We start from the raw sequence: 53,162 nt of genomic DNA, 5'->3' as shown, positions 1-53,162 counted from the left end.
TGTGACGGCGAACAGTGGCGTGTCTCCCCCGCACTGCTGCGTAAGATCATCGATTTGTAAGCTGCGCGCCGAATACGGGTTCCGCTGACACTTACGTTTCGCGTGGCGTGGCACAGGCATACGTGTAGCTCGATGCCCCCAACGAGGCCACGTAGATGTGAGCGCGTCCGCCATCGGTGAGCGCGATAGTGGGCCCCGCAAAATCGATGAACAGCTTCTCTCCGGCGCGGTGCACCTGCCGCATAGAACGCTTGAGTTGCTTGGCAAAGCGGCGGTAATTTTCGCAGAATTGCGAGTAGGCGTAGGTCTGGCAGTGCGCAAAATCGGCGCGGTGCTCCTCCCACAAAAGCATCAATGTCATGCCCTTGCGGCCCAGCTCCCTATGCATGCGGCCATAGTCGGGCTGTACATAGTCTCGCGCTTTTTGGGAGCCGACCATCAGGCGCCGCTCCAGCGCTGCCTCGTCCATGCCTTGGACTGTGAACCAGTCCAAGCCCGCCGTAGCCGCCAGGCCCGCGTATTTAGTGACCACACCTTTCGACAGCCCCAACGCATCGGCGATCTGCTGGTGCGACAGTTTGGCATCAAGTTTGAGCCGTAGTACGTCCTTAATCTTACGCATATTGATCCTTGGTGCGGGCACGCTGTTTCCAGTCAAAAAACAGGGAGCGTACCCGGTAGGTTGCAAAATGCGTAACTCCATTACTGCGCTGTACAACGCCATTCCGGTATCGTGACCAGCGATTCCGGCATCGTGACCGCTGATTCCGGACGATGCTCGAAATCGGTCACGTTCGCCCGGAATGGGCGGTCACGTTCAAATGGAATGGCTGGTCACGATGCCGGAATCACTGGTCACGTTCGTCCGGAATACCCACTAGGCGCGCCAGTCCGTATAGCTCATGCAGCCCCTTCCTATGGTGCGATCGTTGTTTTTTGCGCGAGGTCCAGCTTGCGATGAATCAGCGAAATCATCGTCAAAATGTCGAGCGCATCCTGTTCTGACATTGGCCAATTGGTCTTAGGCGCATGAGCCAGCGGATTTCGCACGGCGCCAAATAGACCTATCATTAGGTTAGCAAAGCCTTTCTGCTCGCTCTTTTCCGACTCGGTATTGAGCGGCCCCAACGCCAAAACCGGTTGTTGCCCTGAAAACACCTTGTTCACCAGGTCTGCTCCGTCACCACTTAGGCCAGACAATTGGCGAATCCGCTCCGCGACGCCCTTCGTCGCTTCGAACACCGCGTGGAAATAGTTCTCATCCAAGAGCTCGGAACGGCAATAGTTCAAGACTTCTGCATGGACGGCGCGACTTTCTAGTGCGGCCTTGAGCCGGCCCGCACGAGCGCGAGCCGCGTCGAGCGTCGTAGCTTTATCGGCGTACCCGACCTTGCCGTCTTCACGCACATAGAAACCGGAGAAGGCAAGAACGACATTGAGTTCGTCGCGACGCCATGCAAATGTCGTTGCATCGCGGGCGTAATTCACCGGGTTCATCGCTCGGTTGATAAAAATGATGAGGTGGTTGCCGACTTGATGTTGGTTCTGCGCACCGGCTAACGCATTGAACAACCGCTTCCATTTGGTCATCGCTGGAGAGGAGTCGGCAATTTCGATCTCCTGCAACAGCCGCTCGATCTGCGTCCCGCTCAGGCCGCGCTCGGTGTCGGCTAGGACACGGCAGGCGGCTTCAAGGTGCTGGGAGCTAAATAACGGAATACGAGTCATAAATCTTTCTTTGTTCTTAGGCCCATTCAAGCGCGGTGATGATCGCCTGTCCCTCGGTACCGACTTCAACAAACAGAGCGTGCTCATAGCCAAGCTGCTGCTTGTAGCCCTGAAGTTTCCTGAGATCGATCTGTCGATTGACGCGGCTCGTTGATTTCTTGAACTCCAAGACCAAATGATTTTGTCGCGTACCCCGTCGATGCACGATTACATCCGGGAATACAGTCTTCGCTTCATCGTCGTCGCTATTTGGATAAAGCTCTAAATGTCCGAGTCGCTTGGGTTCCGTGCCATCCCTGTTGTATTCGCAATCTACGGTCCAACCAGGAAAATACTGTTGGAGATACATCGCAAAGCGAAAGGTGATGGAGCGTTCGTTAGCGTCGATATCAAGTAAGTCATGGTCATTTTCCAAAAGCTCGGAAAGCGCTCGCGCAACTGCCTCGCCTGGCTGCTGACGCTGGAGATACTGTATTTGATTGGCGGATAGCATCTTCACTCCCTTCCTGGCGTTCCAGTAATGGACCCAACCAACCCAAAATGGCACATTCCATCGCCCTTGCAATATCCACGAATACGAGCGATATGCGACCTCCATAACACTGCTCAAAACGGGCCTCCGTCATGGAGCCGAAGGATTCGTCAAATGCGTGGCGCTCCACGCCGTCGCTCTCGCATGAAAGTGCTCAATCACCCCGACGATCTCGGAAGATCTGCAATCGTCGAAATGGTGCCCGAATACGAGTGTTCCGTGCATTACGAACTTGGCCAGGTCAATCAGCAGATGGCCAAGCGTTGGCTCATCGAGGAAGGGACCGTAGGTCGCCAATCCGCTGGCTTTCGGTGCAACTAAAAGAATGCCGGCATAGGTCGGATGCGAAGCGTAGACGCAGTAGCGCTGGTAGATCTCAGCACGCTTCCCGGTCGTGAAGCCGTCACGCTTGTCGAGCGCGTCGCGTACCGCCTGCGGTTGGAACTTCTTTTTCGCCGCCGTGCCGCCGGTCTGCCAGATAGCAACCGCAGCGGGATCGTGCAGGAAATAGTCCAGCAGATGCGTCGTTTCTAGCAGATCTCGAATGAGCGAAAAGCCCGCCTGATAATAACCTGCCAGGGCCAGTTTCAGGGCTGTTGCCGCTGCGTTGAACAGGCGAATACCCAGCAATTGCACCACCTGCTGATGGCCGCTGGGCGTGGGATAACCTCTGCCCAGAATGACCACCAAATCCATCGCCTCACCAATGAGTTCCAGATGTTCGGTGAAAGCGGGCGCCGCCTTCACAGCAGCAAGGCCAAGCGCGCGCAAGCGCTCCTCCTCGCCGTGTAGGCCATTCAGGTTCTCAAGGGCGAGCGAACTGGTCATCATCGAAACACCGAACTATGCCCGCACCGGCACGGCGATCCGCACAGCGATATCCTGGTTCAACCAGTTCGTGGCAGCCAGCAGCCGGCGGCCTTCCTCGTAAATGTTTGGATTGCCGTCCAGCGAACGCAGCGTGACTGCGATGACCACGCGCAAGGGTTGCGCCAGCGGCGGCTCGAATGCGCGGCGCAGTAGCGTTGCCTGCAACGCCCAAACATTGCCGGCAGCGCCCTTCGGAAAGCTGCGCCGGTAGATCTTCACTGGCGACCATTTTCCGCCGTGCTCCACCTGGGCTTCTTCGAAACCGTTCGTGCCGAGCTCGCCTTCGGCCGGTACGCAACCTTGGAACGCGAGGTTGCCGTTGGCATTGGTAGACAAGCGTCCGAAACCCACGTCCACGTTGAAGCGCACGTACTCCGCGCCCTTAGACGGGTCCACCGGCGGCGCGTAAACGGCCGTGATAATGACTTCGGCTTTGAGCTTCCCTTCGTGGATTAGGGATGGAGGAATGGGGAATGGCGATTTCCGCCACTTCATCGAGTCCACTATATCGAGTTCGAACAGCATCGTGAAACTCGAATCCGAATCGTACAGCACGGCAATTGGATCGCCTGGCATTCCAGCCCCGTAGTAACGCCTCTCAAGCGGGGCGCGATCAGGGGCGCCGAGTTGAGCGCTGTGGATCATAAGCGCCTTAACCATAACAGGCGACGCCGTCAGCGGGTTCGCACGCCCGGGTCCCGAGAGTGAATGCCAGGTACACGCCGCCAAGCCCGCCGCGATCGGCGACGCGTAACTGGTCCCGCAGCCGGTGTTGACGGTGCCGGCGCTGGTGAGCACGTTAACGCCGATCCCGCCAGTCTGGAGAAGCGCGTCGGCGTTGCCGCCCACATGCACGAGATCGGGTTTCGGAGTAAAGACGGGACCGGGGCCGCGCCGGGAGTACGGCGCCGGCTCGGCAATGCGCACCAGGCTCGCCGCGCTCTCCAGATGGGTGATCGCGCCGACAGTGAGAGCTCGCACCGAGTCGGCCGGCATGGAGATCCGGTCGGCCAAGGCTGCGGCGGGCGCCGGCCAGCCGCGCCGCGGCTCGTTTTGATAATTGCCGGCGGCAACCACGAATAGCACCCCATACGTATCCGACAAGGCATCGAGTTCCCGGCCGAATTCAGAAAACTCGTCGTCGCCGATTTCTGCCCCACCGAGTGAGAGATTCCATACCTTGACGTCTGGGTGCTTGGGGATGGCTTCGCGTAGACGGATGATCAAGTCGCCTTGCTGCGCGCCATATACTTCGAGCGCGCAAACGTCATGGATCCGGCAGGCTGCCGCCGTCGGGAAGTAGGCGTGTTGGCTATTTAGACCCCGACTGTCCACAACGAGCGAAGCAACGGCGGTGCCGTGCACAAAATCGGTGTCAGGCGGCAGGATATAGGTGTCGCGGCTCGCCACCCAAGGCTGCAGCTGGGCGCTGGCTGGATTGACGCCGGAGTCGAACACTGCGACCACTGGCAGTCCGGGCGCAGGCGGCGCGGCAACGAACGTGGGCATCGGGGCGGCCGGCATGACAGCGGCGGTCGGCAGAATGCGTGGCTCGGGCCTAGCTTGCCGCACGCCCTGGAATTGAACGATGGCGGAGAACGCAGCAATCCCCATCGCATCGTTCATCGTCAGGAGGAATAATGGCGGTCCTGTTCTCTGCGGAAGGCGGACAGCTGGGATTCGATGCGTGCTCAGGAGCTGCTCGAAGCGCTCAATCACGAGGTTGGTCGTCGCGGCTGAGTCGTGGGAAAAGAGGCGCACCATCAGGCGCGCGGCGATTTGGCGGAACGATGCGAAGACTTGGTCCAAAGGCTGGTTGCGGGCGTACCTTGGCAAGCGGCGGTTGATATCCCAGGCTTCGAAGCGATCCACTGCCGACAGATTGTTGCGGATCGCCTTAGTGGTGCGCGCGCGGATCACGTGCTCCAGCTGTCCGAGGCTGACGGGATTGACCGCGACCAGCATTTCGTTGATCTCGCCGTGCCCGGCCTGCGGCATGTTCGCTTCGGAAATGAGTGTAAGTGGACGATGCGATTTCGCAACGGCCACGTCGCGTAGGCGCATGACCATCACGCCCGGCACGTCCGGATGGAAGCGCGCTTCGGCAGCAATTTGCTCGGCGGCATCGCCCATGGACCGCGCAAGCGCGTTGCGAAGCTCTGCAGTGACCGGAACTAATTCCTTACCGCCTCCGCCGGCCGGGGGATCCACACCGACCAGGTCGCGCCGTTCGTAGGAAACGTGCGCGATCGGATTAGTGGCCTTGGGCGCCCCTCTTTCGGGTCGGTTTGCCTGCGTTGCCATGTTCCCCCTGGACAAAGTGGTTTATTTGCCTTGTTGATACATTATATAAACGCGCAAGTTCTCGTAGGGAAAATATCTTTGCGTCCCATTGGCGCAGCCACGCAATTTCGTCGCTCAGGCTAGCTGGGGAATGCCCCTGGACCAGCGCAAAGGACAAGGACAGGCGGCGAAACAGTTCTCCGTCGTCCACCACAGCTCGACCATCGAGTACAGCATGGCGCTTCGCATCCAGACTGACCTGTTCGATCAAGGCACCCGTGGCACCGGCTGATTTCACTGTCAAAGTGTGCCAATCGAGTGAATCCGGGGCGTAGCTACCCAACATGCTCTCCCACATTTCCTTACGCAACACCGCGTCCGGCAGCGGTAACGGCAACTGAAAGGGAAAACGGCGCCACACGGCAGGATCGAGCAGCTTTTCGTGGTTCGACGCTGCCAGCAGGACCGTATTGTCTGAGAGCGCATCGATGTTTTGCAGCAACGCAATGACCACGCGCTGCAGCTCTCCGATGTCGCGCTCGTTGCCGCGCGCGGATGCGAGAGCGTCGAATTCATCAAGAAAGAGCACGCATGGACGTTGCTCGACATAGTCGAAGATGCGGCGCAGATTCTTGCTCGTCTGGCCAAGCAGACTGCTGACCAGGGTATCGCAGCGGGCCGTCAGGAGCGGCAAACCAAGTTCGCTGGCGATCCAGCGTGCCGACTGAGTCTTGCCGGTGCCAGGTGCGCCGTATAGCAGCATGCGCAAGGGCATCGCCGCGTGCGCGTTACGCAAGCGGTCGTAGTGCTTAACGCATTGGAGGAACTCGTCGATCCGCTTGGCGGTGCCGCCCGGTAGGCAGAGGTGTACGCTACCCTTGGGCGGCTTGCTAATGTCGAGCGTGTCGAGCCGGCTTTCGCTGTCGACCGGCAGGCCGCCGATGAGCCCAGCCGCATCCTGGGCATGCGCCACCGCCGTTGGCGCGCGCGCCAGGCGCTCGCGGATGCGTATCGCGATTTCGCGTTCACCATCCTGTTCCAGCTTGTCGGCCAGCAGGCCGGCATAGTTGGTCGACATCGTTGCGTTCGACCGCAGCGCGCCGTCCAGAATCTTCAGTACTTCGGATAGGTGGGGGAAAGACATTTGAGACACAATTTCCGTTAGATGAGTCGTTAAACTCAATCATCGTAACGGAAACCGCCAATTTTGTACCGCAGTTTTCACAAATTGTTTCAGGACCGCGTTATCATGCGGCATCTCCTTCGAAACTACGGCCGCGCTGCGGCTGGGAGTGGCAGTGGTGCCTGAGCGATCCCTTAGCGCCTGTCAACTTCGTTTGCCAGGCAGAGTTTCCCAAGAATGAGTTGAGGACTCAAGACTAGCCGTCTCATTTTGGATCGGCTGATTCCATTGGGAATATCTGTGTAATTGAGGCGAATGGTTGCCACTGGGGAATGCGCGATTCAAGCTGTCCGTCTTTACGCAAGAGGTGGTGCGCTGCGCCGGGAAAGAGGCGTGGATCCAGTGGATACTTCGCGTTGGGATTGTGAAATACGTCCATGCCTTCAATCCAGGATTCCTTGTAGTCCGGCGAGTTCACCTCGTGGACGAACTCCAGAGGCTTCTCTGAGTTTTCGTCCGGATTTGCTGCTGTCCCTTTCCGAACAAGGCGAACTCGCTTTGAACCGAATCCAGCGATCAAGCCTATTCGATTAAACTTCGAGATTGTTGCGCTGGCGTTGGATATGACGGCACTAATGTTCTCCGATTCAGGCAACGAAAAAAAGCCAGATTGAATTTCCTTTGTACCCCACACATGGGTTTCCATCTTCGTTGGTGTAATCACTAACTTTCCTTCTTTGTCCCACGACCAGTCCCAATTTGTGCCGTACAGGTAAATTGGAAGGGCTGTTCGGCTCATCATCATCGACATTGGCGCGTGAAAGTCTTGGATTGCAAATATTAGCGGGCGTCCTTGAACATTTTCCTTCTCCCAGTATTTCTTGGCCAGCTTCGCCGTCAGAGGCCCGGCGTATCGGATAGGCATATAGTGTTTCTGGAACGCTCGCATCTGCTCGTCCGTATCAAGTGCAGGTGGCGGCACTAACTCCCCTTTCGCGTTGCGAGTGGGGTTGACAGTGGTGGCTTCAATACAGATCTCCCCGGACGCGTTGCGTGCGCAAAAGTCTGGCATTGGAAATGTCTTATCGAAGATATATCAGGATGCCTCTCGGCAAAGTACACGCTTTATTGCATCTTCAACTGCTTGATAGGGCGGGTACGGAACCTATGCGCTTCGACTTGAGCGCCGATAGTCGCAGTTGGGCGCTTCTGGTAAACTACCTGTATCAATCGCTCTCTCTGCAGGAGATTGAACCATGACCGCTTTGAAGAAGACCTCCCCCAGCCCGAACAGCGCCTATAAATTGGCAGCCGCCGCTCGCCGCGCCAAGGTCGCTTCCATGAATGCGCTGATCGTCGGTGAGGTTAAGCCTTCCCAAGGCCGGATCCGCGTCACGTTGGGTGGCAAAGCGTTCAGCCGGAACGCCCACTCGGGTGTGTTCGGACCGTCCTCCATCGACATTCCCGAATTTTCCAGCGCCCGGAAGCGCAAGTCAGTATGAGGAAGCGGCCAGCGGCCGCTTTTTTTCGAATACGGCTTTCGCGCGCGAAACTTCTCCCGTAACACACAACGATTATGATCCGAGCCGGCTCAGGTGCCTTTGCCAAACTTTGATCTGCAAAGGCTGTGGATTACAGCATTCACGATTCTGCGATTTGAGCCAGCGCAAGCAAACTCGAACCCATCTGACTGCCCAGGTCAGATCAAGTCTGGGTTACTACAACTAAGGCCAGGCGCTTCGCTGCCAATTAGGCCTCCTTGAATGCTTTGGCGGCGGCCATGACATCCTCAAACCTCCCTTTTCGCAAAGCATCGAGCGGACTCTTTTTGCTCAGCGAAAGACGTGGTGTTGTAAAGAATTGCCATTTGCTCGCCCCAGGCAGCCGATCAAGTTCCTTACATATGGCTTCCAGCTGTGTGCGTTCCAGGCCCTGGTCGCCAAAGAAGGCAGGGTACAACTTGGTACGGCCGCCGGCGTCCAATGAAAACATGCGCTGGTCCCGCACGGCCTTGTAGATGGCTTGAGGGGTCACGCCCAGACGCTCTGCCAGCCGCTGAGTATTGACCAGATCTCCGACATCTGCCAAACGCAGAATAGAAGTGTTCTCATTTCCTGCGAACTGAGTCACAAATGCCTTATTTGTTTCAGAAGTCAGGTTGTGGGCAGTACCCATTTCAACTTTGCTCATGATGCCCTCCATGTTCAAGCTCCACTTTACCGTAAAAATTTCCTTGGAATCCAAGCGGATCAACGAAGGCACTTTGAACGGCTTCCAGGTGTCTAGCAAACTCGTGGCGATTCATTGGAGGGTTGACGTCTTTGTCGGAAGAGTCTGCGAGTAGGATGTTTAACTACCAGAGACCAACAATGTTGTGTCATCGCTTTCTTCACTGCTCTTACGACTTAATTGACGAGAATACATGCGTGGGCGGAATGAATGGTAGCTAACGAAAAAGGGCCGGTGGTAAACCGGCCCTTTCTGCGATGTCGCCCGACATCTGGTGTCACACTTTATTCCGTGGTGTCACACTTTATTCTTTAGTGTCAGACTTTATTATTTTTCCACAAGTCAGCGATGGCCGGCGGCCGCGCTTACTCCACCGTCACCGACTTGGCCAAATTACGCGGCTTGTCCACATCCGTGCCGCGCGCCAGCGCCGAGTGGTAGGCCAGCAGCTGCAGCGACACCACGTGCAAAATCGGCGACAGCAGGCCGTAGTGCTCCGGCAGACGGATCACGTGCACGCCCTCGCCCGAGGTGATGCGCGAGTCGACGTCGGCGAACACGTACAGCTGGCCGCCGCGCGCGCGCACCTCCTGCATGTTCGACTTCAGCTTCTCGATCAGGCTGTCGTTCGGCGCGATGGTGACGACCGGCATCTCCTCGGTGACCAGGGCCAGCGGGCCGTGCTTGAGCTCGCCGGCGGGGTAGGCCTCGGCGTGGATGTAGGAGATCTCCTTGAGCTTGAGCGCGCCTTCCAGCGCGATCGGGTAGTGCATGCCACGGCCGAGGAACAGCGCGTTTTCCTTGCGGGCGAAGTCGTCGGCCCAGGCGATGATCTGCGGCTCCAGCGCCAGCACGGCGGCGATCGCCACGGGCAGGTGGCGCATCGCCTTCAGGTGGGCCGCCTCTTCCTCTTCCGTCAGGCGGCCGTTGACCTGGGCCAGCGTCAGCGTCAGCAGGAACAGCGCGGCCAGCTGGGTGGTGAAGGCCTTGGTCGAGGCGACGCCGACCTCGACGCCGGCGCGGGTGATGTAGGACAACTTGCACTCGCGCACCATGGCGCTGGTCGACACGTTGCAGATCGTCAGCGTGTGCTCCATGCCCAGGCTGCGCGCGTGCTTCAGCGCGGCCAGCGTGTCGGCCGTCTCGCCGCTTTGCGAGATGGTCACCACCAGGGTGTTCGGATGCGGCACGCTGTCGCGGTAGCGGTATTCGCTGGCGATCTCGACGTTGACGGGGATCTTGGCCACCGACTCGATCCAGTACTTGGCCGTCAGGCCGGAGTAGTAGCTGGTGCCACAGGCCAGGATCAGCACGCGGTCGATCTGCTTGAACACGGCGTAGGCGCCGTCGCCGAACAGCTCGGGCATGATGCCGGTGACGCCTTCGAGCGTGTCGCCGATCACGCGCGGCTGCTCGAAGATCTCCTTCTGCATGTAGTGGCGGTAAGGGCCCAGCTCGGCGGCGCCGGTGTGGGCGTGCACGGTCTTGACCTCGCGCTCGACCGGCTTGCCGTCGACGTCGACGATCCAGACGCGGTTCAGCTGCAGGTCGACCACGTCGCCTTCCTCCAGGTAGATAATCTGGTCGGTGGTGCCGGCCAGCGCCATGGCGTCGGAGGCGACGAAGTTCTCGCCCTTGCCCAGGCCGACGATCAGCGGCGAGCCCTGGCGCGCGGCGACCACGCGGTGCGGCTCCTCGCGGCTGAACACGGCGATGGCGTAGGCGCCGTGCAGGCGCTTGACGGCCTGCTGCACGGTGTCGAACAGGTCGCCGTTGTACATGTGGTCGACCAGGTGGGCGATCACCTCGGTGTCGGTCTGGCTCTGGAACACATAGCCGAGGGCGCTCAGTTCGGCGCGCAGCTCGTCGTGGTTTTCGATGATGCCGTTGTGCACCAGGCCGATGCGGGCCTGCTCGGTGCTCGGCGAGAAGTGCGGGTGGGCGTTGTGGGTGGCCGGCGCGCCGTGCGTGGCCCAGCGGGTGTGGGCGATGCCGGTGAAACCTTCCAGGCCGGTCTCGCGCATCTGCTGCTCAAGGTCGGCCACGCGCGAGGTGCTGCGCGAGCGCTGCAGCTTGCCGTCGACGTGCAGGGCGACGCCGCAGGAGTCATAGCCGCGGTATTCGAGACGCTTCAGGCCTTCCAGCAGGATGGGGGTGATGTTGCGTTGCGCTACCGCGCCGACGATGCCGCACATAGGAGCCTCTTGGTTGATTTGTTAAGTAATGCAGGCATCGTAGTGCAGAGGCCGTGAAATATGCTTTCATAATTCATGTATATTTGAAAGAATATTTCACCATTCAACACAGATGAAATATTATTTCATTTTACTGAATTATTTTTATGGATTAATCACACCATGAGCACTAACACCCCGCCACTGGACGATATTGATCGTCGCATCCTGAACGCGCTGCAACTTGACGCCTCGCAAACCAACGGCGAGCTGGCGCTGGCCGTCCACGTTTCGGCGCCGACCTGCCTGCGCCGCGTCAAGCAACTGACCGCCAGCGGGGTGATCGAGCGCCAGGTGGCCATCGTCGCGCCGGAGAAGGTGGGGGCGCGGCTCAGCGCCATCGTCGAGATCACGCTGGACGTGCAGGCGGCCGAGCGCATGAGCGAGTTCGAGCAGCACGTGGCGGCCGAGGCCGCCGTGCTGCAATGCTACCGCGTGGCGCCGGGGCCGGACTTCGTGCTGATCGTCCAGGTGGTCGACATGCCGGCCTACCACGCGCTGGCGCACCGGCTGTTCGCCACGCAGACCAATGTGCGCAACGTCAAAGCCTATTTCTCCACCTTCCGCAGCAAGTTCGAGACGCGCATCGCGGTGTGAAGGGGTGTCGGCGGAAAGTTATACCGGCTTATCCCCAGCATATTCACCGCCTGTCCAGCGCTTATACAAGGCTTGTCCAAGGCTTGTTCAGCGCTTTTCCACCAACTTATCCATGGGCTTATCCCCGGCATTTCCCCAGCTTTTACACGGGCTTATACCGGGGTTATGAAACGCCTTCCCACAGACTTGCTCACAGGCTTATCCACAGGTCTGAAATCAGGCAAAGCCAGCAGCCATCAGGCCTGCCAGCCCGCCAACCAGCGCCAGCAGGGCCGCCGCGCGCGGCGCATAGGGCAGCAAACCGATGAACAGGAATGCGCCCGCCGTCAAACAGCCCAGCCAAGCGGTGATGCCGGCGCCGACGCCCCAATACTGGATGCAGGGCAGCAGCGCCAGCAGCAGCAGGGCGGCGCCCGCCGCGCGCAGGAGCATGCACCGCCGGGGCGGACAATCGGCGCCGCGCAGCTGGCGGTGGTGGCGGTCCAGCGCCAGCGCCAGGCCGCTCATGCCGGCGTAGCAGAGGCCGAGACCGGCGATGAGGGTGAACCAGAGCGCCATCACGCACCCGCCTTTCCGGCCGCCGTGGCCGACGTGGCCGACGTGGCCGACGTGGCCGACGTGGCCGCCGCCAGCGCGGCGCGCGCGCGCAGGCGCCGCAGCGCCAGCAGGAACAACCCGCCGAAGGCCAGCGAGGTCAGCTCGACGCCGGCGCGCTGCCAGTCGCCGCGCAGCAGGTAGGAAACCAGCTGGTCGCCGGTGCTGATCCAGTTCAGCAGAGGCAGGGCCAGGCACAGGGCCGCCGCCGCCAGCAGTTGCTGAGTCCAGCCGCGCAGGCCGGGCTGCCAGGCGGCGTGCAGCAGCGTCAGCAGCCAGACGCCGAAGAAGGCCGTCACCTCCCACTCGTGGCGCTCGACCAGGTCGAGCGGCAGCAAGCGGTTGGCCCACAGGAAGCCGATGCAGGCCACGGCCAGCCCGCTGATCGAGGCGATGTTGAGCGTCTCGATCAGGCGGTAGACGCGCGGCGTGGCGGCGCCGAACTCGCGCTGCGACTTGTGCCGCCGCTTCAGCATGAACAGGATGGCGCCGCTGGCCATCATTGCCGTGCCGGCCAGGCCGGAGACGAAGTACAGCCAGCGCAAGGTGGCGTCGGCGAAGTGCAGGCGGTGCAGCTCGTCCATGCCGAACATGGCGGTGCGGGCGACGCCGTCCGGCGCCTGGTGGGCCGGGCGCACCGAGCGTTGCGCGCCGGTGACGCCGTCGTACTCGATCATGCCGCGCGTGCTGAACAGCTTGCCACGTTGCTTGGCCGGGCTGACCTCGCCGTAGACCTCGACCGTCATCGCGGCATCGCCGGGATGGTGCACCACCAGCGCGAAGGTCGGCGTGTTCATCGCCGTCTCGGCGGCGCGCACCAGCGGCGCCAGGGCGGTCAGCACGCCGGGCTTGCCGCTGGCCGCGCGGCCGGATGGCGAGTCGCTTTCGACGATGGACTTGGCGGCGCCGTCGCCGCGCAGCAGCGGCGCCAGCTTCACCGCCGGCATGTAGGTCGGCCAGCTGATCGCCAGACCGCTGTAGACGATCATGAACAGGAAGGGCAGGGTCAGCACGCCGAGCGCGTTGTGGGCGTCGAGCCAGGAGCGCTGTCCCTTGCCGGGGCGGAAGGTGAAAAAGTCCTGGAAGATGCGCCGGTGCGTGATGACGCCGGAGATCAACGCCACCAGCATCGCCGCCGAGGCGGCGCCGACGATCCACAGACCGGCGCGGCCGGCGTGCAGCTCGTGGTGGAACTCGACGAAGTGGTTGCCGCCCAGGGTGTCGCGGCCGGCGCCCCGCGCGGTGGGCAACTCGGCGCCGGTGGCCACGGACAGGCGCGCCTCGGCGTAGCGGTCGTGCCGGTCCATCCAGTAGACCATCATGCTGTCTTGGCCGGGGCGCGGCCACATCTCCCACAGGCGGCTGTCCGGCGCGCGCTGGCGCAGGAAGCGCAGGCCGTGCTCGATGGCGGCGCCGGGCTCGGTGGGCACCGCCACCGGCTGGGCCGACAGCAGCGGCAGCTCCGGCTTCATCCAGCGCGTCAGCGGTTCGACGAACACGCTCAGCGTGCCGGTCAGGAAGATGGCGTAGGCCAGCCAGCAGAACCACAGGCCGCCCCAGGTGTGCAGCCAGGCCATGCGCTGGCGCAGGCCGGGCCGGGCCGGCGCGGACTTGGTGCCGGCCTTGGCGGCGAACCCGGCCTTGGCCTCGGACGTCGGCTGCGGCGCGCCAGGCGCCTTGGCGGCGGCCGTCATGCGGCACCGCCGGGCAGCGCCAGCAGCAGCAGGCCGGGCAGGCCCAGCAGCGCGGTGGCCAGCAGCATGCCGCCCCAGGCGCGTGCCGCGCTGCCGGTGGCGAAGGCCCAGACGATCGCCAGCGCGTACAGCGCCAGGCCGACCAAGGCGCCGGCCAGCATGGCGTCGCCGCCGGGCTTGCCGCCGCCGGCGCTCAGCGCCGTCACCAGCAAGGCGCCGGCCGAGGCCAGCAGGTAGCCGCCGCCCAGGCCGGCGACGGTGCGCGACAGCACCGGATGGGGCCGCCGCAACCAGCCGGCCCGCCCGTTCCCGTTCCCGTTCCCGTTCCCGTGCCGGTGCTCGTGCTCATCCTCATGCGGATGCCGGGGCGGATGTTCTTGCTTGTGCGATGCGCTCATGGCCGCCCTCTCAGAACTTGCTGCGCAGCGACAGCGAGATGTTGCGCGGCTCGCCCCACAACACGCTGTCGTAGAAGCCGACGTTGCGGTAGTACTTCTTGTCGAACAGGTTGGCGGCGTTGAGCTGGACGTTGAGGCGCGGGTGGATGTCGTAGGACGCCATCAGGTTCACCAGCGCGTAGCCGGCTTGGTTCAGCCGCGCCACGGGCGCGTCCTTCGGCGCGGTCGGCCGGCCGTACCAGGACTCGCCGTAGATGGCGCTCTGCGCGGTGATGCCGCCGCCCACCTTCAGGCCCGGCAGCACGCGGCCCAGCGCATAGGAGGTGGACAGGCGCAGCAGCTGGCGCGGCTGGGTGGTGACGGCGCGCCGGCCGTCGGCCTCGGCGGCGTCGAGCAAGGTCAGGCCGGCGTTGACGTTCCAGTCCGCCGTGAGCTGGCCGGACAGGTCGAACTCGACGCCGCGCACGGTGATGCCGGCGCCGTTGGCCACGTAGGGCTGGCTGCCGTCGGGCAGCAGGAAGCCGCGCGGTACGGATTTGTCGAGCTCGGCCAGGTTTTTCTTCAGCGTGCGGAACAGCGCGGCCGAGGCGTTCAGCTTGCCGTCGTAGAACTCGCCCTTGATGCCGAGCTCGGCGTTGGTGCCGCTCTCCGGCTTGAGGAAGCGGTTGTCCTTGTCGCGCGCCGTCTGCGGGTTGAACAGCGTGGTGTAGCTGGCGTAGGCCGACCACTTCTCGCCCAGGTCGTAGACCACGCCGACATAGGGCGTCGTTTCGTTTTTGCTCTCGGCGAAGCCGCTGCTGCCGGTGCGCGCGCCGGCGCCGTTGTAGGCCTCGGTCTCGGTGCGGTAGTTGCTCAGGCGCGCGCCGAGGATCAGCGTCAGCGGCTCGGCCAGGTTGAAGCGGCCGGCCAGGTAGCCGCCGCCCAGCCGGGTGGTGGTCTCGTCGCGGCTGCCGTCCGGCGTAAAGGTGGGGCGCGGGATGTTGCCGCTCCAGTGGCGGTAGTCGGCGATCTCGTCGGGATAGCTGTGCAGCGCCTCGCCACCGTAGGAGTTGCTCACCTGACGGCTGCCGTTCCAGCCGGCGATCAGGGTATGGCGCCGTCCCAGCAACGAGAACGGGCCGGTGGCGTACAGGTCGGCGTTGTCGCTGACCGACTTGCCCTCGCCCCACACGCCGCTCCACAGTGTCATGCCCTTGCCGCTGGCCGGATCGGGGTAGCCGGCGCCGCCGTTGACGACGGTGGTGTTGTTGCGGCTGTCGTTGCGGGCGTAGCCCAGGTGCAGCTTCCAGCCGTTGTCCAGGCGCTGCTCGAGCGAGCCGAACAGAGTGTGCTGGCGGTTGGCCCAGCTGCTCCACGGCGCCGTCAGGCTGAAGTTGCGCGGCATGTTGGCCAGGCTGCCGTCGGCGTTCCAGTAGGGCACCGCGCCCCAGGTGGAGCCGTTCGGCGTGTTGCGCTGGAAGTCGACGCCGGCCGTCAGCAGGGTGCGCGCGCCGAGGTCGGCCTCGACGATGACCATGCCGACGGTCTTGCGCTCGTGGTACATGTCGACGAAGGAGTCGCGCTCCGAGTAGGCCAGGGCGGTGCGGCCGCGCACGCTGGCGTCGGCGTTCAGCGGCACCGACAGGTCGAGCTCGGCGCGGCGCTCGTTCCAGCGGCTCAGCACCAGGCCGGCGCTGCCCTGCAGGGTGCGGCCGGGGCGTTTGCGCACCATGTTGATGGCGGCCGACGGGTCGCCGGTGCCGCCCATCAGGCCGGTGGCGCCGCGCACCACCTCGATGCGGTCGTACAGCACGGTGTCCGACAGCGGCGCGTTGGCGCCCTGCGGCATGCCATCGACCTGCACGTTGTTGATGTCGAAGCCGCGCGCGTAGAACTTGGTGCGCTCGCTGTCCATCTGGCCGACCATCACCCCGGTGGTCTGCGCCAGCGCGTCGTCGAGGCGGCGCAGGCCCATGTCGTCCATGCGGGCGCGGGTGATCACGCTGACCGACTGCGGCGTGTCGCGGATCGACAGGTCCATCCGCAGCGCCGTCTTCATCGCGCCGCTGGTGTAGGAGCCGCTGCCCTCGGTGCCGCTGCCCAGGCCCTGGCCGGTCACGGTGACCTGGGCCATGGTCGCCTCGGCGGCGGCCAGCTTGGCGGCGGCGGGCGCGGCGACGGCCTTGCGCAGCACATACACATCGGCGTCGCCGCCGCGCGGCAGCGCCTCCAGGCCGCTGCCCTCGAGCAGGCGGGCGAAGCCCTCGGCCACGCCGAACTGGCCCTGCAGGCCACGCGTGCTCAGGCCGGCCGTCAGCGCCGGGTCGGAGGCGAAGGTGACGCCGGCGCTGCCGGCGAACAGCGACAGGGCCGGGCTCAGCGGGCCGGCGGCGATATGGTAGCTCTTGTTGGCGGCGGCGGCGGGCGCGGCGGCCAGCACGGCCACGCTGCCGGCCAGCGCCAGCGTCAGTCGGGAGAGAACGGGGTGGGGATATGCCATGACGGGGTCTTTCTGCAAAATGGTGACGATGGGTATAAGTGCTGCTCCTGTCTTGTATGACCGGCGAGATTGGCAAAGGGGACACCGCCAGCGCAATTTTTTGCTGGCGCTAGTATGCGGAGCCACCGCCAGCCGCCAGCCGGGGTCCTGGCCCGGCTCCGATGGATGCGCCGAGCCAGGGTCAGACCCTAGGGTCTGACCCTAGATTTTCTGCCAGCGGGGTCAGCCAGCGGGGTCAGTGCCGACAAATGGACAAATGTTGCTGGCCCGACTGGCGCACTACTTGAGCTCGTGTCCGAATGTCGGCACTGACCCCGGGGCCCCTGACCCCGGGGCCCTGACCCCGGGGCCGCCGGGGCCGCTGCCCCCGGGGCTTCGGGGCTTAGGCCGGGCCGACCGTGACCCAGTAGCGGGTGTGGCGGGCGAGGCGCAAGGGCAGCGTGGCGGCCAGCGCCTGCAGGATCTTGTCGGTGTCGCGCAGCTGGAAGGCGCCGGACACGCGCAGGCCGGCCACCGCCGGATCGCAGCGCAGCAGGCCGGGCCGGTAGCGCGCCAGCTCGGCGAGGAAGTCGGCCAGCGGCATTTGCTCGGCGTACAGCACGCCGTCGGCCCAGGAGCCGGCGCCGGGCGCCAGCGCTTCGATGTCGCCGCTCAGGCCGTTGGCGTCGAAGCGGGCCTGCTGGCCGGCCGCCAGCGTCAACGGCGCCGCCCACGCTCCGGCGGCGGACGGCCTGAGCCGCACCGAACCCCGCAGCACCGCCACGCTGCCGTGCGCCGCGCGCCGGCCGCGCGCCTCGTGCTGGCGCAACACCAGGCGGGTGTCGAACAGCTCCAGCACGCCGTGGGCGCACTCGAGCAGGAAGGGGCGGGTGGCGCGCTCCGGCGCCGTTTGCAGCAGGAGCTCGCCGGCGCGCAGCAGCAGGCGGCGCGCGCCGCCGTCGAAGCGAACGTCGAGCGCGCTGGCGGTGTTGAGCACCACGCGGCTGCCGTCGGCCAGCGTCAGGCTGCGCCGCTCGCCGCTGGCAGTGCGCACGTCGGCGCTCCACTCGTCCCACGGCGCGGCGCGCCAGGCGGCCCAGCCCAGCGGCGCGGCGCCGACCAGCAGCGCCAGCGTCTTGATGGCGTTGCGCCGCTGCGTGCTGTCGGCGCGGCGCAGTGTCGGCAGGGCGACGGCGGCCGGCACCAGGCCGAGCTTGTGCGCCACCAGCTCGGCGCGGCGCCAGGCCCGCTCGTGCTCGGGATCGCTCTGCCGCCAGGCGTCGCAGCGGCGCTGCTCGGCCGCCGTCAGCGCGCCGGCGTGCAGGCGGCTCAACCATTGCGCCGCCTCCCTGGCCGCGCGCGGACTCAGCGGCGCGTTGGCGCCGGCGCCGGCGCCGGCCGGCGGCTGCTCCGTCGCCGGCCGGCTCATGCGTCCGCCACCAGCAGGATGCACTGCTCGAACGCCGCCGCCATGTAGCGCTTGACGGTGCGCTCGCTCACGTCCAGCCGCTCGGCGATGGCGGCGTAGCCCAGGCCTTCCAACTGCGACAGCAGGAAGGCCTCGCGCGCCTTGTGCGCCAGGCCGTCGAGCATGCGGTCGATCTCGTGCAAGGTCTCCAGCATCAGCAGGCGCGCCTCCGGCGACGGCGTGTGCGCCTGCGGCAGCTGGGCCAGCACGTCCAGATAGGCCTGCTCCAGCGCTTGGCGCTGCACGTGGTTGATCAGCAGCCGGCGCGCCACCGTGGTCAGATAGGCGCGCGGCTCCTGCGGCGCCTGCCGTTTGTGCTCGGGCTGGCAGAGGATGCGCAGAAAGGTGTCCTGCGCCAGGTCGAAAGCCTGGTCGGCGCCGTTGAGCTTGCGGCGCAACCATCCCACCAGCCAGCCGTGGTGGTCCACGTACATGCTGTTGAGGTCGTTGCGGAAGGCGAGTTCTTGGACAGACACGGCTGGCGGCATATTGAATGAGAATTATTCTCAATTATAACAAACTTGCAAAAGCGCGGGAACTATTGCGCTGGTTGGCGGCGGCGCCGCTCAAGCACGCCAGGTCCGCCTGCTGGCAACTTATCCAACCCTTATTCAGGCACTATACGCAGGGTTTTCCACATGTTTATACACAGGCGACAAAGTGGGGCGAACAGAAAAAAACACTTATCCTCCACTTGTGCACGGCTTATCCGCGCCTTATTCCATCGCTTATGCACAGAGTTGTTCACAATCGGCTGTTTTCGAGGTGGACAGGGCGCAGTCCCCACGTCGGCCGGATGTGGACCAGCGCCGGCTTGCACCCTAGGCAAACTTATGCAAGGCTTGCCCCCTGCTTTTTCACCACTTACCCACAGACTTACTCACAAGCAAAATCGATAGCATGGCTGTGCGAAAAAGTTATCCTGCGCTTATACCCGGCTTGTGCGCCAGTTTTTCCACATGTTTATCCACAATTGAAAACGGCGCCCGAAGGCGCCGTGGCGGTCGCTGGCGGCCGTGGCCGCCATACAGTCTGTTACTTCTTCACCTTGACCGGACGGGTCCAGCCCGCGATGCTGACTTGGCGCGAACGCGAGATGGTCAGCTGGCCGGCCGGCGCGTCCTTCGACAGGGTGGTGCCGGCGCCCAGGGTGGCGCCCTTGCCGACGGTGACCGGGGCGATCAGCTGGCTGTCGCTACCGATGAAGGCGTCGTCCTCGATCACGGTGCGGAACTTGTTGGCGCCGTCGTAGTTGCAGGTGATGGTGCCGGCGCCGATGTTGACGCGCGAGCCGACGGTGGCGTCGCCCACGTAGGCCAGGTGGTTGGCCTTGCTGTGGGCGGCGATCTGGCTGTTCTTGATCTCGACGAAGTTGCCGATGTGGACATCCTCGGCCAGCTCGGTGCCCGGGCGCAGGCGCGCGTAGGGGCCGATGATCGAGGCGGCGCCGACCACCGCCTCTTCGATATGGCAGAACGGTTTGATGTTGACGCCGGCGCCGATGCGCGCGTTGACCAGCACGTTGTGGGCGCCGACGCTGACACCGTCGGCCAGCTCGACGCGGCCCTCGAAGACGCAGCCGACGTCGATGGTCACGTCGCGCCCGCAGATCAGCTCGCCGCGCACGTCGATGCGCGCCGGGTCGAGCAGGGTGACGCCCTGTTCCAGCAGGCGGCGGGCGATGTTGCCTTGGTGGATGCGCTCGAGCTCGGCCAGCTGCACCTTGCTGTTGACGCCGGCCACCTCCCACTGCGCCGAGGGCTGCGCCGACACCACCGCCACGCCGTCGGCGACGGCCATGGCGACGATGTCGGTCAGGTAGAACTCGCCCTGGGCGTTGTTGTTCTGCAGCGCGCCCAGCCATTGCTTCAGGCGCGCGGTGGGGGCGACCATGATGCCGCTGTTGATCTCGCGGATGGCGCGCTCGGCCTCGTTGGCGTCCTTCTGCTCGACGATGCGGACGATCTTGCCGTCGGCGCGGACGATGCGGCCCAGGCCGAAGGGATCGTCCTGCTCGACCGTCAGGATGGCCAGCTGGTCCGTGCCGGCGGCGGCCACCAGCGCCTGCAGCGAGGCGGCGCTGGTCAGCGGCACGTCGCCGTACAGGATCAGGGTCGGGACGTTCTCGTCGAGTTCGGGCAGTGCCTGCTGCACGGCGTGGCCGGTGCCCAGCTGCGGTTCCTGCAGGGCGGCGGCGATGGTTTCCGGCCGGCGCGCCAGCAGGTCGAGCACGGCGGCGCCGCCATGTCCGTAAATCACGCATAATCGGCTCGGCGACAGGCTCTGCGCGGTGTCGATCACGTGCGACAACAGCGGCTTGCCCGCCAGCGGATGTAACACTTTCGGCAGCGCCGATTGCATGCGTTTGCCCATGCCGGCGGCGAGGATGACAACATTCATGGTCGAGAGTTCACTAAGTTGAGGATATGACAAAGTCTAACATGCAGCAGGGCTGGTTCCACCGCACATTGCGCTATCTGCTGCTGGCCGGACTGCTGGCGCTGGCCGGCTGCAGCTCGCTGCGGCTGGCCTACAACCACGGCGACACCGTGCTGTACTGGTGGCTCGACGCCTATGTCGACTTCAATACCGAGCAAAAATCCTGGGTCAAAAAGGACATCGACAACTTGTTCTCCTGGCATCGCAAGACCCAGTTGCACGACTATGCGCAGGTGTTGCAAAACGCTCAGCGCCAACTGCAGGGCAATCCCGGCCCGGCCGAGCTGATGGCCGACTACAAGGACATCAAAAGCCGCACCCAGCTGCTGCTGTTCAAGGCCGAGCCCGAGCTGACCGAGCTCGCGCGTTCGCTGCGGCCCGAGCAGATCGCCAAGCTGGAGAAGAAGTTCAACGCCAACAACGAGGAGTTCCGCAAGAAGAACATGAAGGGCGACCGCGAGCGCCAGCAAAAGTTCCGCTTCAAGAAGTCGATGGAGCAGTTCGAACTGTGGTTCGGCAACTTCAGCCGCGAGCAGGAGGAGCTCATCCGCAAGGCCTCGGACGCGCGCCCGCTCGACAACGAAATCTGGCTCGACGAGCGCATGCGGCGGCAAAAGAACATCCTCGCCCTGCTGCAAAGGATCCAGCACGACAAGCCCGGCAAGGAGGCGGCGATGGCGCAGATCCACGGCCTGATCCTCGACGGCTTCGAGCGCCTCGAGCATTCCGAGCGCAAGGCCTTCTTCGACGCCTCCACCGAGGCCAACATCCAGCTGGTGCTGACGGTGCTGCGCCTGGCCACGCCGGCGCAGAAGGCGCACGCCACCAAGCGCATGCAGGACTGGATCGACGACTTCAACACCTTGGCGGCGGAGGCGCGCTAGCGCTCTCAAAAAGTCCGTATGCTATAGTGGCCGCCAACGAATCAATGACTTAGCCACATGCAAAAGAAGCCCGCCAAAGCCGCAAAAACCCCCGTCCACGGTCCCCAACACAGCAACCAGGTACGCATCATCGGCGGCACATGGAAGCGCACGCCGCTGCCGGTGCTGGCCGCGCTCGGCCTGCGGCCGACGCCGGACCGGGTGCGCGAGACCGTCTTCAACTGGATCAACCACCTGCGCAACGCCAACTGGGTCGAGGCCCAGGTGCTCGACCTGTTCGCCGGCAGCGGCGCGCTCGGTTTCGAGGCGGCCAGCCGCGGCGCCAAGTCGGTGCTGATGGTCGACAGCCACAGTCCGGTGGTGCGCCAGCTCGAGCTGATCCAGGAAAAACTCAAGGCCGACACGGTGCAGATCGTCCGTGGCGACGCCTTCGCCGTGGCCCAGTCGGCCGCCGCGCGCAGCCAGCGCTTCGACCTGATCTTCCTCGACCCGCCCTACCAGCAGGACTTCCTCAGCCGCATTTTGCCGCTGTGCGCCCCGCTGCTCAAGGAGGGCGGCCTGGTCTACGCCGAGTCCGGCGTGCCCCTGCCGCTCGACACGGACACCGGCGCCGAGGCCGACGCGGCGCGGCCGGACTGGCTGGCGCCGTGGGAAGTGATCCGCGCCGACAAGGCCGGCATGGTCCACTTCCACCTGCTCAAGTACAAGGGCGCGTTGGCTTGAATTCTCGATAACGGCCCGCAAAACCACGGAAAACTGCCCCAAATTTAGGCAATGCCCGGTGTTTCAGGCATAATGCGCGTTCTATATTGGTGCATCATCTGTAGGAGTCGCAATGGTTGTAGCCGTTTATCCAGGAACATTCGATCCGCTCACCCGCGGTCATGAAGATTTGGTGCGCCGCGCGTCGGGCCTGTTCGACACGCTGGTGGTCGGCGTGGCCGACAGCAAGAACAAGCAGCCCTTCTTCTCGCTTGACGAACGCCTGACCATCGCCAACGAGGTGCTGGGCCACTATCCGAACGTCAAGGTGCAGAGCTTCTCCGGCCTGCTGAAGGACTTCGTGCGCGAACACGACGCCCGCGTCATCGTGCGCGGCCTGCGCGCCGTGTCCGACTTCGAATACGAGTTCCAGATGGCGGGCATGAACCGCTACCTGCTGCCGGACGTCGAAACGCTGTTCCTGACGCCGTCCGACCAGTACCAATTCATCTCCGGCACCATCGTGCGCGAGATCGCCATGCTGGGCGGCGACGTGTCCAAGTTTGTTTTCCCATCGGTCGACCGTTGGCTGCAGAAAAAGATCGCAGCCAACCAGGCCCTGTAAGCGAGTATTGCCATGGCATTAATGATTACCGACGACTGCATCAATTGCGACGTGTGCGAGCCCGAGTGCCCGAACGACGCGATCTACATGGGCGCCGAGATTTACGAGATCGACCCGGACAAATGCACCGAGTGCGTCGGCCACTTCAACGAGCCGCAGTGCCAGCAGGTCTGCCCGGTCAGTTGCATCCCCTTCAATCCGGCCTGGCGCGAGAGCGAGCCGGAACTGCGCGCCAAGTTCGAGCGCCTGCAGGCCGCCAAGCCCTAATCCCAGTCCCAGTCCCATCCGTACCGGCGCGGGCGCCACGGGGCCATCTTGTGGCGCCCGCCTGCGTTTTCATCCCGCCCGGCAATAAAATAGCATGACCGTGCTGCTTTTTTCGCCGCCGGCCCGCCCGCGCCCACTTGCCAATGGTATATTCGACCGACGCGTGCACCGCGGGCCGGGTGCGTGCCAGCCAACTTAACACTATCCCTGGAGACAAAATGACCATGAATCGCAGAACCACCCTGAAAAGCCTGCTGGCGACCGCCGTCCTGGCCACCGGCTTTTGCCTGCCGGTGCACGCCGCCACCGAGGTCGCCGGCGTCAAGTTCGACGACAGCATCGGCCTGGCCGGCAAGGAGCTCAAGCTGAACGGCGCCGGCGTGCGCACCAAGGTGTTCTTCAAGGTCTACGCGCTGGGCCTGTACCTGCCGGAGAAAAAGACCAGCGTGGCCGAGATCCTGCCGCTGGCCGGCCCGCGCCGCGTCTCCATCACCGTGCTGCGCGAGCTGAGCTCGGAACAGTTCGGCGAAGCCTTCATGAGCGGCCTGAACGCCAACACCGACAAGGCCGAGCGCAGCAAGCTGCTGCCGCAGACGATGAAGTTCGGCGAGATGTTCGCCCAGTTTCCGAGCTTGAAGAAGGGTGATGTGTTGACGGTGGACTGGATCCCCGGCGAGGGCACGCAATGCCATTTGAACGGCAAGAAGATCGGCGAGCTGCTGCCCGACGTGGCCTTCTATAACGCGATCCTGCGCATCTGGCTGGGCGACAAACCCGCCGACAGCTCGCTCAAGCCACAGTTGCTTGGCGAAAAGTAATTTGCTGCACTGCGGCAGCGGCCTTGCGCCGCCGCCGCGACTAGGACATCAGGCGCGCGAGGCTAGCGCGCGCAATTCGGCCGCGTGGCTGGGCGAGCCGTCCATCGCGTTCAACATGCGGCTGAGCATCATCGCGTCGCGCATCTGGCGGCGCTGCAATTGCTCTTCCTTGCTCAGTTTCGGCTTGACGACCAGCAGCAGCGCGCGGCCTATGCCGCGCAGCAGCGGTTTGAACAACACCAGCAGGGCGGCCGCCAGGGCCAGGCCGAAGACCAGCTGGACGGCGCCCAGCCAGGAGAAATCCAGGGCGGCGGCTTGCAAATAGGAGATGAAGGTAGACATGATGTTCCGGTGCATTTAGAATCAAGTGTAACTATAGTGCAGCGCAACATAACTATCCAATTTCATTTCCCGATAACAATTATATGAATGGTGAATGAAACCGGCCTGTTCGGGGTATTCCCCGAATATCCGGCCATCCTCTACACTGTTGCCATTCATTAACTACCCTGAGCCGCCATGAGCTTTTTGACGCTGGACTTGAACTTGCTGCGCGTCTTCGACGCCGTGATGACGGAACAAAACCTGACACGCGCGGCCGGCCATTTGGCCATGACCCAGCCGGCCGTCTCCAACGCCATCAAGCGCCTGCGCGAAAGCCTGGGCGACGAGTTGCTGATCCGCACCGCCTACGGCGTCAAGCCGACCCCGCGCGCCGAGGCGCTGTGGCCGTCGGTGCGCAGCGCGCTGGCCAGCCTGGAGGCGGCGGTGGCGCCGGAGACCTTCGACGTCTCCAAGGCCCACGCCACCTTCCGCATGGCCATGGCCGACGCCACCGCCGCCTTCTGGCTGCCCTCGCTGATGCGTTCGATCGAGCGCGAGGCGCCCGGCGTCAACGTGCGCATGGTGCCGCTGACCACGCGCGAGCCGCGCCCGATGCTGCTGCGCGGCGACATCGACCTGGCGGTCGGCTTCTTCCCCGGCGTGGCGGCCCAGCTGTCCTACGAGACCGGTTCGCCGATCCGCCACGAGCGCCTGTACTCCGGCCACTACGTGTGCGTGATGCGGCGCGACCATCCGCTGTCCAAGCTCGACCTGACGCTGGACAACTATTGCGCCGCCAACCACCTGCTGGTGAGCTTCTCCGGCCGCGCCCACGGCCTGGTCGACGAGGCGCTGGCGCAGATCCAGCGCGAGCGGCGCATCCTGCTGACGGTCAACCAGTTCTTCACCGCCGGGCGGGTGGTCGCCAATTCCGACCTGATCACCGTGCTGCCGCGCCACCTGATCGCCTCGACCGGCATGACCGACGCGCTGATCTCCAAGGAGCTGCCGTTCACCCTGCCGGCGGTGCACCTGGACATGCTGTGGCACGAGCGCGACGCGCGCAGCCCGGCGCACAAATGGCTGCGCCTGAACCTGGAGGGCATGAACAACGCCGCCACCCAGCGCATGGCGCCCGGCACCAGCCCGCGCAGCGACACCTACTAAAAACCACTGCGGGGTCAGTGCCGACATTCGGACACGAGCTCAAGTAGAACCACCGGGGTCAGAGAACCACTGACCCAATGGGGTCAGTGCCGACATTTAGACACGACCTCAACCGTAGCGGCCACGCCATCGAACGCCTTTACTGCCGAGCTCGTGTACGAATGTCGGCACTGACCCCGCTGGGTCAGTGCGCCGCGCTGGAGCGGTAGCCGATGCGGAAGCCGCCCCAGTGGCGGCCGTCGACGTAGATCGGCGCCGACAGGTCGTGCATCACCTCGCCCGTGTCGCGCTTGTAGGTCTGCAACAGGAAGGGCTTGGTGTTGGCGCCGCAGCGCGAACCGGTGCGGTCGTTGAAGATGCGCTTGGTGCGGTTGTTGACGAAGTCGACGGCGTAGTCGCCGGTCAGCGGCTGGGAAAACTTCTTGTTGTGCGTCGGGAAATAGCCGTTGTTGTCCACCGCGCCGGCGTAGGCCAGTTGCGGCATGCTCAACAACAGCCCCTCCTGCAGGTCCGGCAGCACGCGGTCGGTGAAGGCGTCGAAGCTGCTGCTGTGCTTGGGCGGATCGGTGTTGGGGATGGGCGTGTAGCGGCGCTCGAACAGGGCGTCGCGCGAAATCTTGCCGCTGGCGATGGCCGCCGAGAAGATCCGCCCCACCTCGCGCGCCGCCTGCTGGGCGGCGCGGCGGATGTCGTCGTGCGCCGTCGCCACCTCGGACTCGCCCAGCGCCGCCGCGATCGATTCGGCCCGCTCGGCCAGCGCCATCGCCGACTTCGCCGCGCGCGGCAGCTCGGCGTCGGTGGCCAGCATGCTGTCGCGGATGCGGCCGATGGCGGCGGCGATGCGCTGGCTGGTCTCGACCTGCTCGCGCGAGGCGTGGGCGATCTGGCCGATCTCCTCCTCGGAGACGCCGGAGGAGCGCTCGATGTTGCCCAGCAAGCCATGCACCGTCTCGACATTGCCGGCGGCGGCGCTGACCTCGGCCGCCAACGTGCTCATGCCGCTGGCCGCCCGTTCCGACTGCTCGTTGATCTCCCGCACCATCGAGGTGATCTCGTCGGCCGCCTCCTTGGTGCGCATGGCCAACTGGCGCACCTCGCCGGCGACGACGGCGAAGCCACGGCCGTGCTCGCCGGCGCGCGCCGCCTCGATGGCGGCGTTCAGCGCCAGCAGGTTGGTGCGCGCGGAAATTTCGGTGATGGCCTGGGTGAAGCCGCTGATGCGGCGCGACTTGTCCTGCAGCCCGGCCATCACGCCGGCCGCCGTCTGCGCCTCCTGGCGCGCGCCGACGATGCGCCGCAAGCCCTCGCTGGCCTCGGTGCGGCCCTGCACGGTTTCGCTGCGCACCTGCGCCGCCACGCCGGCGGCGCGCTCGGCGTTGGCCGCCATGTTCTCGGTGGTGCGGGCGTTGCGTTCGGAACCGGCGGCGATCGCGCTGGCGGTCTTGACGTCCTGCTCGATCTTCTTCTTGACCGAGTCGACGAAGTAGGAGGTTTCGGCGGCGCCGATCATGATGGCGTCGATGCCGTCGCCCACCACGTGGGCGAACTGGCGCATGCCGGCGTCCTGCCGCTCGGCGCCGGCCAGGCGGGCGACCAGGGCGGCGCCCAGCGCGGCCAGCAGCGCGTCGGCGACGGGACTGGCGAAGAGCAGGTGGGACAAGCCCGCCAGGGCGGCGCCGCCGGCGGTGGCGCCAGCGATCCAGCCGGCCTGGCGCAAGGTTTTTTGCCGCAATTGCATGGTGTGAGTCTCCCGGTGGTCGGCATGTTTGCCTGCTAGCCAGATCTTCGCCTGGTCATCATGCATCATCCAAAACGCGGGTGGCGCCTAGTTGCACGTGGTTAGAACTATCCTATCGAACGGTTCCAACGTACAACAATTCACCGGGCAGCTCAATGCTTATTTTGGCCTATTGCAACTACTTGATCGGAAGTTTGGTGGTGTTCTTCACCTCTTCCATCACCGCGTAGGTGTGGGTTTCGCGTACCCCTTTTTGCAGCAGGGTTTTGCCCAGGAACTCGCGGTAGGCCGCCATGTCCTTGACGCGGGCCTTGACCAGGTAGTCGAAACCGCCGGCCACCATATGGCATTCCAGCACCTCGGGGATCACCTGCACGCTGTGCTTGAAGGCGTCGAACACCTCCGGCGTGGTGCGGTCGAGCACCACCTCGATGAACACCAGCAGCGACACGTCGAGCAACTGCGGGTTCAGCTGGGCCGTGTAGCCCATGATGTAACCGGATTCGTGCAGCTTGCGCACCCGCTCCAGGCAGGCCGCCGGCGACAGGTTGACGCGCGCCGCCAACTCGACGTTGCTGATGCGGCCGTCGCTCTGCAGTTCCATCAGAATTTTCTTACTGATCTTGTCCAGCATGCCTACACTCCCCCACAATATTATTTGGTTAAATTGTCGCACCAAAAACTATCTATTGCTAGTCCTCAGTAATACCAGAATTAATCCAGAAGAATCCGCTTTACAATCAAATCATCAGCAGTTCACAGTTTCACGCTCGCCAGCCACCGCATGCCGAGCGTGTTTTGCTATGTGGCCGCGACACGATTCCCCGACATTTTTCTTCAAAAAGAGCCACCCCATGCACCCAGCCGTTGCCCCGGTTTCGCCCCCTGTCCCCTTTGCCGCACTACAAGCCGAGGTCCTGCGCGACCCCACCCCGCTGCGCGCCGCCATCACGGCGGCCTACCGCCGCGACGAGGCCGGCGCCGTGCAGTGGTTGCTGGGCCAGGTACAGAACAGCGGCCCCGACACACAACTGCAGGCGCAGCAGCTGGCGCACAAATTAGTGTCGTCTGTACGCGACAAACGCACCCGCGCCTCGGGCGTCGACGCCCTGATGCACGAGTTTTCCCTGTCCTCGGAGGAGGGCGTGGCGCTGATGTGCCTGGCCGAGGCGCTGTTGCGCATCCCCGACAGCGCCACCGCCGACCGCCTGATCGCCGACAAGATCAGCAAGGGCGACTGGCGCAAGCACCTGGGCGAATCGCCCTCGCTGTTCGTCAACGCCGCCACCTGGGGCCTGCTGATCACCGGCAAGCTGGTCAGCACCAGCAGCGAGAACGGCCTCGGCTCGGCGCTCAGCAAGCTCATCACCAAGGGCGGCGAGCCGCTGATCCGCAAGGGCGTCGACCTGGCCATGCGCATGCTGGGCAACCAGTTCGTCACCGGCCAGACCATCGACGAGGCGATCAAGAACGGCCGCGACAACGAGGCGCGCGGCTACCGCTACTCCTACGACATGCTGGGCGAGGCGGCACTGACCGAGAGCGACGCCGCCTACTACTACGCCGCCTACGAGACGGCGATCCACGCCATCGGCAAGGCCTCGAACGGGCGCGGCATCAAGGACGGCCCCGGCATCTCGGTCAAGCTGTCGGCGCTGCACCCGCGCTACAGCCGCGCCCAGCGCGCCCGCGTGATGGCCGAGCTGCTGCCGCGCGTGCGCGCGCTGGTGCTGCTGGCCAAGCAGTACGACATCGGCCTGAACATCGACGCCGAGGAGGCCGACCGGCTCGAACTGTCGCTCGACCTGATGGAGGCGATGGCCTTCGACCCGGCGTTGGCCGGCTTCGAGGGCATCGGCTTCGTCGTCCAGGCCTACCAGAAGCGTTGCCCCTTCGTCATCGACTTCCTGGTCGACCTGGCCAAGCGCAGCGGCCGCAAGTTCATGGTGCGCCTGGTCAAGGGCGCCTACTGGGACGCCGAGATCAAGCGCGGCCAAGTCGACGGCATGAGCGGCTACCCGGTCTACACGCGCAAGGTCTACACCGACGTGTCCTACCTGGTCTGCGCACAAAAACTGCTTGCCGCCACCAGCGTGATCTACCCGCAGTTCGCCACCCACAACGCGCAGACCCTGTCGACCATCTACACCTGGGCCAAGCGCGACGGCGTCACCGACTACGAGTTCCAATGCCTGCACGGCATGGGCGAGACCCTGTACGACCAGGTGGTCGGCAAGGACAAGCTGGGCAAGGGCTGCCGCATCTACGCCCCGGTCGGCTCGCACGAGACGCTGCTGGCCTACCTGGTGCGCCGCCTGCTGGAGAACGGCGCCAACTCCTCCTTCGTCAACCAGATCGTCGACGAGAACATCGCCATCGAGACCCTGATCCAGGACCCGCTGGAGCAGGCCCGCGCCCAGGGCGGCCAGCCGCACCCCGGCATCGCCCTGCCGCTGGACATGTTCGGCGCCGAGCGCAAGAACTCGGCCGGCATCGACCTGGCCAACGAGGACGTGCTGCGCGACATCTCCGCCGCGCTGGCCGCGCCGCGCGACTGGCGCGCCGCGCCGCTGCTGGCCGGCGAAGCGAGCAACGGCCAGCCCGTGCTGGACATCATCAACCCGGCCCGCCACGACGACCTGGTCGGCCGGCTGGTCGAGGCCTCGGCCGCCGACGTGGAAACCGCGCTGGCCAGCGCCAGCCAGTTCGCCATGGACTGGCAGACCACCGAACCGGCGCTGCGCGCCGCCGCGCTGCAGCGCGCCGCCGACCTGTATGAGCAGCACCAGCTGGAACTGATGGCGCTGGCCATCCGCGAGGCCGGCAAGTCGCTGCCCAACGCCATCGCCGAGATCCGCGAGGCGGTCGACTTCCTGCGCTACTACGCCGCCCAGGTGGCCGCCGCGCCGAACACGCTGGCGCTCGGCCCGGTCACCTGCATCAGCCCGTGGAACTTCCCGCTGGCCATCTTCACCGGCCAGGTCGCCGCCGCCCTGGCGGCCGGCAACGTGGTGCTGGCCAAGCCGGCCGAGCAAACCCCGCTGATCGCCCACCGCGCCGTCGAACTGCTGCACCAGGCCGGCGTGCCGCGCGCCGCGCTGCAATTCCTGCCCGGCCGCGGCGAGGTGGTCGGCGCCGGCCTGTGCGACGACGCCCGCGTCAAGGGCGTGATCTTCACCGGCTCGACCGAAGTGGCCCAGCTGATCAACCGCACTCTGGCCAAGCGCGCCGCCGCCGAGTCGGCCGAGATTCCGCTGATCGCCGAAACCGGCGGCCAGAACGCCATGATCGTCGACTCCTCGGCCCTGCCGGAGCAGGTGGTGCAGGACGCCATCTCGTCCGCCTTCGACAGCGCCGGCCAACGTTGCTCGGCCCTGCGCGTGCTGTTCCTGCAGGAAGAAATCGCCGACAAGACCATCAAAATGCTCAAGGGCGCGATGTTGGAACTGCGCGTCGGCAACCCGGACCGCCTGTCCACCGACATCGGCCCGGTGATCGACGCCGAGGCCCAGGGCAACTTGCTGGCCCACATCGAGCGCATGAAGAAAACCGCGCTGAACCACTTCTCGCTCGACCTGTCGCAGGGCGCCGACGCGCCGGTCGGCACCTTCGTGCCGCCGACCGTGCTGGAAATCCGTTCGCTGGAGGAATTGACGCAGGAAGTGTTCGGCCCGGTGCTGCACGTGATCCGCTACCAGCGCGCCGACTTGCCGAAACTGATAGAGCAAATAAACGCTAGCGGCTTCGGCCTGACCCTGGGCGTGCATTCGCGCATCGACGAGACCATCGACTTCATCAGCGCGCGCGCCCATGTCGGCAACATTTACGTCAACCGCAACATCGTCGGCGCCGTGGTCGGCGTGCAACCGTTCGGCGGCGAGGGCAAGTCCGGCACCGGCCCCAAAGCCGGCGGCCCGCTCTACCTGAAACGCCTGCAGCGCGGCGCGGTGGCGCAGGGCGAGCACGAGCGCAAGTCGACCCCGGGCCTGGACGCGCTGACGGTCTGGGCCAAGATGCACGGCCACGAGCGCATCGTCAACCTGGCGCAACAATACTGCCGCACCAGCCTGCTGGGCAGCACCACGGTCTTGCCCGGCCCCACCGGCGAGCGCAACACCCTGAGCTTCCAGCCGCGCGGCACCGTGGTGTGCGCGGCGGCCAGCACCGGCGGCCTGCTGAACCAGCTGGCGGCGACCCTGGCCACCGGCAACTTCGCCGTCGTGCTGGGCAATTCGAACGACGTGCTGCCGATCGATTTGCCGGCGGCGGTGCTGGACCGCGTCCAAGTGATCGGCCAACTCGACGGCTTCCACGGTGAATTCCAGATCGCCCTGGTCGAATCGGCGCTGGGCAACGCCGTCCGGCCGCAACTGGCGGCCCGGGAAGGGGCCCTGGTGGCCTTGATCGACAGCAACGAGGATGCCCCCATCCCCCTGTGGCGTTTGGTCGCTGAGCGGGCCCTGTGCGTGAATACGACGGCAGCCGGCGGCAACGCCAGCCTGATGACCCTGGGCGTCTAGGCCTACCAGCGTTTTTCGGCCGGACAAGGTTCCGGCCAACCCGTCGTCTCCCTTGGTTCTTCCCGGCAGTAATGCCGCGAAGAACCTTTTTTCGTTTACGACGATGCTTTGCAGAACGCCTTGATCAGGTCGAAGGCGTAGCGCGAGGCGACCGATTTGACGAAACGCATGAAATCGACGGCCGCCTCCTCGTTGGCCTTGTCGGAAATCGTCCGGATCACGGTGAACGGGATGCCCAGTTCGAAGCACACCTGGGCCACGGCGGCGCCTTCCATCTCCACCGCCAGCAGCTCCGGATGGGCCTGCTTCAACAAGGCGATCTGCGCGCGGCTGCGGATGAACTGGTCGCCGCTGGCGATCAAACCGCGGTGCAACTGCGGCTGAACCAGGCCGAACTCCAGCTTTTCCGCCGGCTCGATGACCTGGTGCAGCGTGTTTTCGATGAAATGGCTGGCCGCGTCGCCCAGCCGGTTGCTCAAATCCAAGTCCGATTCGAAATGTGACAAGCCGGTCAGCGGCACCTGGTAGCGCGGAAACAGCGGACTGGCGTCTATATCGTGCTGCAACAGCGAATCGGCGACCACGATGTCGCCCACATTGACCAAGTTGTCCGCGCTGCCGGCGACGCCGGTGAAGACGATGTGGGTAACTCCGAACTTTTCCACAAGGATGGAGGCTGTCATGGCCGCTGCAACCTTGCCTATACGCGACAGAACGCACACAGCGTCGATTTCCCACAGCTTCCCTGCCGTGTAGTCCCGCATGCCGTGCGTGAGCTTGTAGGGGCTCTGCATGGCCTCTATGAGCCCCTGCTGTTCTTCGGCAAGCGCGCTGATCACTCCTAAACGCATCGTTTTGCTTGAATTCATCGTCCTGATTTCGCTTTTTTTGGGGTTGTGAAGGCGGTTTTTGTCCACTGCGGGCGTTTGTTTAGGGTTTTATATAAAGATATATATATAAATCTGATAGTAGATAGTAAACGACTGCTTTTCTGTGGATAAGTCTGTAAACCGGAGAAAAATCATCGACTTAGGCTGCCGAAAAGTACTTGCACAAACATTGTATCTAGACAGGATGAGTTCGGGATAAAAAAGTGCTTGTGGACAAAGATCGACTTTTCCCACATCTCATCCTGTGGATATGCAGGCAGTTGTCCACAGACGAAAGGCTAAAAAATGGCTTTTCAGTGCCAGTTTGACATGTTGCAGACCGTTTTTGCTGTTTAGGACGTTCAGAGTTGTGCTTTGGCGAACAAAACGACGTTTCTACACAGGCGCAGTTGGAGCTTGCCGTTTGTCGTTTTTGAGTAGGGGAGTAAACGAAAATTTTTTTTCGAACCGCCTTCGGCGTGTTCTTTAGTTGTTTACTAAAGCTTTTATACAAAAATAGTAGTAGTAGTAAACGCGCGTTTTTCTGTGGATAACCCTGTTAACAGCTTAAAAATCATCCGTTTACGACAAAGATAAGCGCTCGGACAAGCGCTGTACCAGTTCAGGAGTAAATCTGTATAAAATGTCGCCCTTTGGACAATTTTGTCCTTACTCACAAGTCGTCCTGTGGATATCCAGCGACTTATCCACAGGGGCATACTGGTTTTTGATGCTTTTCTCCAGTTCCAGCCCCGAAATCGGCTTGGAGAACAGGTAACCCTGGCCAAAATCACAGCCAACCGACTGCAAAGCCTGCATTTGCTGCGGCGTTTCGATGCCTTCGGCGATCACCTGGATGCCCAGTTTGTGCGCCATGGCGATAATTGCCCCGCATAAGGTGATGCCGTCGGTGCCTTCCGCCAGATTCGAGACAAAACTCGGGTCGATCTTGATGTAGTCGATGTCGTAACGCTTCAAAAACGCCACCGAGCAGTAACCGGTGCCGAAATCGTCCAAGGACACCTGCATATTGGCGGCGCGGAAGGCCTTGAACTTGTCGGCGATGGCGCTGGCCGGGTCGAGCAGTAGGTCTTCCGTCACTTCGATGATGATGTTGTGGGCCTGCAAATCCAGTTCGGCCAGAAAATCCAGCCATTCCTGGTAGTTGCTGCCGTCGTCGCGGAACTGCCAGGCCGACTTGTTCACGCAGATCTGGAATTCCGGCAGGGCCATCTGCTGCAGCCGCTTGGCCTCGCGCGCCGCCTGGCGGAACACCCAGTCGCCGATGCCGACAATGGCGCCGGTGTGTTCGGCGATGGCGATGAATTCATGCGGGCTCATCAATCCGCGCTGGGGATGTTGCCAGCGCACCAAGGCCTCCGCCTTGCAGATACGGCCGCTGGCCAGCTCGATGATCGGCTGGAACACGATGCGCAATTCCTCGCGCTCGACCGCCTCGCGCATTTCGTTGCCCAAGGCCATGCGCACCCGCGTCGCCTCCTGCATGAAGGGGGCGAAGTAGTTGTAACGGTTGCGGCCCTGCTGCTTGGCGGCGTACATCGCCTGGTCGGCGTTTTTCATCAAGGTTTCGGCGGTGTCGCCGTCGTCGGGGTAGAGCGTGATGCCGATGCTCGACGAGATGTGCGCGATATCGTCGTTCAGCGAGAACGGCGCCGCCATCTTTTTCAAGATTTCCTGGGCGATGCGCGCCACGTCGCTGGAATTGTGCAGCTCGCTGAGGATCACGGTGAACTCGTCGCCGCCCAGCCTGGCCACGATGTCGGTGCCGCGCACGCACTGGCCCAGTCGTTCCGCCACTTGTTTGAGCAACATGTCGCCCTTGTCGTGGCCCAGGGTGTCGTTGATCTCCTTGAAATGGTCGAGATCGATGAACACCAGCGCCATGGGCAGGTGCGAGCGGTCGGTTTTCTTCATTTCCAGCCGCAAATGCTCGTGGAACATGCGGCGGTTCGGCAAGCCGGTCAGCGCGTCGAAGTTGGCCTGCTTCCAGATCAACTCCTCCGAGGCCTTTTTCTTCGTGATGTCGGTGAACAGCGCGACCATGCGGAACACCTGGCCCTGCTCGTCGAACACGGTGTTGAAGCGCAGCGACACCAGATAGTGCTCGCCGTTCTTGTGCTGGTGCCAGATTTCGCCGGCCCAGTGGCCGGTGCGGCCAACCGCCTGGCGCACTTGGGTGAAAAAGCTCAAATCCTGCTTGCCGGAGGTCAATTCATAGGCGCGCCGGCCCAGCACCTCCCGCTCGGCGTAGCCGCTGATCTGCGAAAACGCCGGATTGACCGACAGGATGCGGCCCTCGGCGTCGGTCACCAGCATGCCCTCGGCGCTGTTTTGGTACATCAGCGCCGCCAACTTGGTCGATTCCTCATTCTTTTTGCGCTCGGTGATGTCCTCCACCATCAAAAACAGGCCACTCACCGTGCCGTCCGGCTGCACATCGGGCACGTAGCTGACGCCGTCCCAACGTTCGCCGGCGGGACCGCTGACCAGCCGTTCGAAATAGACGAATTTTCCGCCCAATACATCGTGCAAATGCTGTTCGGCCTGCTTAAAGATGGCCGGACTGACCACGTCGACCACTTTGCGGCCGGGACCGCTTTGGTAGGGGATCTCGAACACCGTGTCGAACTTGCGGTTGGTGAATTCGTAGCGCAAATCCTTGTCGATGTAGGCGATCATCACCGGCAGGTTGTCGGCGACTAGGCGCAGGCGCTGCTCGCTGACCGACAATTTTTGCTCGGTGTCGCGGCTCGAGGCGTACAGCAGCCGGTAGCGCAATTCGCGCTCCTCCAGTTTGGCGTAGGAGCGCAGGGCGAAATGGCCGCCGGCCAGCATCAGCAGGAGCAACAGCAGCACACCAGCGCCAGCGAACAGCACGTTGTTGTCGAAGACGCGCTTGGATTCCTCGTCGGAACTGCCGACCACGACGATCAAGGGCAGGCCGTCGAGCACGCGAAAGCTGAAAATACGCGATTGACCGTCGATCGAGCTGACCGTTTGATAGGTGCCGTGCTTGCCTTTCGCGACGTTTTGAAACAAGGCGGTGCGGCTCAGGTCGAAATTGAACGATTCCTCGAAATTCGGCGCCCGGGCGATGACTTTGCCGTTGCTGTGCACCAGGCTGATCGACACGTCCGGGCTGAAGCGGGACTTTTCGAATACCTTGCCGAAATATATGACATTCAAGGGCGCGACGATCACGCCCAGCAACTGGCCGTTCGCGTCCTCGACACGACGACTGAGGAAAAACAGCCGTTCCTTGCTGACCTTGCCAATCGCCGGGCCACCGACGAACAAGCCGGGGGAACCGCCCGGCTTGATATGCGCTTGGAAATAGTCGCGGTCGGCGTAGTTCGTGCCGGCCACCGACAGCTTGTTCGACGAGGCAACGCCCTGGCCTTTGGCGTCGATGAAACTGAGCCAAAAATCGCGGCTGAAACTGGAACTGCGCGGCGACAACAGTGTCGCCATGGCGTGCGGCGAACTGCTTTGCTCGAGCGGCAGCATCTTGATGGCGTTCGAATATCCCTGCAGAGATAAATCGACGAATTGGATGGTGTTGAGCACATGGGCTTCCATGGCCTGGACAAAATTCTGGGTTTGCTGGCGCGCCGCGTGGTCGCGTTCGACATTGGAGGCGCGCAATTGCAGGCTGACCACGGCAATGGTCAACAAAGCCATCAACAACAGTCCGGCACAAAGCCGGCGGCGGAAGCGGAGATACGCCTTGGAGCGGGGGAAATGCTTCAGCGAAAAATAGTGCGGGACGCTCATCGTTGAGCCATCCGGCGATAAACATGCAAAACGAGAGTCGCTATTGCGACGAGCGGAACTCGTCGACAGGCAAGGCGTCGAGGCTTGCACGGGATAGGCAAATTGGCTCCGTTTTTGGGCTTGCTAGGCGATTTCAGTATAGGGGCAAGCTTTGTGGGCGAAAAACGTTTTCTGCTCTAGGGCAAGGAATTTGCCTTGCCTGTGGTTTTGCCGTCGGTTGGGGTGGGGTTTTGGGGTTTCGGTTCCTTTCGCGTTGGCTTTGGTTTACTGTAAAGATATAGATATAAAAATAGTAGTAGTTGTTAACGTAGACACCTTTCTGTGGATAAGTCCTGATTTTGAATTAGAATCAAGCGTTTGCGAGATGCATAAGCGGGCGCGTAAACGCTGTATGAGCTGGGAACTGTTTTGGGATAAAAAAACGTGACCCAAAAAAAATTTTGTTTACTCACATTCGGTGCCTGTGGATATCCATAGAGTTATCCACAGATGAAATGCCATTTTTTGCTTAAATTGAAGGCAAAAACCGGCCGATCACGCAGTTTTCGGAGGGTAATTGATGGTTTTACGAACACTTTTTCCACACCCAATCATTCAAGGCCCGACCGCCGGCGGACAGAACACACCGGCCCAAATCGCCGCCGTCTCCAACGCCGGCGCGCTCGGATCGCTGGCTTGTTCGCTGCTTACGCCGGATGCCATGCGCAGCCAGGTCGAGCAGATCCGCAGCCTGACGGCACGGCCTTTCGCGCTGAACTTCTTCGTCCAAACCATCCCACAAGTCGATCCCGCCGAGTTGGAACAGGCGCGCCTACTGCTGCGCCCGGTGCTCGACGTGCTGGGTTGGGACGAACTGCCGCTGCCGGCCAAATGGTGCGAGGAATTCTCCGCCCAGTTTGAAACACTGCTCGAGTTGCGTCCCGCCGTGGCCAGTTTCACCTTCAACATCCTCGGCGCCGAGCAAGTCGCGCGCCTGCGCGCGGCCGGCATCGTCGTCGTCGGCACCATCACCACGGTGGCCGAGGCGCTGGCCTGGCAGGAGGTCGGCGCCGACGCCGTGATCGCCTCCGGCGTCGAATCGGGCGGCCATCGCGGCACCTTCCTCGGCCGCCAGGAGGACGCCACCTTGTCCAGCTTCGACTTGCTGGCGGCGGTGGTGGCGGCGGTCAACATTCCCGTGGTGTCCGCCGGCGGCATCATGGACGGCGCCGACATCAAGCGGGCGCTGGACCTGGGCGCCGTCGCGGTGCAGATGGGCACGGCCTTCCTGGTGGTCGACGAGTCCGCCATCACGCCGGCCTACAAGGCGCGCCTGCTGGCGCCCGACCGGCCGGCGACCCGCTTGACGCGCAGTTTTTCCGGCCGCTACGCGCGCGGGCTGGAGAACCGTTTCATGAGCCTGATGGCGCCCGTCGAGGCGCAGGTGCCGGCCTATCCGATCCAGAACGCGCTGACCGGCGCCATCCGCGCCGAGGCCGGCAAGCGCGGCGACACCGAATTGATGTCGCTGTGGTGCGGCACCGGCGTGGCGCGGGCGCGGCCGATGCCGGCCGCGCGGCTGGTGGCGACCCTGTTGGCGGAAATCGCTGCGGCTTGAGCACCGGTACCGGACGGCGGCGAGGCGACTTGCCTTCCGCGCCGGCCACGGAGCTTGGTCGCCATGGCCGCCGCACGTCCGTCGCATAATTGTTGAGTTCGCCTTAGGCAGCGCAGACTGCCAACGCGTATTTCCTTGGAGGAGAGGTCTTGGAATCAGCTGGACAGTACGACTACATCATTGTTGGGGCCGGTACGGCGGGCTGCGTGCTGGCCAACCGGCTCAGCCGCGACAAGCACGCCAACGTCTTGCTGATCGAGGCGGGCGGCAAGGACGACTATGTGTGGATCCACATCCCGGTCGGCTATCTGCACTGCATCGACAACCCGCGCACCGACTGGCGTTTCCGCACCGAGGCCGATGCCGGCCTGGGCGGGCGCAGCCTGCTTTATCCGCGCGGCAAGGTGTTGGGCGGCAGCTCGTCGATCAACGGCATGATCTACATGCGCGGCCAGGCCGGCGACTACGACCAATGGGCCGAGCTGTGCGGCGACGCCAGCTGGCGCTGGGACCAGGTGCTGCCCTTGTTCAAGCTGAGCGAGGACCACCACGGCGGCGCCGGCGCCGAACACGGTGCCGGCGGCGAATGGCGTGTGGAAAAACAACGTTTGTCGTGGAAAATTCTCGACGCCTTCCGCGACGCCGCCGCCGAAACGGGCATCGCCAGGATCGACGATTTCAACCGTGGCGACAACGCCGGCTGCGCCTATTTCGAGGTCAACCAGAAACGCGGCATCCGCTGGAACACCGCCAAGGCCTTCCTCAAGCCGGCCTCGGCCCGGCCCAACCTGACCATCATGACCGGCTGCCACGTCGAAAAGCTGCTGATCGAGCGGGGCGGGCAGGGCGCCGTTTGCCGTGGCGTGGTGTTCAGCGGCGGCGGCACCACCTACCGCGCCGAGGCCGTCCGCGAAACCTTGCTGACGGCCGGCGCGGTCGGCTCGCCGCAGATTTTGCAGCTGTCCGGCGTCGGCCCGGCGGCCTTGCTGCATGAGCACGGCATCGCGCCATTGGCCGAGCTGGACGGCGTCGGCGCCAACCTGCAGGACCATTTGCAACTGCGCATGGTGTTCAAGGTGAGCGGCGCCAAGACCCTCAACACCATGGCCGGCAACTGGTACGGCAAAATGAAAATCGGCCTCGAATACGCGCTGCGGCAAAGCGGGCCCATGTCGATGGCGCCGTCGCAGCTGGGCGCCTTCGCCCGCTCCGACCCGGGCCAGGCCACACCCAACCTGCAATACCACGTGCAGCCGCTGTCGCTGGAGAAGTTCGGCGAGCCGCTGCACGCCTTTCCCGCCTTCACCGCCAGCGTCTGCAACCTGCGGCCGAGCTCGCGCGGCCATGTGCGCATCGCCTCGGCCGATTCCTACGCCGCGCCGAAGATCTCGCCGATGTACCTGAGCACGGCCGAGGACCGCCGCGTCGCCGCCGCCGCGCTGGCCCTGACCCGCCGCATCGTTGCCGCGCCGGCCCTGCAACGCTACGCGCCCGAGGAGTTCAAGCCGGGCCCGGCCTACCAGAGCGAGGAGGAGCTGAGCCAGGCGGCGGCGGCCATCGGCACCACCATCTTCCACCCGGTCGGCACCTGCCGCATGGGCCGCGCCGGCGATCCGGGCGCCGTGGTCGACAGCCAGTTGCGCGTGCTCGGCGTGGCCGGCCTGCGCGTGGTGGACGCCTCGGTGATGCCGACCATCACTTCCGGCAACACCAATTCGCCGACGATTATGATCGCGGAGAAGGCCGCGCAAATGGTTCATTCATCATGGAAATGACATTATTGAAATGTCGTAATTTCTACAATGAATGACGTTTCGATGATAGGCATAGATCAAAAGATCATGGTAGTTATACTGTATTGTTAGCCAAAATATTAGTGTGTATTATCTGAAAAAAATTTGATAGTTTGCAAAGAATAACTAGGAGACACGATGTCCAGCGTTATCTTGGAAACAAGAAATTTGACCAAGGAGTTCAAGGGCTTCACCGCCGTTAACGGGGTCAATCTACAGGTTCAGCGCGGCCACATCCACGCGCTGATCGGCCCCAATGGCGCCGGCAAGACCACTTGCTTCAACCTTCTCACCAAGTTCCTGGTGCCCACCTCGGGCCAGATCCTATTCAACGGCAACGACATCACGGCGGCCAAACCGGCCCAGATCGCCCGCATGGGGGTGATCCGCTCGTTCCAGATCTCCGCCGTGTTTCCCCACCTGACGGTGTTGCAGAATGTGCGCATCGGCCTGCAACGCCAGCTCGGCACCAGCTTCAATTTCTGGCAGAGCGAGCGTTCCCTGTCGCAGCTCAACGAGCGCGCCATGCAGCTGTTGGCCGAGGTCGACCTGACCGAGTTCGCCGACACCGTCACCGTCGACATGCCCTACGGCCGCAAGCGCGCGCTGGAGATCGCCACCACCCTGGCGATGGAGCCCGAGCTGATGCTGCTCGACGAGCCGACCCAGGGCATGGGCCACGAGGACGTGCACCGCGTCACCGAGCTGATCAAGAAGGTCTCGGCCGGCCGCACCATCCTGATGGTCGAGCACAACATGAAGGTGGTGTCCGGCATCTGCGACAAGATCTCCGTCCTGCAGCGCGGCGCCATGTTGGCCGAGGGCAGCTACGCCGAGGTCTCCAGCAACGCCCTGGTGATGGAAGCCTACATGGGCAGCGAAGCGGCGGTATTGGAAGGGGCGCACTGATGACGAACGCACTGGAAATTTCCAAGCTGCACACCTGGTACGGCGAATCGCATATCCTGCACGACGTCAACCTGACGGTGAAGCAGGGCGAGGTGGTCACCCTGCTGGGCCGCAACGGCGCCGGCCGCACCACCACCCTGCGCGCCATCATGGGCCTGACCGGCGCCCGCAAGGGTTCGATCAAGGTCAACGGCGTCGAGGCGATCGGCCTGCCGACCCACCAGATCGCCCACCTCGGCATCGGCTACTGCCCGGAGGAGCGCGGCATCTTCTCCTCGCTGTCGACCGAGGAGAACCTGCTGCTGCCGCCGCAGCTGGCCACCGGCGAGAAGGGCATGTCGGTCGAGGAGATCTACGCCATGTTCCCCAACCTGGAGGAGCGCAAGCACAGCCAGGGCACCCGCCTGTCCGGCGGCGAGCAGCAGATGCTGGCGGTGGCGCGCATTCTGCGCACCGGCGCCCGCCTGCTGCTGCTCGACGAGATCTCCGAGGGTCTGGCGCCGGTCATCGTGCAGGGCCTGGCGCGCATGATCACCACGCTCAAGTCGAAGGGCTACACCATCGTCATGGTCGAGCAGAACTTCCGCTTCGCCGCGCCGCTGGCCGACCGCTTCTACGTGATGGAGCACGGCCAGATCGTCGAGACCTTTATCGCTTCCGAATTGAACGCCAAGATGCCGCTCCTCACCGAGCTGCTGGGCGTGTAGCACCGCTTGTACCGGCAGGACGCAGCTTCGCAGCACCGTTTCAATATCAACAAAACCAATCCACAAACGGAGACAATATGAAAATCAAAGCTATCGCCATCGCCGCCGGCGCCCTGTGCGCCATGGGTCTGTCCGGCGCCGCCTCGGCCCAGGTGTCGGGCGACACCATCAAGATCGGCTTCATCACCGACATGTCCGGCCTGTACTCGGACATCGACGGCCAGGGCGGCGCCGAGGCGATCAAGATGGCGATCGCCGACGCCGGCGTGGTCATCGCCGGCAAAAAGGTCGAGTTCATCTCCGCCGACCACCAGAACAAGGCCGACATCGCCGCCTCCAAGGCGCGCGAATGGTTCGACCAGCAGGGCGTCGACCTGCTGATCGGCGGCACCAACTCCGGCGCCAACCTGGCCATGGCCAAGTTGGCTGCGGAGAAGAAAAAGGTCTTCATCTCGATCGGCGCCGGCTCGGCCCGCCTGACCAACGAGGAATGCACCCCCTACACCGTGCACTACGCCTACGACACGGTGGCGCTGGCGCGCGGCACCGGCGGCGCCATCGTCAAGCAGGGTGGCAAGAACTGGTACTTCATGACCGCCGACTACGCCTTCGGCCAGTCGCTGGAAAAAGACACGGCCGAGGTCGTCAAATCGGCCGGCGGCAAAGTGCTCGGCAGCGTCAAGCATCCGCTGTCGGCCTCCGACTTCTCCTCCTTCCTGTTGCAGGCGCAGTCGTCGAACGCGCAGATCCTCGGCCTGGCCAACGCCGGCGGCGACGCCATCAACTCGATCAAGGCGGCCAACGAGTTCGGCATCACCAAGAAGATGAAGCTGGCCGGCCTGCTGATGTTCATCAACGACGTCCACTCGCTGGGCCTGAACCTGACCCAGGGCATGTACCTGACCGACGGCTGGTACTGGGACCAGAACGCCGACTCCCGCGCCTGGTCCAAGCGCTACTTCGAGAAGATGAAGAAGGAGCCGTCGATGCTGCAGGCGGCCGACTACTCGGCGGCGTCGACCTACCTGAAGGCGGTCAAGGCGGTCGGCGGCGACGATTCGGACAAGGTGATGGCCCACCTGAAGGCGAACAAGATCAACGACATGTTCGCCAAGGGCGGCGTGATCCGTCCGGACGGCCGCATGGTGCACGACATGTACCTGATGGAAGTGAAGAAGCCGTCGGAATCGAAATACCCTTGGGACTACTACAAGGTGGCCGCCGTGGTGCCGGGCGACCAGGCCTACGTGACCAAGGCGGAGAGCAAGTGCGCGCTGTGGAAGTAAGCCGGCCTTGAAGTAGGGCGGGGCGGCGCAGTCGGCCGCCCGCCCGGTCGGTCCGGCCCGCGCCGGCGCGACCGCACCACCGCGCGTCCGCGCGCCGCCGCCCGCCGCCCCTTGTTCGAGGGCAGGGCGCGGCGCCGCGGCCGCCATTTCCCGTCCATCCTTCGCCGCTGCCACGGTGATTTTTTATATTGTGAAGCCATGGAAATCTTCGGCGTTCCCTTGCAAGCGATGATGAGCCAGCTGCTGCTGGGCCTCGTCAACGGTTCCTTCTACGCGATGTTGTCGCTCGGCCTGGCGGTCATCTTCGGCCTGCTCAACGTCATCAACTTCTCCCACGGCGCCATGTACATGATGGGCGCCTTCGTCGCCTGGATGGGCCTGGCCTACTTCAACCTGAACTACTGGGTCATGCTGGTGCTGGCGCCGCTGGTGGTGGGCGCGCTCGGCGTGCTGATCGAAAAGACCATGCTGCGCTGGCTCTACAAGCTGGACCACCTGTACGGCCTGCTGCTGACCTTCGGCATCACCCTGCTCACCGAGGGCGTGTTCCGCTCCTTCTACGGCGTCTCCGGCCAACCGTTCTCGACGCCCGAACTGCTCAGCGGCTCGACCGACCTCGGCTTCATGATGCTGCCGAACTACCGCGCCTGGGTGGTGGTGGCCTCGCTGGTGGTCTGCCTGGCCACCTGGTTCGTCATCGAGAAGACCAAGCTCGGCTCCTACCTGCGCGCCGGCACCGAGAACCCCAAGCTGGTCGAAGCCTTCGGCGTCAATGTGCCGCTGATGGTCACCCTGACCTATGGCTTCGGCGTCGCTTTGGCGGGCTTTGCCGGGGTGCTGGCGGCCCCGATCATCCAGGTGACACCCCTGATGGGCTCGAACCTGATCATCGTCGTGTTCGCCGTTGTGGTGATCGGTGGCATGGGGTCGATCATGGGCTCCATCCTCACCGGCCTCGGCCTGGGCGTCATCGAGGGCATGACCCGCGTGTTCTATCCCGAGGGCTCGGCCGTGGTGGTGTTCGTGGTGATGGTCATCGTGCTGCTGTTGCGTCCCGCCGGCCTGTTCGGCAAAGAAAAATAGGAGCTCGTCCATGAATAAGAATGTTGGCTACGCGATCGCCCTGGCGCTGGCCCTGGCGGCGCCCTTCTACGGCTACCCGGTGTTCCTGATGAAGCTGCTGTGCTTCGCCCTGTTCGCCTGCGCCTTCAACCTGCTGATCGGCTTCACCGGCCTGCTGTCGTTCGGCCACGCCGCCTTCTTCGGCAGCGCCGGTTATGTCGCCGGCAACATGCTCAAGTCGCACGGCTGGCCCTTCGAGCTGGGCCTGCTGGCCGGCGTCGTCGCCGCCGCGCTGATCGGCCTGGTGATGGGCGCGCTGGCGATCCGCCGCCAGGGCATCTACTTCTCCATGATCACCCTGGCGCTGGCCCAGGTGGTGTCCTACTTCGCGCTGCGCGCCGGCGAGCTGACCGGCGGCGAGGACGGCCTGCAGGGCGTTCCACGTGGAAAACTGCTCGGCGTCGTCGACCTGGCCAACGACACCGTGCTGTACTACGTCGTGCTGGCCATCGCCGTGGCCGGCTTCATGTTGATCGTGCGCACCGTGCATTCGCCCTTCGGCCAGGTGCTCAAGGCGATCAAGGAGAACGAGCCGCGCGCCATCTCGCTGGGCTACGACGTCGACCGCTACAAGCTGATGGCCTTCGTGCTGTCGGCCGCGCTGGCCGGCCTGGCCGGCGCCACCAAGACCGTGGTGCTGGGCTTCGAGACCTTGACCGACGTGCACTGGACCATGTCCGGCCTGGTGATCCTGATGACCCTGGTGGGCGGCATGGGCACCCTGGCCGGCCCGATCCTCGGCGCGGTGATCATCATCGCGCTGGAGAACAAGCTGGGCGACCTGGGCACCTTCATCGCCACCCACACCGGCATCGAATGGTTCAACACGCTGGGCGAGGCGGTCAGCATGGTGACCGGGCTGATCTTCATCGCCTGCGTGCTGTTGTTCCGGCGCGGCATCATCGGCGAGGTGGTTGCCCGCTTCGCCAGCAAAGCCGGCAGCAAGCCGGCGTAGTTTGCGGCAGCGCCGGGCCTTCTGTCCGGCGTTTTCATTTTCAACATGCTTTGTCAGTCGTCCCCGCCCGGCCGCGCGCCGGGGTGGGACCGCCACGTCCGCCGCCCCGGCGGAGCGCGGGCAGACGGGAGGTCGAGGCCGGCAAGGCGCCGGGCGCAATGTGGCGGCAGCTGTTTCGATGCACCTATTTTTGAACCACGGAAAGAGGATGACATGAAGAATAAGACTAGCAGTAAGAGCAATCAGGGCAAACGCGGCACCATGGTCCGCAGCGCGCGCCACACTCTGGCGCTGGCCGGCGCCGGGCTGGCGCTGGCCTCCTGCGGCGGCGGCAAAACCATCCCGGAAGAACTGAACACGCTGCCCACCTATCTCGGCGCGATCAGCAGCACCAACTACGACGGCGCCAGCGACGACCTGCTGACCGCCGGCCTGGGCAAGACCGGCCTGGCCGCCGCCGCCGCGCCGGCCTACGCCGATCCGCTCAAGCCGACCGCCGCCGAGCTGCGCCGCAACGCCATCTACGCCAACTACCGGGCCGTGCTCGACATCGCCGCCAACAGCGGCTACGGCACGCTGTACGGCCCCAACGTCGACGCCAAGGGCAACGCCGGCAGCGGCGAGGGCAAGATCGCCGGCAGCGAATACCTGGCCTACAGCGACGACGGCAGCGGCAACCAGAACGTCACGCTGATGGTGCAGGTGCCGGCAGGCTTCGACCCGGCCAACCCCTGCATCGTCACCGGCACCTCAAGCGGCTCGCGCGGCATCTACGGCGCCATCGGCAGCTCCGGCGAATGGGGCCTGAAGAACAACTGCGCCGTCGCCTACGCCGACAAGGGCAGCGGCATCGGCCTGTACACCTTCGACGACGACAGCGTCAACCTGCAAAACGGCGTGCGCGCCAGCCGCACGGCGGCCGGCAAGAACGCCATCTTCGCGCCGGTGCTGACGGACGCCCAGCGCGTCGCGATGAACAATATGCCCGGGCGCCTCGCCTTCAAGCACGCCCACTCGCAGCAGAACCCGGAGAAGGACTGGGGCAAGAACACCCTGCAGGCGGTCGAGTTCGCCTACTACGTGCTCAACGAGAAATACGGCACCCTGGCCAGCGACGGCAAGAGCCACATCGTGCGCTTCAAGCCGGCCAACACCATCACCATCGCCTCGAGCATCTCCAACGGCGGCGGCTCGGCGCTGCTGGCCGCCGAGCAGGACAGCAAGGGCCTGATCAGCGGCGTCGCCGTGACCGAGCCGCAGATCCAGCCCAAGAGCGCCAGCGGCTACACGGTGCGCCAGGGCGGCGCGCCGGTCGGCGCCCAGGGCAAGCTGTTGTACGACTACTTCACCTATGCCGCGCTGTACCAGCCCTGTATCGCCTCGAGCGCCGCCAACCCCGGCCGCTGCGCCTCGCTGGCGGCCAAGGGACTGCTGAGCGGCGCCGACCTGCCGGCGCGCCAGGCCGACGCCAAGGCGCGCCTGCGCGCCTTCGGCTGGCAGCCGGAAAGCGAGCCCTTGCAGGCCGCCCACGCCGGCACCAACATCCTGGTGGCGGTGACCTACGCCAACGCCTACGGCAAGTTCTCCGTGGCCGACAAGGTCTGCGGCTTCGGCTTCGGCACCACCGACGCCAGCGGCCAGATGATCACCATGCCGGCGGCCACCAAGGCCAACAGCTTCGCCACGCAGAACGGCATCCCCGGCGGTGTGGTCTACGACAACTCGATCATGGATTTTGGTCTCTACGTGCCGGTCGGCTACGCCTTCGGCCGTTCGCCCAGCACCTTCGAGGATGACCAGTCGCTCGACGGCTTCCTCTGCCTGCGCTCGCTGGCCACCGGTGTCGACACGATTACCGGCGCCCCGCTCAGCGGCGAGCTGGCGACGCAGAGCGCGCGTGTGCGCGCCGGCATGGCCGAGGTGGCCGCCAGCGGCAATCTGCGCGGCAAGCCGGCGATCATCGTGCATGGCCGCAGCGACACGCTGATCGTCATCAACCACGCCTCGCGCGCCTATCTGGGCCTGAACGCGCTGGCCGAGGGCGCGGCCAGCAAGCTGCGCTACATCGAGGTCACCAACGGCAACCACTTCGACTCCTTCACCAGCGCCGTGCCGAGCTTGATCATTCCGCTGCACGTGTACCTGAACCGCGCCCTCGACGCCCTTTACGCCAACCTGAAGAACCCGACCGGCTCGCCGTTGCCGCCGTCGCAGGTGGTGCGCACGGTGACGCGGGCCGACGCGACGACGCCGATCACCGTCGCCAACGTGCCGGCGATCGCCACGGCGCCGACGCCGGCCAACGCGATCGTGGTCAGCGGCACCACGGTGGACGTGCCTAACTAGCGCTTACTGTCTGAGCAATATTGCCGTCGCTGGAGCAGGGCGGTGGTGCAGAAGGTTCTTCCCGGTAATCCGTGAAGAACCTTTTTTTTGCCCCGCACCCCGCTACGCCTCGGGGTCTGACCCCACGGGGTCAGACCCCTTGGTTTGTGGGGTAAGGCCGGCGTCCCGATACGCCGGGCTACAGCGCGGCGGCGTAGATGGCGCGGGCGTCGGCGCGCCTCACCTCGCGCGGGTTGTTGCCCAGCAGGCGGGTTTGCAGCATGGCGTCGTCGGCCAGCCGGTCCAGGTCCGCCTCTTTGATGCCGACCTGCTGCAGCGTGCGCTCGATGCCGGTCAGGATGGCGATTTGTTGCATCGCAACAGCCAGCGCCTCGGCCCTGGCCTCGACGCTGCCGCTGGCCTGCGGCACCACGATGGCGGCCAGCTCGGCGTACAGCGGCGCCGCCGCCGGCGCGTTGAAGCGCAGCACGTGCGGCAGCACCAGCGAGTTCGATAGGCCATGTGGCACGTGGAACACGCCGCCGATCGGATAGGCCAGCGCGTGCACCGCCGCCACCGGCGCGTTGGCGAAGGCCTGGCCGGCCAGCATGGCGCCGAGCAGCATGGCCTGGCGCGCCGCCAGGTCGGCGCCGTTCTCGCAGACGCGCAGCAGGTTGGCCGACAGCAGGCCCAGCGCCTGGCGCGCCAGCATGTCCGACAGCGGGTTCTTCTTGTGCCGGCTGGTGTAGGCCTCGATGGCGTGCACCATGGCGTCGATGCCGGTGGCGGCGCTGACGCGGGCCGGCAGGCCCAGCGTCAGCTCGGCGTCGAGGATGGCCAGGTCGGCATACAACTGCGGCGCCACCACGCCCATCTTGCTGGTGGCGCCGGTGGTGACGATGGCGATGTTGGTCACCTCGGAACCGGTGCCGGCGGTGGTGGGGATCTGCACCAGCGGCAGGCGGCCGTTGCCGCCGTTGTTGCGAACATTGCCGCAGACCTTGCCAATACCGTAGATGTCGGCCAGCTGCTGGCCGCCGCCGGCCAGCACGGCGATCAGCTTGGCGACGTCCATCGAGCTGCCGCCGCCGAGGCCGATGACGATGTCGGCCTCGTGCCGGCGCGCCGCCGCCACCGCCTCCAGCACCACGTGCTCGGGCGGATCGGCCACCACCTCGGTGTACAGATGCACCTGGATGCCGGCGGCGATCAGGCTGTCGCGCGGCCCCTCGACCAGGCCGGTGGCGAGGAAGCCGGGGTCGGTCACCAGCAGCGCCTGGCGCGCGGTGGGGAAGTGCTGCCGCACGTACTCGCCCAGCCGGCGCGCCGCGCCGGCCTCCGAAACGATGTGGGCGACGGTGCTGAAGGCGAAGGCTGGCGAGCTGGTCATGGCTGGGTCCGCGTTGGTGGTTTGACTGGTGGATCGCGTGAATGTTCCACGTGAAGCTTACACCAAGCGCCGGCCTTATGCGCAATCGGCATGGCTTGCACGGGCAGGGCGCTTGGATTCTTTCGTACAATGTTAGCCTTGTTTCCTTTTGTTAAGGCTGGTGCGGTATGGTGGATTATCTGGTGTTGGGCGTGGCCGCCTTCGGCGCGGGTCTGGTCGACGCGGTGGTGGGGGGAGGGGGATTGATCCAGATCCCGGCCTTGTTCTCGGTGTTCCCCAACATGGCGCCGGCCACCCTGATCGGCACCAACAAGCTGGCCAGCATCTTCGGCACCGGCGTGGCGGCGGTCAGCTACGCGCGCCGCGTGCGCATCGCCTGGTCGACCGCCGCGCCGGCCGCCGTTGCCGCGCTGGTGTTCGCCTTCCTCGGCGCCTTCGTCGTCACCCGCGTCTCGCCCGACTTCATGCGCGCCCTGCTGCCGGTGGTGCTGGTCGCCGTGGCCGTCTACACCTTCGCCAAGAAGGACTTCGGCAGCGTCCACGCGCCCATGCACAGCGGCCGGCGCGAGCAGATGCTGGCGCTGCTGATCGGTTCGGCCATCGGCTTCTACGACGGCTTCTTCGGCCCGGGCACCGGCAGCTTCCTGGTGTTCCTGTTCGTCCGCGTGTTCGGCTTCGACTTCCTCGGCGCCTCGGCGGTGGCCAAGGTCGTCAACGTCGCCTGCAACTTCTCCGCGCTGGTCTGGTTCGGCTACAGCGGCCACCTGGTCTGGCAGCTGGGCCTGACCATGGCGATCTGTCAGATCGCCGGCTCGGTGATCGGCTCGCGCCTGGCGATCAAGCACGGCAGCGGCTTCGTGCGCAAACTGTTCCTGCTGGTGGTGTCGATCCTGATCGTCAAGACAGGCTACGACGCCTGGATGCGCTGGTAGATGCGCTGGTAGAACCCCGGGACGCGCGCCACTGTTTCACGTGGAACAAAGCGGTCGCTAGGGCAGGGCGCCGGGTCAAACCGGCGCCCTTTTTCATCCCCGATCAATGTTCCACGTGGAACAGCGGGCGGCGCGCAAGGGCCCTTGCTGGTGAAAATTTGAGCAGAAAAAAGTCGCGGCAGCAAAAAGACTCTATAATCTGACCTTAATCCCTTCGCATTTACCAATCCCATCATGCTATTTCCTACTGAATTCGACGTTATCGTTGTCGGCGGCGGTCACGCCGGCACCGAGGCGGCCCTCGCTTCTGCCCGCATGGGCCAGAAGACTCTGTTGCTGACGCATAACATAGAGACCCTGGGCCAGATGTCGTGCAACCCCTCCATCGGCGGTATCGGCAAAGGCCACTTGGTCAAGGAAGTCGACGCCATGGGCGGCGCCATGGCGATCGCCACCGACGAGTCCGGCATCCAGTTCCGCATCCTCAACTCGTCCAAGGGGCCGGCCGTGCGCGCCACCCGCGCCCAGGCCGACCGCATCCTGTACAAGCAGGCCATCCGCTCGCGGCTGGAGAACCAGCCCAACTTGTGGCTGTTCCAGCAGGCCGTCGACGACCTGATGGTGGAGGGCGACCGCGTGGTCGGCGCCGTCACCCAGATCGGCGTCAAGTTCCTCGCCCGCGCCGTCGTGCTGACGGCCGGCACCTTCCTCGACGGGAAGATCCACGTCGGCCTGAACAACTACTCGGCCGGCCGCGCCGGCGACCCGCCGGCCATCTCGCTGTCGGCCCGCCTGAAGGAACTCAAGCTGCCGCAGGGCCGCCTGAAGACCGGCACGCCGCCGCGCATCGACGGCCGCAGCATCGACTTCTCGCAAATGAGCGAACAGCCGGGCGACCTCGATCCGGTGCCGGTGTTCTCCGTCATGGGCAACGCCGCCATGCACCCGCGGCAAATGCCGTGCTGGGTCACCCACACCAACACGCAGACCCACGACATCATCCGCGCCGGCCTCGACCGCAGCCCGATGTACACCGGCGTCATCGAGGGTGTCGGCCCGCGCTACTGCCCGTCGATCGAAGACAAGATCCACCGCTTCGCCTCCAAGGAATCGCACCAGATCTTCCTCGAACCTGAGGGCCTGACGACCAACGAGTTCTATCCAAACGGCATCTCCACCAGCCTGCCCTTCGACGTGCAGATCGCCCTGGTGCGCTCGATGAAGGGGATGGAAAACGCCCACATCCTGCGTCCCGGCTACGCCATCGAATACGACTATTTCGACCCGCGCGGCCTGAAGGCCTCGCTGGAAACCAAGGCCGTGCAGGGCTTGTACTTCGCCGGCCAGATCAACGGCACCACCGGCTACGAAGAGGCGGCGGCGCAGGGCATGCTGGCCGGCCTCAACGCCGCGCTGCAAACCTCCGGCCGCGAGGCCTGGACGCCGGCCCGCTCCGAGGCCTACCTCGGCGTGCTGGTCGACGACCTGGTCACCCAGGGCGTGCAGGAGCCGTACCGCATGTTCACCAGCCGCGCCGAGTACCGCCTCAGCCTGCGCGAGGACAACGCCGACATGCGCCTGACCGAGATCGGCCGCCAGCTCGGCTGCGTCGGCGACGCCCAGTGGGCAGCCTTCGAAACCAAGCGCGAAGCGGTCGAACTGGAGCTGCAACGCCTGCGTTCCACGTGGGTCAATCCGCGCATTCTGGCGGCCGCCGAATCGGAGCGCGTGATCGGCCAGGCGATCGAACGCGAGTACTCGCTGGCCGATCTGTTGCGCCGTCCGAACGTCGAATACGAGACCCTGATGAGCATGTGCGGCATCGACGGCCAGGTGCTCGGCGGTCCCGGCGTGGCCGATATCGCGGTGCAGGAACAGGTCGAAATCCAGCTGAAATACGCCGGCTACATCGACCGCCAGACCAAGGAAGTGGAGCGCCACGAGCACTACGAGAACCTCAAACTGCCCGAAGGTTTCAACTATCTGGACATCACCGCGCTGTCGGTCGAGGTGCGCCAGAAGCTGCACGCGCAGCGTCCGGAAACCCTGGGCCAGGCCTCGCGCATTTCCGGCGTGACCCCGGCGGCGATCTCGCTGCTGTTGGTGCACCTGAAAAAAGTCGGCTTCGGCGGGTTCTTGAATCAAAAGGATGAGGTTGTTCAATGAAGCAGTTTGACCGGGCCACGTTGGCGCAAGTACTGAAAAATGGCATCAAAGAGTTGCAACTGGAATTGAGCGAGGCGCAGGAAGAGCAGTTGCTGGACTACCTGGCGCTGCTGTTCAAGTGGAATTCGGTGTACAACCTGACCTCGCTGCGCGACCCGATGCAGATGGTGACCCACCACCTGCTCGACTCGCTGGCGGCGGTGCCGGCCTTCAAGGGCGCGACGAATGTGCTCGACGTGGGCGCCGGTGGCGGCCTGCCGGGCATGGTGTTGGCGATCGCCCGGCCGGATATGAAAGTGTCGATGATCGACACGGTGCACAAGAAGACCGCGTTTTTGACCCAGGTGAAGGCCGAACTGGGCCTGGCCAACGCCACGGTGTACACCATGCGGGTCGAGCAGTTGCAGGTCAAGCAGCAGTTCGACGTGATCACCTCGCGCGCCTTCGCCGACCTGTCCGACTTCGTCAACTGGTCGGGCCATCTGCTGGCCGAGGGCGGTCAATTCATCGCCTTGAAAGGGGTGGCGCCGCCGGACGAGCGCGAGCGACTGCCGAGCGACTGGAAAGTGGTGGATTTACAGCCTTTACGGGTGCCCGGGCTGGATGCCGAGCGCCACCTGGTTTTCATCAAGAAGAATTTGAAAACTGACTAAACAATATAAACGGTATAAATTGTTTATTCAGTATAAATTGTATAAATCGTTTATACCGTATTAATAGTATAAATAATATTAATCGTATCGTCGGAACGGCCGCAACGGCCGCCGCGCAGATACCGCACTTTTCACAACAAGAACATACATGGCCAAAATTTTTTGTGTAGCAAATCAAAAGGGCGGCGTGGGCAAGACCACCACCAGTGTCAACCTGGCCGCCGGACTGGCCAAACTGAACCAGCGCGTGCTGCTGGTGGACCTGGACCCGCAGGGCAACGCCACCATGGGCGCCGGCATCAACAAGGCCGGCCTGAAGGCGTCGACCTATGAGGTGATGCTGGGCGAGAGCGATGTCGCCACGGCGCGCCAGCGTTCCGAGGCCGGCCGCTTCGACGTGCTGCCCTCGAACCGCGAGCTGGCCGGCGCAGAAGTCGAGATGGTCGCGCTGGACAACCGCGAGCGCCGCTTGAAGGATGCGCTGGCCCTGGTCGACGGCGAGTACGACTTCATCCTGATCGACTGCCCGCCGGCCTTGTCGATGCTGACCTTGAACGGCCTGTGCGCCGCGCACGGCGTGATCATCCCGATGCAGTGCGAGTACTATGCGCTGGAGGGTTTGTCCGACCTGGTCAACACCATCAAGAAGGTGCATGCCAACCTGAACCCGGACCTGAAGATCATCGGCCTGCTGCGGGTGATGTTCGATCCGCGCATGACGTTGTCGCAGCAGGTCTCGGCCCAGCTCGAGCAGCACTTCGGCGACAAGGTGTTCAACACCATCATCCCGCGCAATGTGCGGCTGGCCGAGGCGCCGTCCTACGGCCTGCCCGGCGTCACCTTCGACCCCTCGTCGAAGGGCGCCCAGGCCTACATCGCCTTCGGCGCGGAGATGGTCGAGCGCATCAAGAAGATGTGAGCGGCGCCGCCCGACACCCAAATACTGCAACACTGACGCAACACTTAGGACA

At 64.1% G+C, this 53,162-nt stretch carries 42 protein-coding genes and 1 pseudogene; 21 read left to right on the top strand and 22 right to left on the bottom strand.

The genetic code is table 11. The features are described 5' to 3' along the window. Positions 1-94: 94 nt before the first annotated feature. The 7 genes and pseudogenes from BM252_RS07825 to BM252_RS07795 form a co-directional block, all read right to left on the bottom strand. Positions 95-643 (bottom strand): annotated as a pseudogene (locus BM252_RS07825) (IS21 family transposase); the annotation flags it as partial. Between the two features lie 272 nt (positions 644-915). Next, positions 916-1,728, bottom strand: coding sequence for a TIGR02391 family protein (locus BM252_RS07820; protein WP_093385896.1), 813 nt, complete (start codon positions 1,726-1,728; stop codon positions 916-918). A 16-nt stretch (positions 1,729-1,744) separates the two neighbouring features. After that, complete coding sequence (locus BM252_RS07815) at positions 1,745-2,221, bottom strand: hypothetical protein (protein WP_093385894.1); 477 nt, start codon at positions 2,219-2,221, stop codon at positions 1,745-1,747. Positions 2,222-2,350: 129 nt separating this feature from the next. Then, the gene (locus BM252_RS07810; RefSeq protein ID WP_093385891.1) at positions 2,351-3,091 is read right to left on the bottom strand and encodes a hypothetical protein; all 741 of its coding nucleotides are present in this window, start codon (positions 3,089-3,091) and stop codon (positions 2,351-2,353) included. A 12-nt stretch (positions 3,092-3,103) separates the two neighbouring features. Beyond that, the gene (iteS, locus tag BM252_RS07805; protein WP_093385888.1) at positions 3,104-5,434 is read right to left on the bottom strand and encodes a S8 family anti-phage peptidase IteS; all 2,331 of its coding nucleotides are present in this window, start codon (positions 5,432-5,434) and stop codon (positions 3,104-3,106) included. Next, on the bottom strand, positions 5,385-6,557 hold the full coding sequence (gene iteA, locus BM252_RS07800; RefSeq protein WP_093385886.1) for an anti-phage ATPase IteA: 1,173 nt from the start codon (positions 6,555-6,557) through the stop codon (positions 5,385-5,387). The genes iteS and iteA overlap by 50 nt, the downstream gene beginning before the upstream one ends. 244 nt (positions 6,558-6,801) lie before the next feature. Further along, entirely contained in the window at positions 6,802-7,608 is an 807-nt protein-coding gene (locus BM252_RS07795; RefSeq protein ID WP_245774148.1) for a hypothetical protein, read from the bottom strand. A gap of 184 nt (positions 7,609-7,792) precedes the next feature. Between BM252_RS07795 and BM252_RS29955 the strand changes: the two genes are divergently transcribed. Next, positions 7,793-8,038: a hypothetical protein gene (locus tag BM252_RS29955; RefSeq protein ID WP_139236338.1), complete on the top strand. Its 246-nt coding sequence runs from the start codon at positions 7,793-7,795 to the stop codon at positions 8,036-8,038. 247 nt (positions 8,039-8,285) lie between these two features. Here the strand turns inward: BM252_RS29955 and BM252_RS07790 are convergent, their stop codons facing one another. Together BM252_RS07790 and glmS are read right to left on the bottom strand one after the other, a co-directional pair. Then, positions 8,286-8,726 (bottom strand): hypothetical protein, encoded by a 441-nt coding sequence (locus BM252_RS07790; RefSeq protein WP_139236336.1) that lies wholly within the window; start codon positions 8,724-8,726, stop codon positions 8,286-8,288. A 404-nt stretch (positions 8,727-9,130) separates the two neighbouring features. After that, positions 9,131-10,960: a glutamine--fructose-6-phosphate transaminase (isomerizing) gene (gene glmS / locus BM252_RS07785; protein WP_093385880.1), complete on the bottom strand. Its 1,830-nt coding sequence runs from the start codon at positions 10,958-10,960 to the stop codon at positions 9,131-9,133. A gap of 162 nt (positions 10,961-11,122) precedes the next feature. Here glmS and BM252_RS07780 point away from each other — a divergent pair, with 162 nt between their 5' ends. Next, a complete protein-coding gene (locus BM252_RS07780; protein ID WP_093385878.1) occupies positions 11,123-11,596 on the top strand; it encodes an Lrp/AsnC family transcriptional regulator in 474 nt (157 codons plus the stop codon). A 216-nt stretch (positions 11,597-11,812) separates the two neighbouring features. Here BM252_RS07780 and BM252_RS07775 read toward each other — a convergent pair whose 3' ends face one another. The 7 genes from BM252_RS07775 to glmU all read right to left on the bottom strand — a co-directional run bounded on the left by BM252_RS07775 (position 11,813) and on the right by glmU (position 20,608). Further along, positions 11,813-12,154: a DUF3325 domain-containing protein gene (locus tag BM252_RS07775; RefSeq protein ID WP_093385875.1), complete on the bottom strand. Its 342-nt coding sequence runs from the start codon at positions 12,152-12,154 to the stop codon at positions 11,813-11,815. Then, positions 12,154-13,884 carry a PepSY-associated TM helix domain-containing protein gene (locus BM252_RS07770; RefSeq protein ID WP_093385873.1) on the bottom strand — a complete coding sequence of 577 codons (1,731 nt, stop codon included), beginning with the start codon at positions 13,882-13,884 and terminating at the stop codon, positions 12,154-12,156. The genes BM252_RS07775 and BM252_RS07770 overlap by 1 nt, the downstream gene beginning before the upstream one ends. Then, positions 13,881-14,174, bottom strand: coding sequence for a hypothetical protein (locus BM252_RS07765; protein WP_093385870.1), 294 nt, complete (start codon positions 14,172-14,174; stop codon positions 13,881-13,883). Before BM252_RS07765 ends, BM252_RS07770 begins: the two co-directional genes overlap by 4 nt. Positions 14,175-14,292: 118 nt before the next feature. Then, positions 14,293-16,761 (bottom strand): TonB-dependent siderophore receptor, encoded by a 2,469-nt coding sequence (locus BM252_RS07760; protein WP_093385867.1) that lies wholly within the window; start codon positions 16,759-16,761, stop codon positions 14,293-14,295. A gap of 382 nt (positions 16,762-17,143) precedes the next feature. Beyond that, the gene (locus BM252_RS07755; protein ID WP_093385865.1) at positions 17,144-18,169 is read right to left on the bottom strand and encodes a FecR domain-containing protein; all 1,026 of its coding nucleotides are present in this window, start codon (positions 18,167-18,169) and stop codon (positions 17,144-17,146) included. Next, positions 18,166-18,684 carry a sigma-70 family RNA polymerase sigma factor gene (locus BM252_RS07750; RefSeq protein WP_425442269.1) on the bottom strand — a complete coding sequence of 173 codons (519 nt, stop codon included), beginning with the start codon at positions 18,682-18,684 and terminating at the stop codon, positions 18,166-18,168. Before BM252_RS07750 ends, BM252_RS07755 begins: the two co-directional genes overlap by 4 nt. Positions 18,685-19,243: 559 nt before the next feature. Continuing rightward, positions 19,244-20,608 carry a bifunctional UDP-N-acetylglucosamine diphosphorylase/glucosamine-1-phosphate N-acetyltransferase GlmU gene (gene glmU, locus BM252_RS07745; RefSeq protein WP_093385860.1) on the bottom strand — a complete coding sequence of 455 codons (1,365 nt, stop codon included), beginning with the start codon at positions 20,606-20,608 and terminating at the stop codon, positions 19,244-19,246. Between the two features lie 26 nt (positions 20,609-20,634). Between glmU and BM252_RS07740 the strand changes: the two genes are divergently transcribed. The 5 genes from BM252_RS07740 (at position 20,635) to BM252_RS07720 (ending at position 23,943) form a co-directional block, all read left to right on the top strand. Further along, positions 20,635-21,531 carry a DUF6279 family lipoprotein gene (locus BM252_RS07740; protein WP_245774147.1) on the top strand — a complete coding sequence of 299 codons (897 nt, stop codon included), beginning with the start codon at positions 20,635-20,637 and terminating at the stop codon, positions 21,529-21,531. Positions 21,532-21,588: 57 nt separating this feature from the next. After that, positions 21,589-22,254, top strand: a complete 666-nt coding sequence (rsmD, locus tag BM252_RS07735) for a 16S rRNA (guanine(966)-N(2))-methyltransferase RsmD (protein ID WP_093385853.1) — start codon at positions 21,589-21,591, stop codon at positions 22,252-22,254. Positions 22,255-22,366: 112 nt separating this feature from the next. Then, entirely contained in the window at positions 22,367-22,858 is a 492-nt protein-coding gene (coaD, locus tag BM252_RS07730) for a pantetheine-phosphate adenylyltransferase (RefSeq protein WP_093385850.1), read from the top strand. A gap of 12 nt (positions 22,859-22,870) precedes the next feature. Beyond that, complete coding sequence (locus tag BM252_RS07725; RefSeq protein WP_093385848.1) at positions 22,871-23,125, top strand: YfhL family 4Fe-4S dicluster ferredoxin; 255 nt, start codon at positions 22,871-22,873, stop codon at positions 23,123-23,125. 218 nt (positions 23,126-23,343) lie between these two features. After that, positions 23,344-23,943, top strand: a complete 600-nt coding sequence (locus tag BM252_RS07720) for a chalcone isomerase family protein (RefSeq protein WP_245774146.1) — start codon at positions 23,344-23,346, stop codon at positions 23,941-23,943. A gap of 48 nt (positions 23,944-23,991) precedes the next feature. On the opposite strand, the gene BM252_RS07715 is transcribed toward BM252_RS07720, so the two are convergent. After that, positions 23,992-24,285: a hypothetical protein gene (locus BM252_RS07715; RefSeq protein ID WP_227457935.1), complete on the bottom strand. Its 294-nt coding sequence runs from the start codon at positions 24,283-24,285 to the stop codon at positions 23,992-23,994. Between the two features lie 177 nt (positions 24,286-24,462). On the opposite strand from BM252_RS07715, the gene BM252_RS07710 reads away from it, so the two are divergent. Beyond that, positions 24,463-25,434 (top strand): LysR family transcriptional regulator, encoded by a 972-nt coding sequence (locus BM252_RS07710; RefSeq protein WP_093385842.1) that lies wholly within the window; start codon positions 24,463-24,465, stop codon positions 25,432-25,434. 184 nt (positions 25,435-25,618) lie between these two features. Here the strand turns inward: BM252_RS07710 and BM252_RS07705 are convergent, their stop codons facing one another. Both BM252_RS07705 and BM252_RS07700 read right to left on the bottom strand, forming a co-directional pair. Then, a complete protein-coding gene (locus BM252_RS07705) occupies positions 25,619-27,172 on the bottom strand; it encodes a methyl-accepting chemotaxis protein (protein ID WP_093385840.1) in 1,554 nt (517 codons plus the stop codon). A gap of 178 nt (positions 27,173-27,350) precedes the next feature. Beyond that, positions 27,351-27,806: an Lrp/AsnC ligand binding domain-containing protein gene (locus BM252_RS07700; RefSeq protein ID WP_008443393.1), complete on the bottom strand. Its 456-nt coding sequence runs from the start codon at positions 27,804-27,806 to the stop codon at positions 27,351-27,353. 220 nt (positions 27,807-28,026) lie between these two features. Between BM252_RS07700 and putA the strand changes: the two genes are divergently transcribed. Further along, positions 28,027-31,692, top strand: coding sequence for a trifunctional transcriptional regulator/proline dehydrogenase/L-glutamate gamma-semialdehyde dehydrogenase (putA, locus tag BM252_RS07695; RefSeq protein WP_093385837.1), 3,666 nt, complete (start codon positions 28,027-28,029; stop codon positions 31,690-31,692). 95 nt (positions 31,693-31,787) lie between these two features. Here the strand turns inward: putA and BM252_RS07690 are convergent, their stop codons facing one another. Both BM252_RS07690 and BM252_RS07685 read right to left on the bottom strand, forming a co-directional pair. Further along, complete coding sequence (locus BM252_RS07690) at positions 31,788-32,543, bottom strand: 5'-methylthioadenosine/adenosylhomocysteine nucleosidase (RefSeq protein ID WP_174900454.1); 756 nt, start codon at positions 32,541-32,543, stop codon at positions 31,788-31,790. Between the two features lie 687 nt (positions 32,544-33,230). Then, complete coding sequence (locus BM252_RS07685) at positions 33,231-36,263, bottom strand: EAL domain-containing protein (protein ID WP_174900451.1); 3,033 nt, start codon at positions 36,261-36,263, stop codon at positions 33,231-33,233. Between the two features lie 652 nt (positions 36,264-36,915). Between BM252_RS07685 and BM252_RS07680 the strand changes: the two genes are divergently transcribed. From BM252_RS07680 to BM252_RS07645, 8 genes are all read left to right on the top strand, one after another. Then, positions 36,916-37,953, top strand: a complete 1,038-nt coding sequence (locus tag BM252_RS07680; protein ID WP_093385956.1) for an NAD(P)H-dependent flavin oxidoreductase — start codon at positions 36,916-36,918, stop codon at positions 37,951-37,953. Between the two features lie 149 nt (positions 37,954-38,102). Further along, positions 38,103-39,728 (top strand): GMC family oxidoreductase, encoded by a 1,626-nt coding sequence (locus BM252_RS07675; protein WP_093385830.1) that lies wholly within the window; start codon positions 38,103-38,105, stop codon positions 39,726-39,728. Between the two features lie 156 nt (positions 39,729-39,884). Next, positions 39,885-40,655 (top strand): ABC transporter ATP-binding protein, encoded by a 771-nt coding sequence (locus BM252_RS07670; RefSeq protein WP_093385827.1) that lies wholly within the window; start codon positions 39,885-39,887, stop codon positions 40,653-40,655. After that, complete coding sequence (locus BM252_RS07665) at positions 40,655-41,362, top strand: ABC transporter ATP-binding protein (protein ID WP_093385825.1); 708 nt, start codon at positions 40,655-40,657, stop codon at positions 41,360-41,362. The genes BM252_RS07670 and BM252_RS07665 overlap by 1 nt, the downstream gene beginning before the upstream one ends. 77 nt (positions 41,363-41,439) lie before the next feature. Beyond that, positions 41,440-42,648, top strand: coding sequence for an ABC transporter substrate-binding protein (locus tag BM252_RS07660; RefSeq protein ID WP_093385822.1), 1,209 nt, complete (start codon positions 41,440-41,442; stop codon positions 42,646-42,648). A 198-nt stretch (positions 42,649-42,846) separates the two neighbouring features. Beyond that, entirely contained in the window at positions 42,847-43,731 is an 885-nt protein-coding gene (locus BM252_RS07655; protein WP_093385820.1) for a branched-chain amino acid ABC transporter permease, read from the top strand. 10 nt (positions 43,732-43,741) lie between these two features. After that, positions 43,742-44,725: a branched-chain amino acid ABC transporter permease gene (locus tag BM252_RS07650; protein ID WP_093385817.1), complete on the top strand. Its 984-nt coding sequence runs from the start codon at positions 43,742-43,744 to the stop codon at positions 44,723-44,725. 213 nt (positions 44,726-44,938) lie between these two features. Further along, the gene (locus BM252_RS07645; RefSeq protein ID WP_245774145.1) at positions 44,939-47,071 is read left to right on the top strand and encodes a D-(-)-3-hydroxybutyrate oligomer hydrolase; all 2,133 of its coding nucleotides are present in this window, start codon (positions 44,939-44,941) and stop codon (positions 47,069-47,071) included. Between the two features lie 178 nt (positions 47,072-47,249). Here the strand turns inward: BM252_RS07645 and BM252_RS07640 are convergent, their stop codons facing one another. Further along, positions 47,250-48,440, bottom strand: a complete 1,191-nt coding sequence (locus tag BM252_RS07640) for an iron-containing alcohol dehydrogenase (RefSeq protein WP_093385813.1) — start codon at positions 48,438-48,440, stop codon at positions 47,250-47,252. A gap of 167 nt (positions 48,441-48,607) precedes the next feature. Between BM252_RS07640 and BM252_RS07635 the strand changes: the two genes are divergently transcribed. The 4 genes from BM252_RS07635 (at position 48,608) to BM252_RS07620 (ending at position 53,110) form a co-directional block, all read left to right on the top strand. After that, on the top strand, positions 48,608-49,372 hold the full coding sequence (locus BM252_RS07635) for a sulfite exporter TauE/SafE family protein (RefSeq protein WP_093385811.1): 765 nt from the start codon (positions 48,608-48,610) through the stop codon (positions 49,370-49,372). 234 nt (positions 49,373-49,606) lie between these two features. Continuing rightward, positions 49,607-51,538: a tRNA uridine-5-carboxymethylaminomethyl(34) synthesis enzyme MnmG gene (mnmG, locus tag BM252_RS07630; RefSeq protein WP_093385808.1), complete on the top strand. Its 1,932-nt coding sequence runs from the start codon at positions 49,607-49,609 to the stop codon at positions 51,536-51,538. After that, a complete protein-coding gene (gene rsmG / locus BM252_RS07625) occupies positions 51,535-52,191 on the top strand; it encodes a 16S rRNA (guanine(527)-N(7))-methyltransferase RsmG (protein ID WP_093385806.1) in 657 nt (218 codons plus the stop codon). The genes mnmG and rsmG overlap by 4 nt, the downstream gene beginning before the upstream one ends. A 148-nt stretch (positions 52,192-52,339) precedes the next feature. After that, complete coding sequence (locus BM252_RS07620; protein WP_093385803.1) at positions 52,340-53,110, top strand: ParA family protein; 771 nt, start codon at positions 52,340-52,342, stop codon at positions 53,108-53,110. Positions 53,111-53,162: the final 52 nt, after the last annotated feature.

It is taken from the genome of Rugamonas rubra (assembly GCF_900114705.1).
In the GTDB taxonomy this organism is placed as follows: domain Bacteria; phylum Pseudomonadota; class Gammaproteobacteria; order Burkholderiales; family Burkholderiaceae_D; genus Rugamonas; species Rugamonas rubra.
This window is presented reverse-complemented; position numbering and strand designations above follow the sequence as displayed.

What these genes read in the sequence shown, in the direction of transcription:
- BM252_RS07635 (WP_093385811.1), top strand. Translation starts at nt 48,608, where the DNA reads ATGGTGGATTATCTGGTGTTGGGCGTGGCCGCCTTCGGCGCGGGTCTG.
- BM252_RS07780 (WP_093385878.1), top strand. Translation starts at nt 11,123, where the DNA reads ATGAGCACTAACACCCCGCCACTGGACGATATTGATCGTCGCATCCTG.
- BM252_RS07790 (WP_139236336.1), bottom strand. Translation starts at nt 8,726, where the DNA reads ATGAGCAAAGTTGAAATGGGTACTGCCCACAACCTGACTTCTGAAACA.
- BM252_RS07740 (WP_245774147.1), top strand. Translation starts at nt 20,635, where the DNA reads ATGACAAAGTCTAACATGCAGCAGGGCTGGTTCCACCGCACATTGCGC.
- coaD (WP_093385850.1), top strand. Translation starts at nt 22,367, where the DNA reads ATGGTTGTAGCCGTTTATCCAGGAACATTCGATCCGCTCACCCGCGGT.
- BM252_RS07760 (WP_093385867.1), bottom strand. Translation starts at nt 16,761, where the DNA reads ATGGCATATCCCCACCCCGTTCTCTCCCGACTGACGCTGGCGCTGGCC.
- BM252_RS07820 (WP_093385896.1), bottom strand. Translation starts at nt 1,728, where the DNA reads ATGACTCGTATTCCGTTATTTAGCTCCCAGCACCTTGAAGCCGCCTGC.
- BM252_RS07655 (WP_093385820.1), top strand. Translation starts at nt 42,847, where the DNA reads ATGGAAATCTTCGGCGTTCCCTTGCAAGCGATGATGAGCCAGCTGCTG.
- BM252_RS07640 (WP_093385813.1), bottom strand. Translation starts at nt 48,440, where the DNA reads ATGACCAGCTCGCCAGCCTTCGCCTTCAGCACCGTCGCCCACATCGTT.
- BM252_RS07685 (WP_174900451.1), bottom strand. Translation starts at nt 36,263, where the DNA reads ATGGCTTTGTTGACCATTGCCGTGGTCAGCCTGCAATTGCGCGCCTCC.
- iteA (WP_093385886.1), bottom strand. Translation starts at nt 6,557, where the DNA reads ATGTCTTTCCCCCACCTATCCGAAGTACTGAAGATTCTGGACGGCGCG.
- BM252_RS29955 (WP_139236338.1), top strand. Translation starts at nt 7,793, where the DNA reads ATGACCGCTTTGAAGAAGACCTCCCCCAGCCCGAACAGCGCCTATAAA.
- BM252_RS07810 (WP_093385891.1), bottom strand. Translation starts at nt 3,091, where the DNA reads ATGATGACCAGTTCGCTCGCCCTTGAGAACCTGAATGGCCTACACGGC.
- BM252_RS07720 (WP_245774146.1), top strand. Translation starts at nt 23,344, where the DNA reads ATGACCATGAATCGCAGAACCACCCTGAAAAGCCTGCTGGCGACCGCC.
- BM252_RS07650 (WP_093385817.1), top strand. Translation starts at nt 43,742, where the DNA reads ATGAATAAGAATGTTGGCTACGCGATCGCCCTGGCGCTGGCCCTGGCG.
- BM252_RS07755 (WP_093385865.1), bottom strand. Translation starts at nt 18,169, where the DNA reads ATGAGCCGGCCGGCGACGGAGCAGCCGCCGGCCGGCGCCGGCGCCGGC.
- mnmG (WP_093385808.1), top strand. Translation starts at nt 49,607, where the DNA reads ATGCTATTTCCTACTGAATTCGACGTTATCGTTGTCGGCGGCGGTCAC.
- BM252_RS07725 (WP_093385848.1), top strand. Translation starts at nt 22,871, where the DNA reads ATGGCATTAATGATTACCGACGACTGCATCAATTGCGACGTGTGCGAG.
- BM252_RS07815 (WP_093385894.1), bottom strand. Translation starts at nt 2,221, where the DNA reads ATGCTATCCGCCAATCAAATACAGTATCTCCAGCGTCAGCAGCCAGGC.
- rsmG (WP_093385806.1), top strand. Translation starts at nt 51,535, where the DNA reads ATGAAGCAGTTTGACCGGGCCACGTTGGCGCAAGTACTGAAAAATGGC.
- BM252_RS07715 (WP_227457935.1), bottom strand. Translation starts at nt 24,285, where the DNA reads ATGTCTACCTTCATCTCCTATTTGCAAGCCGCCGCCCTGGATTTCTCC.
- BM252_RS07700 (WP_008443393.1), bottom strand. Translation starts at nt 27,806, where the DNA reads ATGCTGGACAAGATCAGTAAGAAAATTCTGATGGAACTGCAGAGCGAC.
- BM252_RS07670 (WP_093385827.1), top strand. Translation starts at nt 39,885, where the DNA reads ATGTCCAGCGTTATCTTGGAAACAAGAAATTTGACCAAGGAGTTCAAG.
- rsmD (WP_093385853.1), top strand. Translation starts at nt 21,589, where the DNA reads ATGCAAAAGAAGCCCGCCAAAGCCGCAAAAACCCCCGTCCACGGTCCC.
- glmU (WP_093385860.1), bottom strand. Translation starts at nt 20,608, where the DNA reads ATGAATGTTGTCATCCTCGCCGCCGGCATGGGCAAACGCATGCAATCG.
- BM252_RS07770 (WP_093385873.1), bottom strand. Translation starts at nt 13,884, where the DNA reads ATGACGGCCGCCGCCAAGGCGCCTGGCGCGCCGCAGCCGACGTCCGAG.
- BM252_RS07660 (WP_093385822.1), top strand. Translation starts at nt 41,440, where the DNA reads ATGAAAATCAAAGCTATCGCCATCGCCGCCGGCGCCCTGTGCGCCATG.
- BM252_RS07795 (WP_245774148.1), bottom strand. Translation starts at nt 7,608, where the DNA reads ATGCCAGACTTTTGCGCACGCAACGCGTCCGGGGAGATCTGTATTGAA.
- BM252_RS07710 (WP_093385842.1), top strand. Translation starts at nt 24,463, where the DNA reads ATGAGCTTTTTGACGCTGGACTTGAACTTGCTGCGCGTCTTCGACGCC.
- BM252_RS07620 (WP_093385803.1), top strand. Translation starts at nt 52,340, where the DNA reads ATGGCCAAAATTTTTTGTGTAGCAAATCAAAAGGGCGGCGTGGGCAAG.
- BM252_RS07645 (WP_245774145.1), top strand. Translation starts at nt 44,939, where the DNA reads ATGAAGAATAAGACTAGCAGTAAGAGCAATCAGGGCAAACGCGGCACC.
- BM252_RS07705 (WP_093385840.1), bottom strand. Translation starts at nt 27,172, where the DNA reads ATGCAATTGCGGCAAAAAACCTTGCGCCAGGCCGGCTGGATCGCTGGC.
- iteS (WP_093385888.1), bottom strand. Translation starts at nt 5,434, where the DNA reads ATGGCAACGCAGGCAAACCGACCCGAAAGAGGGGCGCCCAAGGCCACT.
- glmS (WP_093385880.1), bottom strand. Translation starts at nt 10,960, where the DNA reads ATGTGCGGCATCGTCGGCGCGGTAGCGCAACGCAACATCACCCCCATC.
- BM252_RS07775 (WP_093385875.1), bottom strand. Translation starts at nt 12,154, where the DNA reads ATGGCGCTCTGGTTCACCCTCATCGCCGGTCTCGGCCTCTGCTACGCC.
- putA (WP_093385837.1), top strand. Translation starts at nt 28,027, where the DNA reads ATGCACCCAGCCGTTGCCCCGGTTTCGCCCCCTGTCCCCTTTGCCGCA.
- BM252_RS07680 (WP_093385956.1), top strand. Translation starts at nt 36,916, where the DNA reads ATGGTTTTACGAACACTTTTTCCACACCCAATCATTCAAGGCCCGACC.
- BM252_RS07665 (WP_093385825.1), top strand. Translation starts at nt 40,655, where the DNA reads ATGACGAACGCACTGGAAATTTCCAAGCTGCACACCTGGTACGGCGAA.
- BM252_RS07690 (WP_174900454.1), bottom strand. Translation starts at nt 32,543, where the DNA reads ATGCGTTTAGGAGTGATCAGCGCGCTTGCCGAAGAACAGCAGGGGCTC.